58 protein-coding genes and 3 tRNA genes (1 of these 61 running past the window's edge) are annotated in these 57,671 nt (G+C 40.5%); 42 read left to right on the forward strand and 19 right to left on the reverse strand.

From position 1 onward, the window contains the following. From ACQ76V_RS11290 to rpoC, 10 genes are all read left to right on the forward strand, one after another. A partial coding sequence (locus ACQ76V_RS11290; protein WP_422447782.1) for a hypothetical protein occupies positions 1–77 on the forward strand: 77 nt, incomplete at its 5' end. A gap of 71 nt (positions 78–148) precedes the next feature. Next, positions 149–221 (forward strand) — tRNA-Trp (locus tag ACQ76V_RS11295). 25 nt (positions 222–246) lie between these two features. Next, positions 247–426, forward strand: coding sequence for a preprotein translocase subunit SecE (gene secE, locus ACQ76V_RS11300; RefSeq protein WP_441000609.1), 180 nt, complete (start codon positions 247–249; stop codon positions 424–426). Next, the gene (gene nusG, locus ACQ76V_RS11305; RefSeq protein ID WP_441000610.1) at positions 426–989 is read left to right on the forward strand and encodes a transcription termination/antitermination protein NusG; all 564 of its coding nucleotides are present in this window, start codon (positions 426–428) and stop codon (positions 987–989) included. Before secE ends, nusG begins: the two co-directional genes overlap by 1 nt. A gap of 75 nt (positions 990–1,064) precedes the next feature. Beyond that, positions 1,065–1,496: a 50S ribosomal protein L11 gene (gene rplK, locus ACQ76V_RS11310; protein ID WP_441000611.1), complete on the forward strand. Its 432-nt coding sequence runs from the start codon at positions 1,065–1,067 to the stop codon at positions 1,494–1,496. Between the two features lie 15 nt (positions 1,497–1,511). After that, a complete protein-coding gene (gene rplA, locus ACQ76V_RS11315) occupies positions 1,512–2,213 on the forward strand; it encodes a 50S ribosomal protein L1 (protein WP_441000612.1) in 702 nt (233 codons plus the stop codon). Positions 2,214–2,234: 21 nt separating this feature from the next. Then, on the forward strand, positions 2,235–2,759 hold the full coding sequence (rplJ, locus tag ACQ76V_RS11320) for a 50S ribosomal protein L10 (RefSeq protein ID WP_441000613.1): 525 nt from the start codon (positions 2,235–2,237) through the stop codon (positions 2,757–2,759). A gap of 54 nt (positions 2,760–2,813) precedes the next feature. Beyond that, on the forward strand, positions 2,814–3,185 hold the full coding sequence (rplL, locus tag ACQ76V_RS11325; protein ID WP_441000614.1) for a 50S ribosomal protein L7/L12: 372 nt from the start codon (positions 2,814–2,816) through the stop codon (positions 3,183–3,185). A 178-nt stretch (positions 3,186–3,363) separates the two neighbouring features. Continuing rightward, a complete protein-coding gene (rpoB, locus tag ACQ76V_RS11330) occupies positions 3,364–7,179 on the forward strand; it encodes a DNA-directed RNA polymerase subunit beta (protein WP_441000615.1) in 3,816 nt (1,271 codons plus the stop codon). Between the two features lie 52 nt (positions 7,180–7,231). Next, complete coding sequence (gene rpoC / locus ACQ76V_RS11335) at positions 7,232–11,578, forward strand: DNA-directed RNA polymerase subunit beta' (RefSeq protein WP_441000616.1); 4,347 nt, start codon at positions 7,232–7,234, stop codon at positions 11,576–11,578. A gap of 138 nt (positions 11,579–11,716) precedes the next feature. Here rpoC and ACQ76V_RS11340 read toward each other — a convergent pair whose 3' ends face one another. Further along, the gene (locus tag ACQ76V_RS11340) at positions 11,717–12,061 is read right to left on the reverse strand and encodes a YtxH domain-containing protein (RefSeq protein ID WP_441000617.1); all 345 of its coding nucleotides are present in this window, start codon (positions 12,059–12,061) and stop codon (positions 11,717–11,719) included. A 250-nt stretch (positions 12,062–12,311) separates the two neighbouring features. On the opposite strand from ACQ76V_RS11340, the gene fsa reads away from it, so the two are divergent. From fsa to ACQ76V_RS11355, 3 genes are all read left to right on the forward strand, one after another. Beyond that, positions 12,312–12,974, forward strand: a complete 663-nt coding sequence (fsa, locus tag ACQ76V_RS11345; RefSeq protein ID WP_441000618.1) for a fructose-6-phosphate aldolase — start codon at positions 12,312–12,314, stop codon at positions 12,972–12,974. Between the two features lie 117 nt (positions 12,975–13,091). Beyond that, entirely contained in the window at positions 13,092–14,471 is a 1,380-nt protein-coding gene (locus ACQ76V_RS11350; protein ID WP_441000619.1) for a replication-associated recombination protein A, read from the forward strand. Positions 14,472–14,575: 104 nt separating this feature from the next. Continuing rightward, complete coding sequence (locus tag ACQ76V_RS11355) at positions 14,576–15,145, forward strand: NADPH-dependent FMN reductase (protein WP_441000620.1); 570 nt, start codon at positions 14,576–14,578, stop codon at positions 15,143–15,145. 38 nt (positions 15,146–15,183) lie between these two features. On the opposite strand, the gene ACQ76V_RS11360 is transcribed toward ACQ76V_RS11355, so the two are convergent. From ACQ76V_RS11360 to ACQ76V_RS11390, 7 genes are all read right to left on the reverse strand, one after another. Then, entirely contained in the window at positions 15,184–15,891 is a 708-nt protein-coding gene (locus ACQ76V_RS11360; protein ID WP_441000621.1) for a response regulator transcription factor, read from the reverse strand. After that, positions 15,881–17,578: a sensor histidine kinase gene (locus ACQ76V_RS11365; RefSeq protein ID WP_441000622.1), complete on the reverse strand. Its 1,698-nt coding sequence runs from the start codon at positions 17,576–17,578 to the stop codon at positions 15,881–15,883. The genes ACQ76V_RS11360 and ACQ76V_RS11365 overlap by 11 nt, the downstream gene beginning before the upstream one ends. 170 nt (positions 17,579–17,748) lie before the next feature. Next, complete coding sequence (locus ACQ76V_RS11370; RefSeq protein WP_441000623.1) at positions 17,749–19,773, reverse strand: M1 family metallopeptidase; 2,025 nt, start codon at positions 19,771–19,773, stop codon at positions 17,749–17,751. A 35-nt stretch (positions 19,774–19,808) separates the two neighbouring features. Continuing rightward, positions 19,809–20,189, reverse strand: coding sequence for a response regulator (locus tag ACQ76V_RS11375; RefSeq protein ID WP_441000624.1), 381 nt, complete (start codon positions 20,187–20,189; stop codon positions 19,809–19,811). A gap of 258 nt (positions 20,190–20,447) precedes the next feature. After that, positions 20,448–21,068, reverse strand: a complete 621-nt coding sequence (locus ACQ76V_RS11380; protein ID WP_441000625.1) for a sensor histidine kinase — start codon at positions 21,066–21,068, stop codon at positions 20,448–20,450. Next, positions 21,028–21,537, reverse strand: a complete 510-nt coding sequence (locus ACQ76V_RS11385; RefSeq protein ID WP_441000698.1) for a GAF domain-containing protein — start codon at positions 21,535–21,537, stop codon at positions 21,028–21,030. Before ACQ76V_RS11385 ends, ACQ76V_RS11380 begins: the two co-directional genes overlap by 41 nt. Beyond that, on the reverse strand, positions 21,429–21,665 hold the full coding sequence (locus ACQ76V_RS11390) for a hypothetical protein (RefSeq protein ID WP_441000626.1): 237 nt from the start codon (positions 21,663–21,665) through the stop codon (positions 21,429–21,431). Before ACQ76V_RS11390 ends, ACQ76V_RS11385 begins: the two co-directional genes overlap by 109 nt. A 310-nt stretch (positions 21,666–21,975) precedes the next feature. Between ACQ76V_RS11390 and ACQ76V_RS11395 the strand changes: the two genes are divergently transcribed. The 10 genes from ACQ76V_RS11395 (at position 21,976) to ACQ76V_RS11440 (ending at position 31,889) form a co-directional block, all read left to right on the forward strand. Beyond that, positions 21,976–23,373: an efflux transporter outer membrane subunit gene (locus tag ACQ76V_RS11395; protein ID WP_441000627.1), complete on the forward strand. Its 1,398-nt coding sequence runs from the start codon at positions 21,976–21,978 to the stop codon at positions 23,371–23,373. A gap of 47 nt (positions 23,374–23,420) precedes the next feature. Continuing rightward, positions 23,421–24,620: an efflux RND transporter periplasmic adaptor subunit gene (locus ACQ76V_RS11400; RefSeq protein WP_441000628.1), complete on the forward strand. Its 1,200-nt coding sequence runs from the start codon at positions 23,421–23,423 to the stop codon at positions 24,618–24,620. A gap of 28 nt (positions 24,621–24,648) precedes the next feature. Next, positions 24,649–27,786: an efflux RND transporter permease subunit gene (locus ACQ76V_RS11405; protein WP_441000629.1), complete on the forward strand. Its 3,138-nt coding sequence runs from the start codon at positions 24,649–24,651 to the stop codon at positions 27,784–27,786. A 321-nt stretch (positions 27,787–28,107) separates the two neighbouring features. Next, positions 28,108–28,195: transfer RNA gene (locus ACQ76V_RS11410), tRNA-Leu, on the forward strand. A 127-nt stretch (positions 28,196–28,322) separates the two neighbouring features. Further along, positions 28,323–28,396 (forward strand) — tRNA-Ile (locus ACQ76V_RS11415). A gap of 299 nt (positions 28,397–28,695) precedes the next feature. Next, positions 28,696–29,871: a tyrosine-type recombinase/integrase gene (locus tag ACQ76V_RS11420; protein WP_441000630.1), complete on the forward strand. Its 1,176-nt coding sequence runs from the start codon at positions 28,696–28,698 to the stop codon at positions 29,869–29,871. A gap of 212 nt (positions 29,872–30,083) precedes the next feature. Beyond that, positions 30,084–30,281: a type II toxin-antitoxin system VapB family antitoxin gene (locus ACQ76V_RS11425; protein ID WP_441000631.1), complete on the forward strand. Its 198-nt coding sequence runs from the start codon at positions 30,084–30,086 to the stop codon at positions 30,279–30,281. Next, positions 30,278–30,673, forward strand: a complete 396-nt coding sequence (vapC, locus tag ACQ76V_RS11430) for a type II toxin-antitoxin system VapC family toxin (RefSeq protein WP_441000632.1) — start codon at positions 30,278–30,280, stop codon at positions 30,671–30,673. Before ACQ76V_RS11425 ends, vapC begins: the two co-directional genes overlap by 4 nt. 152 nt (positions 30,674–30,825) lie before the next feature. Next, on the forward strand, positions 30,826–31,647 hold the full coding sequence (locus ACQ76V_RS11435; RefSeq protein ID WP_441000633.1) for an IS110 family transposase: 822 nt from the start codon (positions 30,826–30,828) through the stop codon (positions 31,645–31,647). Then, a complete protein-coding gene (locus tag ACQ76V_RS11440) occupies positions 31,644–31,889 on the forward strand; it encodes a hypothetical protein (protein WP_441000699.1) in 246 nt (81 codons plus the stop codon). Before ACQ76V_RS11435 ends, ACQ76V_RS11440 begins: the two co-directional genes overlap by 4 nt. Positions 31,890–32,160: 271 nt before the next feature. On the opposite strand, the gene ACQ76V_RS11445 is transcribed toward ACQ76V_RS11440, so the two are convergent. Continuing rightward, entirely contained in the window at positions 32,161–32,445 is a 285-nt protein-coding gene (locus ACQ76V_RS11445) for a type II toxin-antitoxin system RelE/ParE family toxin (RefSeq protein ID WP_441000634.1), read from the reverse strand. Further along, on the reverse strand, positions 32,436–32,729 hold the full coding sequence (locus ACQ76V_RS11450) for a type II toxin-antitoxin system Phd/YefM family antitoxin (protein WP_441000635.1): 294 nt from the start codon (positions 32,727–32,729) through the stop codon (positions 32,436–32,438). The genes ACQ76V_RS11445 and ACQ76V_RS11450 overlap by 10 nt, the downstream gene beginning before the upstream one ends. 154 nt (positions 32,730–32,883) lie before the next feature. Here ACQ76V_RS11450 and ACQ76V_RS11455 point away from each other — a divergent pair, with 154 nt between their 5' ends. Beyond that, entirely contained in the window at positions 32,884–33,843 is a 960-nt protein-coding gene (locus ACQ76V_RS11455) for an IS110 family transposase (RefSeq protein ID WP_441000700.1), read from the forward strand. A 36-nt stretch (positions 33,844–33,879) separates the two neighbouring features. Here the strand turns inward: ACQ76V_RS11455 and ACQ76V_RS11460 are convergent, their stop codons facing one another. The 4 genes from ACQ76V_RS11460 to ACQ76V_RS11475 all read right to left on the reverse strand — a co-directional run bounded on the left by ACQ76V_RS11460 (position 33,880) and on the right by ACQ76V_RS11475 (position 35,433). After that, positions 33,880–34,272, reverse strand: a complete 393-nt coding sequence (locus ACQ76V_RS11460; RefSeq protein WP_441000636.1) for a type II toxin-antitoxin system death-on-curing family toxin — start codon at positions 34,270–34,272, stop codon at positions 33,880–33,882. Then, a complete protein-coding gene (locus ACQ76V_RS11465) occupies positions 34,272–34,478 on the reverse strand; it encodes a MazE family transcriptional regulator (protein ID WP_095607765.1) in 207 nt (68 codons plus the stop codon). The genes ACQ76V_RS11460 and ACQ76V_RS11465 overlap by 1 nt, the downstream gene beginning before the upstream one ends. Before the next feature lie 314 nt (positions 34,479–34,792). Next, the gene (locus ACQ76V_RS11470; RefSeq protein WP_441000637.1) at positions 34,793–35,197 is read right to left on the reverse strand and encodes a type II toxin-antitoxin system VapC family toxin; all 405 of its coding nucleotides are present in this window, start codon (positions 35,195–35,197) and stop codon (positions 34,793–34,795) included. Next, a complete protein-coding gene (locus tag ACQ76V_RS11475) occupies positions 35,194–35,433 on the reverse strand; it encodes a FitA-like ribbon-helix-helix domain-containing protein (RefSeq protein ID WP_441000638.1) in 240 nt (79 codons plus the stop codon). The genes ACQ76V_RS11470 and ACQ76V_RS11475 overlap by 4 nt, the downstream gene beginning before the upstream one ends. 186 nt (positions 35,434–35,619) lie before the next feature. Between ACQ76V_RS11475 and ACQ76V_RS11480 the strand changes: the two genes are divergently transcribed. Continuing rightward, positions 35,620–35,766 (forward strand): hypothetical protein, encoded by a 147-nt coding sequence (locus ACQ76V_RS11480; RefSeq protein WP_441000639.1) that lies wholly within the window; start codon positions 35,620–35,622, stop codon positions 35,764–35,766. Positions 35,767–35,811: 45 nt separating this feature from the next. Here ACQ76V_RS11480 and ACQ76V_RS11485 read toward each other — a convergent pair whose 3' ends face one another. Then, positions 35,812–36,159 carry a DUF3024 domain-containing protein gene (locus ACQ76V_RS11485; RefSeq protein WP_441000640.1) on the reverse strand — a complete coding sequence of 116 codons (348 nt, stop codon included), beginning with the start codon at positions 36,157–36,159 and terminating at the stop codon, positions 35,812–35,814. Between the two features lie 1,021 nt (positions 36,160–37,180). Between ACQ76V_RS11485 and ACQ76V_RS11490 the strand changes: the two genes are divergently transcribed. The 3 genes from ACQ76V_RS11490 to ACQ76V_RS11500 all read left to right on the forward strand — a co-directional run bounded on the left by ACQ76V_RS11490 (position 37,181) and on the right by ACQ76V_RS11500 (position 39,209). Continuing rightward, positions 37,181–37,954, forward strand: a complete 774-nt coding sequence (locus ACQ76V_RS11490; RefSeq protein WP_441000641.1) for a hypothetical protein — start codon at positions 37,181–37,183, stop codon at positions 37,952–37,954. 182 nt (positions 37,955–38,136) lie between these two features. Continuing rightward, positions 38,137–38,394 carry a hypothetical protein gene (locus tag ACQ76V_RS11495; protein WP_441000642.1) on the forward strand — a complete coding sequence of 86 codons (258 nt, stop codon included), beginning with the start codon at positions 38,137–38,139 and terminating at the stop codon, positions 38,392–38,394. 5 nt (positions 38,395–38,399) lie between these two features. Next, the gene (locus tag ACQ76V_RS11500) at positions 38,400–39,209 is read left to right on the forward strand and encodes a replication protein (RefSeq protein ID WP_441000643.1); all 810 of its coding nucleotides are present in this window, start codon (positions 38,400–38,402) and stop codon (positions 39,207–39,209) included. A 420-nt stretch (positions 39,210–39,629) separates the two neighbouring features. On the opposite strand, the gene ACQ76V_RS11505 is transcribed toward ACQ76V_RS11500, so the two are convergent. From ACQ76V_RS11505 to ACQ76V_RS11520, 4 genes are all read right to left on the reverse strand, one after another. Further along, positions 39,630–39,974: a HepT-like ribonuclease domain-containing protein gene (locus ACQ76V_RS11505; protein ID WP_441000644.1), complete on the reverse strand. Its 345-nt coding sequence runs from the start codon at positions 39,972–39,974 to the stop codon at positions 39,630–39,632. Beyond that, complete coding sequence (locus ACQ76V_RS11510; RefSeq protein WP_441000645.1) at positions 39,971–40,252, reverse strand: nucleotidyltransferase family protein; 282 nt, start codon at positions 40,250–40,252, stop codon at positions 39,971–39,973. The genes ACQ76V_RS11505 and ACQ76V_RS11510 overlap by 4 nt, the downstream gene beginning before the upstream one ends. 109 nt (positions 40,253–40,361) lie before the next feature. Then, positions 40,362–40,550, reverse strand: coding sequence for a hypothetical protein (locus ACQ76V_RS11515; protein ID WP_441000646.1), 189 nt, complete (start codon positions 40,548–40,550; stop codon positions 40,362–40,364). A gap of 24 nt (positions 40,551–40,574) precedes the next feature. Then, positions 40,575–40,790 carry a hypothetical protein gene (locus ACQ76V_RS11520; protein WP_441000647.1) on the reverse strand — a complete coding sequence of 72 codons (216 nt, stop codon included), beginning with the start codon at positions 40,788–40,790 and terminating at the stop codon, positions 40,575–40,577. Between the two features lie 830 nt (positions 40,791–41,620). Here ACQ76V_RS11520 and mntA point away from each other — a divergent pair. From mntA to ACQ76V_RS11590, 14 genes are all read left to right on the forward strand, one after another. Further along, on the forward strand, positions 41,621–42,058 hold the full coding sequence (mntA, locus tag ACQ76V_RS11525) for a type VII toxin-antitoxin system MntA family adenylyltransferase antitoxin (protein ID WP_441000648.1): 438 nt from the start codon (positions 41,621–41,623) through the stop codon (positions 42,056–42,058). Further along, positions 42,051–42,452, forward strand: a complete 402-nt coding sequence (hepT, locus tag ACQ76V_RS11530; protein ID WP_441000649.1) for a type VII toxin-antitoxin system HepT family RNase toxin — start codon at positions 42,051–42,053, stop codon at positions 42,450–42,452. Before mntA ends, hepT begins: the two co-directional genes overlap by 8 nt. Before the next feature lie 802 nt (positions 42,453–43,254). Next, the gene (locus ACQ76V_RS11535) at positions 43,255–43,644 is read left to right on the forward strand and encodes a hypothetical protein (RefSeq protein WP_441000650.1); all 390 of its coding nucleotides are present in this window, start codon (positions 43,255–43,257) and stop codon (positions 43,642–43,644) included. Between the two features lie 466 nt (positions 43,645–44,110). Then, positions 44,111–45,514, forward strand: coding sequence for a capsule assembly Wzi family protein (locus ACQ76V_RS11540; protein WP_441000651.1), 1,404 nt, complete (start codon positions 44,111–44,113; stop codon positions 45,512–45,514). Between the two features lie 826 nt (positions 45,515–46,340). Next, positions 46,341–47,420, forward strand: a complete 1,080-nt coding sequence (locus ACQ76V_RS11545) for a Wzz/FepE/Etk N-terminal domain-containing protein (RefSeq protein WP_441000701.1) — start codon at positions 46,341–46,343, stop codon at positions 47,418–47,420. 11 nt (positions 47,421–47,431) lie between these two features. Beyond that, positions 47,432–48,625 (forward strand): L-2-hydroxyglutarate oxidase, encoded by a 1,194-nt coding sequence (gene lhgO, locus ACQ76V_RS11550; RefSeq protein WP_441000652.1) that lies wholly within the window; start codon positions 47,432–47,434, stop codon positions 48,623–48,625. Between the two features lie 10 nt (positions 48,626–48,635). Beyond that, positions 48,636–49,655 (forward strand): NAD-dependent epimerase/dehydratase family protein, encoded by a 1,020-nt coding sequence (locus ACQ76V_RS11555; RefSeq protein WP_441000653.1) that lies wholly within the window; start codon positions 48,636–48,638, stop codon positions 49,653–49,655. Then, positions 49,648–50,790, forward strand: coding sequence for a LegC family aminotransferase (locus ACQ76V_RS11560; protein ID WP_441000654.1), 1,143 nt, complete (start codon positions 49,648–49,650; stop codon positions 50,788–50,790). The genes ACQ76V_RS11555 and ACQ76V_RS11560 overlap by 8 nt, the downstream gene beginning before the upstream one ends. Further along, entirely contained in the window at positions 50,780–51,403 is a 624-nt protein-coding gene (locus tag ACQ76V_RS11565; RefSeq protein ID WP_441000655.1) for an acetyltransferase, read from the forward strand. Before ACQ76V_RS11560 ends, ACQ76V_RS11565 begins: the two co-directional genes overlap by 11 nt. A 9-nt stretch (positions 51,404–51,412) precedes the next feature. Next, positions 51,413–52,456: a nucleotidyltransferase family protein gene (locus ACQ76V_RS11570; RefSeq protein ID WP_441000656.1), complete on the forward strand. Its 1,044-nt coding sequence runs from the start codon at positions 51,413–51,415 to the stop codon at positions 52,454–52,456. 15 nt (positions 52,457–52,471) lie between these two features. Next, positions 52,472–53,614 carry a glycosyltransferase gene (locus tag ACQ76V_RS11575; protein WP_441000657.1) on the forward strand — a complete coding sequence of 381 codons (1,143 nt, stop codon included), beginning with the start codon at positions 52,472–52,474 and terminating at the stop codon, positions 53,612–53,614. A 4-nt stretch (positions 53,615–53,618) separates the two neighbouring features. Continuing rightward, positions 53,619–55,076 carry an MOP flippase family protein gene (locus tag ACQ76V_RS11580; RefSeq protein ID WP_441000658.1) on the forward strand — a complete coding sequence of 486 codons (1,458 nt, stop codon included), beginning with the start codon at positions 53,619–53,621 and terminating at the stop codon, positions 55,074–55,076. Between the two features lie 3 nt (positions 55,077–55,079). Then, positions 55,080–56,741 (forward strand): asparagine synthase-related protein, encoded by a 1,662-nt coding sequence (locus ACQ76V_RS11585; protein ID WP_441000659.1) that lies wholly within the window; start codon positions 55,080–55,082, stop codon positions 56,739–56,741. A 2-nt stretch (positions 56,742–56,743) separates the two neighbouring features. After that, positions 56,744–57,671, forward strand: partial view of a glycosyltransferase family 4 protein gene (locus ACQ76V_RS11590; RefSeq protein WP_441000660.1) — the 5' portion only. Its footprint extends 233 nt past the window's final position; the window shows 928 of its 1,161 coding nt (coding positions 1–928); its start codon is at positions 56,744–56,746; its stop codon lies beyond the right edge, outside the window.

Raw genomic sequence — 57,671 nt, forward strand, 5'->3', positions numbered from 1 at the left:
AAGAAGGTCTGCGTTTTGCGATCCGCGAGGGCGGCCGCACGGTAGGCGCCGGTGTTGTAACTGAAATTATAGAATAATAAATCAGGTTTCTGCACGTAAAATTGCATGAAAGAATAGGCTTCTTTTGAGGTCTGTTCTTTCGGCATATACGGGTGTAGCTCAATTGGCAGAGCAGCGGTCTCCAAAACCGAAGGTTGTGGGTTCAAGTCCTTCCACCCGTGCAAGTTTAGAATTGGATAAAAATTCATGAATAGCATTAAAGAATATTTAGAAGATGTGCGCAAGGAGATGAAAAAGGTCTCCTGGCCAGATCAGCAAGAGTTGATTGATTACACCATTGTTGTAGTGGTATTCACAATACTCTTGTCAGCATTTATTTTTGCAGTAGATCAGGTTTATAGCATTGTATTAGAGTCCATTTATTAATGACACAAGAAGATCAGCATAAGTGGTATATAGTTCGTGTGTTTTCAAATCACGAAAAGAAAGTGAAGCGTTATTTGGATCGTGAAATTGAGATGCAGGGACTTGAGGATAAAATCAGCGAGGTGCTGATTCCTACAGAAACAGTTATTGAAATACGTTCAGGAAAGAAAAAGACGCGCGAAAAGAATTTTCTCCCTGGCTATATACTGCTGAAAACAATATACGATGAAGAAGTAAATAATCTCATTCAGGGTGCTCCCTCTACGATTGGATTTCTGAAGAATAAAAATGAACATAAGCCTAAGCCTCTTCGTAAAGCAGAGGTAAATAGAATTCTTGGGCAAGTTCAGGATAATGAAGATATGATGGAGCAAGGGGGTAAGATTGAAATCCCCTATGATGAAGGAGATATTGTTAAGGTCATTGATGGTCCGTTTAAAGATTTTGATGGAACCGTACAAGAAGTTAATACTGATAAACTCAAACTACGTGTTCTTGTAAGTATTTTCGGTCGAAAGACCCCGGTTGAAGTTGGTGTGAACCAGGTAGAACCTGCAACTTGACCACAATTATTAATCACTTGATGCAAAGTGAGCTATTACGCGGCAAATAAAAATAAGTACAAGCAGTAAATTAAAATGGCAAAAAAAGTAGATCAAGTACTTAAGCTCCAGATTCGTGGCGGGCAGGCAAATCCTGCACCACCTGTTGGACCTGCGTTAGGTCAGGCTGGAATCAATATTATGGAGTTTTGTAAGGCATTTAATGCTGCTACACAAGATGATGCCGGGACGATTATTCCGGTTGAAATTACTGTGTATCAGGATAAATCCTTCACTTTCATAACAAAGACTCCACCTGCTGCAGTACTGCTAAAACAAGCGGCTGGGATTAAATCCGGTTCCGGAGAGCCAAACCGTACTAAGGTTGGCCAGGTAACCTGGACTCAGTGCAAAGAGATAGCAGAACAGAAGATGCAGGACCTCAATGCTTTTGAAATTGAGAATGCTGCAGAAATGATTGCAGGTACTGCCAGAAGTATGGGGCTGCGAGTACTAAGAGATAAATAGAAGGTAAATTAATTTATGTCAACTAAACGAGGAAAGAAATACCAAGAGGCCGCAGAGCTCATTGATTCCGAGTTGGAATATACTTTGGAAGAAGCTTGTGATCTTGTGAAGAAGACCTCTAAGGTTAACTTCGATGCATCCGTTGATCTGGATTTACGGCTGGGAGTTGATCCCCGTCATGCCGATCAAATGGTGCGTGGTTCTGTTACCCTGCCACATGGCACAGGTAAGGAAGTGCGTGTATTAGCTTTGGTTAACGAAGCTAAGCAAGAAGAAGCCGAAGAGGCTGGAGCAGATCATGTAGGTCTTGACGAGTATATTGAGAAAATTGAAGAAGGATGGACAGACGTTGATGTAATTATTGCTACTCCGGATGTTATGGGACAGATAGGGAAACTGGGACGCATTTTGGGTCCCCGTGGACTTATGCCCAATCCGAAAAGTGGTACTGTTACAAACGATGTAGCTGATGCAGTTGAAGAAGCAAAATCCGGTAAAATTGATTTCCGTGTAGACAAATATGGTATTCTACACGCTTCAATCGGACGCGTAAGCTTCGATGCCAGCGAAATCCGTGAAAATGCTCTGGAATTTTTGCGTACGGTCATGCGACTCAGACCCGCTTCTGCTAAAGGATTATATATCAGAAGCGCGTTTATGAGTTCAACAATGGGCCCAAGCATTCCATTGAGTCGTTCATCTGTAATTTCTGCATAAAGACAAAATAGGAACTAAATAATGCCAACATTAGCAGAAAAGAAACAAGCTGTTGAAGAAATTACCGAAGATCTGAAGAGTTCAGGTGCTGTTTATATCACCAACTATTCAGGTATGTCGGTAAAAGAAATCAACAATATGCGTGGCGAATTCTTTGAAGGTGATATCAAGTATAAAGTGTATAAAAACACCTTGGTACAACGAGCCATGGACGAAGTTGGAGGATATGAAGATTTGTATCCCCACTTGATTGAACAAAATGGTTTTGCCTTTGTAGAAGAAGAGCTTGCCGCACCCGCAAAAGTGATTAAAAAACTTTTTGACGAAACAGATAGGCCAAAATTTAAAGCTGCAATCATCGATGGAGATTACTACGGTGAGGATGAGCTTGATACATTGGCTGCAATGAAGTCTAAGAGCGAAGTTATTGGAGACATTGTTGGTCTCTTGCTTGCTCCTGTTTCAAATGTTGTAGGTGCTTTACAAGCTCCCGGTCGAAATATTGCCGGAGCCCTTGAAACAATCGCCGAAGAAGGCGACGAATAACAATTACTAATACACGAATTTTCAATTCACAAAGATCAATCGGAGAAATAAACAATGGCTGACGTTAAAGATTTAGCTGAACAATTAGTCAACTTAACTGTAAAAGAAGCAAACGAACTCGCAAACTTCCTTGAGGAAGAATACGACATTAAGCCTGCAGCTGCTGGAGTAGCTGTTGCTGCTGGTGGCGGAGAAGGTGACGGCGAAGAAGAACAAACTGAATTTGATGTTGTTCTTACCGGTGCCGGAGACAAAAAGATTGCTGTAATTAAAGAAGTTCGCAGCATCACTGGTCTCGGTCTAAAAGAAGCCAAGGAATTGGTTGATAACGCACCAAACCCAGTTAAAGAAGCTGTCTCTAAAGAAGAAGCTGAAGACCTTAAGTCTAAGCTTGAAGACGCAGGCGCTGAAGTTGAGCTTAAGTAATTAGCGCTCAATCAAATACGTATTTGTCATTAGCCAATATCGTTTTACGGTATTGGCTATTGGCGTCTATTTGCATGCCAGTAATTCACTTTGTATAAAGTGTATTTGAAGCGGCAAAATCAGCTCATCATCATCTTTTAATTAAAAGGAGAGGTTCCTTTTGAATAAACAAAGTAAAATGGAGAAAATACCTTTCACCGACCGCTTATCATTTGGTAGTACCGAACATGTGCTCGACTATCCTGATTTTCTGGATATACAGCTCGAATCATTTTCGGAATTTACCCAATTAGATATTGCTCCGGAAGACCGTAAAAATCAGGGTCTTCAAAAAATATTTAATAATAACTTTCCTATTCAGGATTCTCGTGAAACTCACATTTTGGAATTCATGCATTACAGCGTGGATACTCCAAAATACAGCATCAAGGAATGTCAGGAGCGTGGGCTTTCCTATGCCGTGCCACTAAAAGCAAAGCTGCGTCTTTCTGCTGTGGACGATGATGACGAGACGACCGAAACCATTGAGCAGGAAGTATTTTTGGGTGATCTGCCATGGATGACGGAAAAAGGAAGTTTTATTGTTAATGGATCCGAACGGGTTATTGTAAGTCAACTTCACCGTTCACCGGGTGCCTTTTTCGGACAGAATGTACACCCAAATGGAACACAATTGTATAATGCCAAGGTAATTCCTTTTAAAGGATCTTGGATTGAGTTTTCTACAGATATACGAGATGTGCTTTGGGCTTATATCGATCGTAAAAAGAAGGTTCCATTCACAACTTTGCTTCGGGCGTTAGGTTACTCCACTGATGAGGAGTTGTTTAACCTTTTTGGAGGAACCGAGCAGATAGAGGTTGAATCCAAAAAACAGTATAACGATGAGTTAGTTGGTCGACGTCTTGCTACCGATATCGTAGAAGAAAAGATTGAAGAAGTTATTGATGATGAAACAGGTGAAGTAACCGAAGCAGAAAGTCGCGAAGTGCTTCTCGAAGTTGATCATGAACTGACGGAAGATGATTATGGTCTGTTACAAGAAGCCGGCTTGGAAAAAGTTCGAGTGCAAACACTTGAACCCGAAGAATCTGAGCGTGACGTCTTTATGAACACCATGCGTAAAGATCCCTCACACGATGAGGAGTCTGCTCTTGCAGAAATTTATCGTCAGATTAGAACAGGTGAAATGCCGGATGCTGAAACAGCACGACAAGTGCTGGAGCGTCTGTTCTTTAGTGACAAGAAGTATGATCTTGGGGAAGTAGGGCGTTATCGTTTGAACAAGCGTCTGAAGATAGACGTGGATATGGACACCCGCTATCTTACGAAGGAAGACATCCTGGCCATTATCAGGGAGATCATTCGTTTGAAAAATATGAAAGCTCAGGTTGATGATATTGATCACTTGAGTAATCGTAGAGTACGTACCATCGGTGAGCAAATTTCTCAGCAATTTTCTATTGGGCTTGCACGGATGTCCCGTACTATCAAGGAGCGAATGAACTCTCGTGATGCTGAGCAGTTAACACCACAAGATCTTGTTAATGCGCGGACAATTTCGTCGGTGATTAACACCTTTTTTGGTACGAATCAGCTATCGCAGTTCATGGATCAAACCAACCCGATGGCGACCTTGACACACAAACGCCGTATGTCGGCCCTTGGACCGGGTGGATTGACACGAGAACGTGCTGGTTTTGAGGTTCGTGACGTGCACTATACGCACTATGGTCGATTATGCCCAATTGAAACGCCTGAGGGACCAAATATTGGCTTGATCACATCACTCTGTGTGCATTCCAAGGTGAATGATTTTGGGTTCCTTGAAACCCCTTATCGAAAGATTGAGGATGGCAAAGCAACCAAAGATATTGAATATCTATCTGCCGAGCAGGAAGATGAAACGGTAATTGCACAGGCGAATGCTCCAATTGACGAAAAGGGAGTATTTAAGAATGATAATATTTTCTCTCGTTTTCGTGATGGGGAGGTTGGTTTGGCTGATCCGGAAGAAATTGAGTTCATGGATGTTTCGACAAATCAGATTGCATCTGTTGCCGCTTCATTAATTCCTTTTGTGGAACATAATGATGCGAACCGTGCTCTTATGGGGGCGAACATGCAGCGTCAGGCTGTACCGTTGTTGCGTCCCGAATCACCTACCGTTGGTACTGGGCTGGAGCATCGTGCTGCGAAAGACTCTCGTGCAATCATAACCGCTGATGAAGATGGTGAAGTGGTTTATGTTAGTGCGAAAGAGATTCATGTGAAGTACGATCGTACGGACATGGAGCAGCAATGCTACTTTGATGAAGGAGTCAAAAAGTACAAACTGAGCAAGTTTGAACGTACGAATCAGGATACCACTATCAACCAGACACCAATTGTTGAAGTTGGTGACAAGGTTAAGAAAGGCCAAACACTGGCTGATGGCTGTGCTACTGATCAGGGTGAACTGGCCCTGGGACGAAATGTTCTTATCGGTTTTGTACCGTGGAGAGGATACAACTTTGAGGATGCAATTGTGGTTAGTGAGCGCGTTGTTCAGGAAGATATGTATACTTCCATCCACATTGAAGAATTTGAGCAGGAGGTTCGTGATACCAAGCGCGGTGAAGAAGAGCTTACCCGTGAGATTCCTAATGTGAGTGAAGATTCTACCAAAGATCTTGATGAACAGGGAATTGTACGAACGGGAGCAAAGGTTAGCCACGGTGATATATTGGTAGGTAAAATTACACCAAAAGGTGAAACCGACCCAACACCGGAAGAAAAACTACTGCGTGCAATTTTCGGAGATAAAGCCGGAGATGTTAAAGACGCATCGCTGAAAGTTCCGCCGGGAGTATCAGGGACTGTAATTGATACGAAGCTCTTTAGCCGAAAGCGTGATGAACAGATTTCACGCAGAGAGGAGAAAAAGCAGGTTGAGCTCGAAAATGAACGCCACCAAGAAAAAGTGGATGAGCTGAACAGCAAAATGGTGGATAAACTCTATACCCTGCTGAGAGATAAAACTTCTCCCGGAGTGTATGATTTTAATGGCGTAGAGCTAATTCCTAAAGGTGAGAAGTATCGTAAATCAGATTTTGAAGAGCTCGACCCTGTAAATATTAATGAAAATATTCAATGGGCTACCGATGATGAATTGGTAGAACATGTTCGTTTGCTCTTTAAGAATTATCGTTCGCTTCGCAGAGAAATTGATACTGAAGCAAAACGAAGAAAATATCAGATCCAGGTTGGAGACGATCTCCCGCCCGGAATCATCCAGAAGGCGAAAGTCTATGTCGCCAAAAAGCGTAAATTGCAAGTAGGTGACAAGCTTTCCGGCCGCCACGGTAATAAGGGTGTGATCGCTAAGGTTGTACCGGAAGAAGATATGCCCTATATGGCTGACGGAACACCTGTTGATATCTGTCTTAATCCGCTGGGTGTACCATCGCGTATGAACCTCGGACAGATTTACGAGACAATTCTGGGATGGGCCGGCAAGAAACTGGGCGTTAAATTTGCATCGCCTATTTTTGATGGTGCCAGCGAAGAGCAGGTAAAAGAGAAAATGCGTGAAGCGGGCTTACCGGAAGACGGTCGCGTTACATTATATGATGGCCGGACCGGTGAACCGATGGATCAGAAATCAACAGTTGGGTATATGTATATCCTTAAGTTGAATCACTTGATCCAGGATAAGATGCATGCCCGTTCAATTGGACCATATTCTCTTATTACGCAACAGCCACTGGGTGGTAAAGCACAGTTTGGTGGTCAGCGTCTCGGTGAGATGGAGGTTTGGGCACTGTATGCCTATGGCGCTTCCAGTATACTTAAAGAGATGCTTACTGTAAAAAGTGATGATGTGAAAGGTCGTTCTCGTGTTTACGAAGCTATTGTAAAAGGCGAAAACTTGCCTGAAGGTGATGTGCCAGAATCATTCAAGGTACTGCTGCGCGAAATGATGGGTCTTGGCCTTGAAATTCACATCGACTAATTAGAACAACAGAATTTATACTGTTAAATAAAGTCAATCCGGAGGTACTTCCTTGCCGACTACTAACACATTAACAGTTTCGAAAGACTTCGATAAAATTGGTATTTCACTTGCGTCACCTGAGACTATCTTGTCTCGGTCGCACGGCGAAGTCTTAACTCCCGAAACAATCAACTATCGTACATTTAAACCGGAAATGGATGGTCTTTTCTGTGAAAAGATCTTCGGTCCGGTAAAAGACTATGAATGCCATTGTGGCAAATACAAACGGATCCGTTACAAAGGGATTATTTGTGACCGTTGCGGTGTAGAAGTAACCCGAAAAGCAGTTCGACGGGAGCGTATGGGACATATTTCCCTGACCGTGCCTGTCGTACATATTTGGTACTTCAAATCACTGCCCAATAAACTTGCATACCTCTTGGGATATTCTTCCAAGAACCTTGAGAAGATTGTCTATTATGAGACGTATGTGATCATGAATCCCGGTGTTGCCCGTGACCTTGGTTATAAAAAGGGCGACCTTATCTCTGAAGAAGAGTACTATGATATTCAGGAACAGCTCCCTGAAGATCAGTGGGAGATGGATGACGATGACGAGGATAAATTCCGAGCTAAAGAAGGTGCCGAGGCTATTGAAGAGCTTTTGGCAACTCAGGATCTGGATGAGTTGGCATATCGTCTGCGTTACGAAGCCCGTAACGAAACGTCGCAGATGCGCAAGAAGAAAAAGCTAAAGCGACTACAGGTTATAGAATCATTCCGAGCGGCTAACCAGCACACCGAAAACCGCCCTGAATGGATGGTTCAAAGTGTGATTCCTGTTATTCCTCCGGAATTACGACCACTGGTACCTTTGGAAGGTGGCCGATTTGCAACTTCTGATCTTAACGATCTGTATCGACGGGTTATCATTCGAAATAACCGACTCAAGCGTCTGATTGATATCAAGGCGCCGGATGTGATTCTGCGTAATGAGAAGCGTATGCTACAGGAAGCGGTTGATTCGCTTTATGATAATTCCCGCAAATCCAACGCAGTACGGAATAACAACCGTCCTCTGAAATCTCTCAGTGATATGCTGAAAGGAAAAAGCGGACGATTCCGACAAAACTTGCTTGGAAAACGTGTTGACTATTCCGGCCGTTCCGTTATTGTGGTAGGCCCTGAACTGAAGATGCATCAGTGTGGTCTGCCCAAGGAGATGGCTGTAGAGCTTTACAAACCATTCATTATCCGCCGCTTAATTGAACGTGGATATGTAAAAACAGTTAAGTCGGCGAAGAAAGTCGTTGACCGTCGAGACTCGGTTGTTTGGGAAGTGCTTGAAAATGTTATTGATGGTCATCCCGTACTGCTTAATCGTGCACCGACACTGCACAGGCTTGGTATACAGGCGTTTCAACCGGTACTGATTGAGGAAAAAGCAATTCGATTGCATCCGCTCGCATGTACCGCCTATAACGCTGACTTTGACGGTGACCAGATGGCCGTACACTTGCCGCTAAGTCATGATGCTGTATTAGAGGCATCGGTTCTTATGCTGGGGTCCCATAACTTGTTAAGTCCTGCTAATGGTGGCCCTATTGCGGTACCGTCTCAGGATATGGTTCTGGGTATCTATTATATGACCAAGATGGCCAATGATAAGCGAGGTGAAGGTAAAACCTTTGCCAATATGGATGAAGTGCTGATCGCCTATGATCGCGATCGTATTGATATGCACGCCAAGATTAATCTTCGTATCACCAAGGAAAATGAAGATGGTGAACAAGTACAGGAGATAATCAAGACCACTACGGGTCGGGTATTATTCAATAAAATTCTACCGGAAGCAATGGAATTCGTGAATAAGACGCTTGGCAAGAAAGAGCTGCGTGTCTTGATTGGCGACATCCATTATGAGGTGGGGACAGCTCGTACGGCTGAATTTCTTGATGACATGAAACGTCTCGGTTTTGAAGAAGCTACAACCGGTGGGCTTTCCTTTAGTCTTGAAGATATTGTAACGCCTAAAGAAAAAGATGAGCTGCTTGAAAAAGCTAAAAATGAGGTAGCTGAAATTGATGACCGTTATGAGATGGGCTTCATTACTGATAATGAACGCTATAATCAGGTTATTGATAAGTGGACGAGTACCACAAACCGTGTTTCCGAATCGCTGTTTAATGCATTGACAGAAGACAGGGATGGATTCAATCCGGTATTTATGATGGCTGATTCTGGTGCTCGAGGTTCTAAAGAGCAGATTCGTCAGCTTGGAGGTATGCGTGGACTGATGGCTAAGCCACAGAAAAGCTCCCAGCAGGAAGGCAATGAAGTTATTGAGAATCCCATTCTTTCCTCCTTTAAAGAGGGACTGACGGTTCTTGAATACTTTATCTCTACGCACGGCGCTCGTAAGGGTCTGGCCGATACGGCTCTCAAAACAGCTGATGCCGGTTATCTTACACGACGACTTGTAGATGTTTCTCAGGATATCATTATCAATGAGCAAGACTGTGGAACATTGCGTGGTATTAAGATGAAGGCTCTGAAAGATAACGAGGATGTTATCGAGAGTCTGGAAGATCGTATCTTGGGTCGTGTTTCATTGCACGATATTTATGATCCTATTACTGATGAACTTCTTTGTGAAGCCAATCAGATGATTGATGAAAATGTGGCTCAAAGCATTGCCGAAACATCGATTGAAGAAGTTGAGATTCGATCAGTACTTACCTGTGAAACAGAGCGCGGAGTATGCTCTATGTGCTACGGTCGAGACTTGGCACGTAACACGATGGTTCAGGTTGGTGAGGCTGTAGGAGTTATTGCAGCTCAATCAATTGGTGAGCCCGGTACACAGCTTACACTGCGTACATTCCACGTTGGTGGTACGGCCTCTCGCGTTGAGTCAGAATCAATGCACAAGGCTAAATTCGAAGGTGAGGTTGAATTCGAAAATATCCGCGTTGTTGAATACGATGACGGAGAAGAAATCCACGATGTCGTACTCAGTCGGGCCGGAGAAATCAAGATTAAGGATGAAGAAGGTAAAGAACTCATTTCTTACAACATTCCTTACGGTTCTGAACTCTTGGTCGAAGAAGGTGACGAGGTTCCCAAAGGAGTACCCCTATGTACTTGGGATCCTTACAATGCTAATATTTATGCTGAAATTGACGGAGTTGTTGAGTATAAAGATATCCTCGAAGATATTACTTTCGCTGAAGAAACGGATGCTCAAACAGGTCACCGTGAAAAAGTGGTAATCGATTCTAAGGATCGTTCGTTGATACCTACGCTGTTGGTTAAAGGTGGCGATGATCGAGTTCGAGAAAAAACGCTCCCTGTTGATACACATATTGTTGTAGAAGACGGGCAAGAGGTTGCTGCCGGACAAGTATTAGCTAAGATTCCACGATCAACTGGACAATCGAAAGATATTACAGCAGGTCTGCCGCGAGTTACCGAGCTATTTGAGGCTCGTTCGCCAAGTGATCCTGCTGCGGTATCAGAAATTGACGGTATTGTTAAGATGGGTGGCCGTAAGCGCGGTAAGCAGGAAGTTATCGTTGAAAGTAAAGATGGCAAGACCGAAAAAACATATCTCATATCTCTTTCCAAGCACATTCTTGTGCAGGAGAATGATTATGTAGAAGCGGGTCAGCAGCTGTCCGACGGTACTATTCCGGCCGAAGAAATTCTAAATATTCTCGGACCTTATGCCGTACAGTCGTACCTTGTGAACGAAATTCAGGAGGTATACAGGCTTCAGGGTGTGAAAATCAATGACAAACACATTGAAACTATTGTTCGCACCATGATGCAGAAGGTTGAGGTAACTGATCCCGGTGATACCATGTATCTTGAGGGAGATAAAGTTGACCGATTTGAGCTCAACAATAAGAATGATGAGCTTATCGGTAAATACGTTGTTACTGAGGTCGGTGGAAGTGACCTTAAGCAGGGAAGACTGCTAACACGTCGCGAAGTTCGAGAAACAAATAATGAACTGATCAAAGAAGGATTAGAAGAGATAGAGACACGTGAAGCGGAACCGGCAATATCTAAGCCGATACTGCTTGGTATTACACGTGCTGCACTCTCTACAGAAAGCTGGCTGTCTGCCGCTTCATTCCAGGAGACTACAAAAGTGCTGACACAAGCATCTATTGAGGCCAAGAAGGATCTCCTTCAGGGTCTAAAAGAAAATGTGATTGTTGGTCATAAAGTACCTGCCGGTACGGGTCTCCGTAAGTATGATGATCTGATTGTTGGTAAGAAAGAAGAGCTTGACGAAGAAGAGCAAGAAGTTGCTAAAGTATTCGATGAGCTTGCCGGATCAGAAGAAGCAAATGGAGAGGAAGAAGCGAAACCGACAGCAGAAGCTGATGTTGAGGATGATGAATCCTAATTACTTTTCTAAAACCATTCAATAATAAAAAAGTGCCCGTCAGAAATGATGGGCACTTTTTTTATATAACCAATCCTAATAGAGGGTATAAAATCTATTTGAACCTATAATATTTTGGTTTAAAAATGTATAGGTTGATCAGGAAGATTTATCAGCATTATGCTGAGTAGAATTATTTTCCTTGCCTCCTTTGGTATCATCAATGGTATCTAACAGGTCTTCTGCTTCGCGTATAAGATCTTCAGCTCGATGACGAGCATCTTCAACAACGAGGTCACCTTGTCGTTTAGCTTCCGAAATAGCTTCTTTCTCCTCAGAAAGTTGATCAATTAAATGAGTAAGTTCATCCAGATACGAACTTAAACGATAAGAAATGACGTCTCGTGTATTGCTTCCTTTATCTGGAGCATAAAGTAATGCTACTACTGATCCTACCAAAGCTCCGGATATTAAACCAAGTGTAAAGTCTTTAGATTTGCTCATAATAAACTACTGCCTCCTGTAGCCTGTTTTATCAAATAACTGAAATTAGTTAAAATGCTTCCACATTAACGTTTGTTTTGTTCCTTTAATATGTAATATCCTGTAGATTTTTGAAAACGATAATATCTATAAATTCTACGTCTGAATGGTACAATTGAAATGAAATATCAGAGAACATCAGGATTAAGAAAGAGAATCAATTTTTTTTATCTTAAGCACAATAAAAACAACCAACAAAGGATCGATTTCTATGAAATTTTTTATTGATACTGCTGATCTTGATGAAATCAAGGAAGCAAATGATTTAGGGGTGTTAGATGGCGTAACTACAAATCCAAGTTTATGTGCTAAAATTGGTGTGGCTGATTTTGAAGGACATATTGCAAAAATATGCAATCTTGTTGATGGAGATGTTTCAGCCGAAGTTGTTTCTACAGAATATGATGAAATTGTTTCAGAAGCACGTGGTTTAGCACAGATTGCTGATAATGTGGTGGTAAAGGTGCCTCTTATTAAAGAGGGAATTAAAGCCATCAAGACGTTGTCTGATGAAGGGATTCGTACTAATTGTACACTCTGTTTTTCTGCGACACAAGCATTGTTAGCTGCTAAAGCAGGGGCTACTTATATTTCGCCATTTATTGGACGATTAGATGATATCTCAGATGACGGCATGCAGCTTATTGAGGATGTGGTGACAATCTATGAAAATTATGGTTACGAGACGGAAGTTCTTGCAGCAAGCATTCGTCATCCGATGCATGTACTTGAATCGGCACGATTGGGAGCAGATGTTGCTACGATGCCTCTAAATGTGATTGATCAGCTACTGCATCATCCATTAACAGACCGTGGCCTTGAGCGCTTTCTTGATGATTGGAATGCACTACAGGAAGAGCAGAACAAAAAGTAATGTAAATGTTATTTTTGGGATTAATGCTCGGTATAGCTCATGCCGGGCATTTTTTCTTGTTGGTATGCTTGAGGAATTAAAAAAGAAAAACATATTATAAAACAGTGAGCAATTGTAATGGACCTGTTTAACGGAGAATCTGATTCTGGAGATCCCAGGGAGAAAACAAATTTTGTTAATCCCCACCAGCCCCTTGCTACTCGCATGCGGCCTCGGTCTCTTGAGGAATTTGTTGGCCAAGATCACATCGTTGGCGAAGGAAAAATGCTGCACCGTATGATTGATTTGGGGGTTATTGGATCATTGATTTTCTACGGTCCACCAAGTTCCGGGAAAACCACCTTGGCTCATGTAATATCGCGAGAAATAAACGCAGAATATGTGGAGCTAAATGCGGTACTCGATGGAATTAAGGATTTAAGAAAAGTGGTTGCCAAAGCAGAAAAAGTCCAGCAGATGAATAGTCGTAAAACTATTCTTTTTGTGGATGAAATTCATCGCTGGAATAAGGCTCAGCAAGATGCGTTACTTCCACACCTGGAGTCAGGGGTGATCACCCTTATAGGGGCTACAACCGAAAATCCGTTTTATTCCCTGGTAAGTCCGCTGCTGTCTCGCTGCCAGCTTTTCGAGTTGTATGACTTGACGACCGATCATGTATTAACCATGATTGATAGATCACTTCAGGATGAGGAACGTGGTTTGGGTAAAAAGAATGTCAAAGTAACGACTCAGGCCAAACAGCATCTTGCAGAATTTGCGGGAGGGGATATCCGAAATGCGATTAATGCTCTGGAGGTAGCGGTGTTGTCCAGTGACCCTGATGACGAAGGGATAATTCAAATCGATTTAGAAATAGCTAAAGAATGTATTCAGCGCAGAGGAGTCCGTTATGATGCTGGTGGGGATGAGCACTATCACTATGCATCAGCCTTTATTAAGTCTTTGCGCGGGTCAGACGTAGATGCAGCTCTTTATTGGATGGTGGCAATGTTGGAGGGAGGAGAAGATCCCAATTTTATATTTAGGCGCATGCTTATTCAAGCTTCAGAGGATGTGGGAATGGCCGATCCGCACGCTCTTTCTTTAGTGAATTCGGCTCACGAAGCGTTTACAAAATGTGGAATGCCGGAGGGACTTTATTTTTTGGCTCATGCATGTATTTATGTAGCCTTGGCTCCGAAAAGCAACAGTGCAGGGGCAGTATTTTCAGTTCGCAACGAAATTCAGAAGAATGGTATTGGGGAAGTCCCACCACATTTACGCGATAAAACAGCAAATTCTAAACAGTCGAGATACCTGGGGATTGAGAATGCATCTGATGATTATCACTATCCGCATTCGTATGATCATCACTGGATTCCGCAAGATTATTTGCCGGAAGATGTAAAAAATAAACACTGGTATGACGCCGGGGCGATTGGACGTGAGGGAAAACTTTGGGATCGGCTTGAGAAGATTAAAGAGGCCTACAAAGAAGCTAAAAAGAAACGATAGCCCCGTTTATTCAGTTTACAGCTTTTGAATAGTTTCAGATTTAGTGTCGGAATATTTTCTGGCAGTTAATTTATTTTTGACTTTGTTTATAGCCAATAAATTTTATGATTAATCTTAAAATTATCAGCGGTACCGATCGTCCCAATTCCAATGCCCTTCGTGTCTCTAAGTATGTGCAGCAGTTATATCAAAAGGAAAGTATCGATGCTGATATTATTGATTTACAGGAGTTCCCTCTGGATAAGGTAAAAGGGGGTAAGTATGGAGAAGACCTGCCTGCCGTAGATGATTTTGTTCAGCAAGCAGTAACTGCAGATGGATTGGTGGTCGTTTGTCCTGAATACAATGGGGGTTACCCGGGTATTTTAAAAATGTTTATTGATTACCTGCCATTTCCCAATAGCTTGGATAAAAAACCAATTGCTCTGATAGGAGAGGCCAACGGTGCTTTTGGGGCCCTGCGGGCTGTAGAGCAGCTGCAACAGGTATTTGGCTACAGACATGCTCATATTTTTCCTGAACGAGTTTTTATTTCTCGAGTAAGTGAGAATTTTGACGAGCAAGAAGGGATTAAAAATGAGTTACAGCAGCAATTGCTGGATGCTCAAATTGGGGGCTTTCCTAAATTTATCAAAAATGTGCAGGAAGAAGAGTCACTTATAGCTGAAGGCTGATATTTTTATCTGTTTTAAAATAGTCTACAGCACAAATATCAGTTCATTTTAAGCATATAGCCAACACCGTGTAACGTTACCAGATACTTGGGATCGTCGGGATGCTTTTCAATTTTTGAGCGTAGCTTTGAGATATGAACATCAACGGTACGGGTATTGGTGCTGAACTCATATCGCCAAACATTTTCAAGCAGGTCGTCTCGGGAAACGGGTTCATTAGAATGGGTTACAAGGTAGCGTATTAGTTCTACTTCTCTGGTAGTGAGCTCCAGAGTCCCTTTTTCTGGATGTTCGGCCGTTGCATCTTTCAAATCAATATGGATAGGATCAAGATCAACTTCCTTAATGGGTTTCATTTTGGAATAGGTCTCGGATCGTCGCAAACGAGCTTTAATTCGAGCAAGAAGTTCTTTAACGCCGAAGGGTTTAGTGAGGTAGTCATCTGCGCCAATATTAAGACCGGTAACTTTATCAATTTCCTGATCTCTGGCGGTAAGTATAATAATCGGGAAGGTATAATTTTGGTCGCGCACGGTACGGCAAACATCAAACCCACTCATACCCGGCAGCATCAGATCTAAAATCATTAAATCAGGCTGTTCATTTTTTACGGTTTGGATAGCTTCATCCCCTGTTTTAGCAATATAAACCTCATATCCCTCGCTTTCTAAGGTATCCTGCAGGGTAAAAACTAAACTTGGTTCGTCCTCGACGATAACAATTTTTTGGGGCTCATCAGCTGACATGTTCTTCAAGTTCTTTATTTCTTGAGTCTGGTTCAGGTAGTGTTGATGAAGAATCCAACGAAACTTCTTTATTTGATTCGCTTAAAATAGGAAATCTTATGATAAAAATAGATCCGTTCCCCGGTTTGCTTTCAACCTTGATAGAGCCTGAATTGAGTTCGACTAAGTTTTTTACAATCGATAAGCCTAACCCATGTCCTTTGGTTTTGGCGGTTAAAGAATCTTCTACTCTGAAAAACTTAGTGAAGATATTCGACAAGTTTTTCTTGTCGATGCCAATGCCATGATCTTCGATACAAAGTTTTAGATGGTCATTTTGCTTAGAAACATGAATGCCAAGATATTTTTCGTCAGTACTATACTTGATGGCATTATCGATTAAATTACTGAGAATTGTTTCTAAACTATTTTGATCGATATTTACTTTGGGAAGGTTGTCATCGATATTTAGATCAAGATTAAAATCTTTTTTTCGGAAAAACTTTTGGTGTTTATCGAGGTAAGATTCTACCAAATTTCCAATATCTGTAGGCTCCGGTTCTACCAGTGAATTGCCCGCATTGGATTTAGCTACATCGAGCAGCTTTTCGATCATATTTCTGAGGCGAACAGCTTCGCTGAAAATATGAGTTCCGTAACGCTTAAGTCGCTGTTGATCTTGAACTCTTCCGTCGGCAAGATTTTCTCCCGCTGCCTGCATTACAGACAATGGAGTTTTGAGTTCGTGGGTTACATTTGCCAGAAAGTCTGCTTGCCGTTCGGCGAGAGCTCGTTCTTTCTGGGCTGAGATAAACATGAAGACCAGCGCTCCCAAAAGTAGCAGCATCGCTGCCCCCAATACAATAAGATTTTTAATCAGCGAGGCATTACTGGCTGCGATCGTGGATTCATCTGTAAAAGATACTTCGGCCTTCCAGTAGTCAAAAAAGTCGGGAAAATTTTGTTCAAATTGTATCTGTTGCCGATCATAAGTTGCATTGGGATTGCTGCTGGCAATAATTTCATTGTTTGTCCAGTCCCTAAGCCAGACATTCATTCCGGGATGTTGTTCAGATCCAAACTTCTGGGCTAATATTTTTGGAAGATACGAGTTGCGTAAAAAATCTTGGTTAAAAGGCATTGTAATGTAGCCGAATACTTCTCGCTTCGACGGATTTATCAGTGCAATTGTTATACTGCGGTGCGAATCAAATATTACCTTGTTATTGTACTGATAGTCGGCTAATAGGCTTTTTATTTGTGTTCGGGCAATACCCATTCCATCACAAACAACAGACGAGTAGTTCGTTGTTGGTTCGAATTTTTGATCTGAATTATATTGTAGAATGGGTTCTTGTTGTTGACAAGCATCAGAGCCGGAAGGTATAAAAAAGATATTATCATAAATGGAATCTCCAGAAGCCTTATTCAGTAAGCTTGTGACTTCAGGCGTAAACTGTCCCGATTTATTAAATTCTTCTTGGAGTCGATTAATGTCAGCAGATCCAAGTCCGATAAATTTCTTAAAGAAGCGGTAACGAATTTTATCAGTAAACTCAGCAATTTGGAGTTTTTTATTTTCTCTGGATGATTCCAACGTATGTTCATGCAGTGCATAGAGTGAATATACATTCATGCCGGTAAGCCCTAAAATAGCAATTACGCCGGCAGCAAGTAAGATCCATCGTAATGATCCGTATCGCTTCATGTTTTTATAGGTTATTGACTTTTACAAAGAGTAAGGTAATAAATTTATGGTGCGACCAAATGCTAAAAGAGTACTTTTTTACGTGATTTAATACATCAAAATCGTAAGGTTATAAAATAACAAAAGGGGCACAAAAGTGCCCCTCAATGCATTTAATGATTAGCGTAATGTTATTTATCCCAACTATTGTTTTGGCGATCAGTATCAGGATAGTTCTTGTCGGGATCGATAACGACTTTGGTGACTTCGCCTTCAACCGTGATTACCGCTTGTGTTGCTCCCTCTAACCATGTATCAACGGGAATAGTGCGTGTAAGCGTAGCCCCGTCGCTTTTGGTAATTTCAACCTTGGAAGGCATTGGCGACTGACCGCGATCTTCAATTATAATACGAGTGGTGCCATCTTTGGTGGATACATTGCCTACCGCCTGATCAAGGGTCCAGGTTTCATAGTACCATGCTCTCCAGAACCAATCCAAATCCTGGCCGGCTATATCTTCAAAAGTATTAAACATATCCCAGGGATAAGGGTGCTTGTATTTCCACCGATCAATGAATTCGTGCAGTGCTTTTGTAAACGTCTCTTCACCTAAGAGACTGCGCAGGCTTACAAGCATCGATGCCGGCTTGGGATAAGAAGCAACGCCGTAAGCAAATCCATTGTAGTGATGATTGGACCATCGCATAATAGGGCCTTCGGCGTCCGTACTGGTGATCTGCAAGTAGCTGTTTATATCATTGAGATCATACTCGGGACCATTGGGATAATAGGCCTTTTTAGCTTGGTTTTCATTAAATGTGGTCGTTCCTTCGTCCATCCAGGCATAGTGGCGCTCATTGTTGCTCACAATCATTGGAATCCACATGTGGGCCAGCTCATGAGCTACCACTGCATACAGCGCTTGCGATGATTGATTGTTGTAGTCTCCAATGAGGGTGATCATGGGGAATTCCATCCCGCCACCGATAATTCCTCCCCCTTCAACAGAGGTCATATGTGGCCAGGGATAACTGAGACCTGTTTGTTCAGAAAGAAACGTAATGGCATGTTGCGTAAACTTTGCACCGTCGGTCCATTTTGACGCAGAACTGCGATAAATAGCATTTATATTAGAGTAATCTTCTTTGCCATCGCCGTCAAGATCGCCAACATTTGCACGAGTAGCATCCCATTTGGACTGTTTTGTAACGCTAAATGCAAAGTCTCGCACTTTTTCTGCTTTAAAATTCCAAGTCAGGGTCCCGTCTTCAGGAGACTTTGTGACTGATCCGAAATCATCTTCGGTTACCACAGCCATCACCGTATCGCTGTTGTGCGCTTTTTCAAGCCGTTGATAGATATTTTTATCAAGGACGTCGTTACCGTTTGTAAGTTGGCCGGTAGAACCAACTATCCATTGGTCAGGCACGGTAATATCAACGTTATAATCGGCAAAATCGTGATAGAATTCTGAAGTTCCGGTAAACTGATCGGTCATCCAGCCTACAATATCATCATAAACGCGCATCTGTGGATACCAGTATGCGATATGGAATAAATTATCTTCACTATAGCCCATACGTCCGCTTGCACCGCGCTGGGGCACTTTAAAATCCCAGTTGACCTGAATTGTGGCAGAATCGCCGGGTGCTACAGCGTTTTTAGGTCGAATGAGCAGGAGGGTCCCGTTGACGCCATAGCCTGTTGGATCCCTGCGCGATTGCATCTGGCTAAGTTCATCACCATTGAGACCAACGTTATGCAGATTTATGCCGCCTGTAACTTCTTGAGGACTACTGCGTTGGGCTCCCTTAGCATGTAAGTTTTGAGCCAACTCCATATAAAGGGCCTCTAAGGTATCAGGAGAATTATTGTAATAGGTTATTGTGGCACTTCCCTTTACGAGGGTGTCAGCGGGAAGTAGTTCGACATCAATATCATAATTAGCCCACTGTGTCCAGTAATTCTCACCCGGTTTCCCAGACATTGTGCGGGTCCCATTATCTACAGCATCAAAAAAAGCATTGGGAATTTCTTCGGTGATGGAATTGGCTACCAACCGGTCCATTTCCGAAGGTTTTTTACCAACTTGTTCTTTGGTTGTTGTTTGAGAATTTTCAGCGGCTTGCTTTGGTCCGGCACATCCCACAAATAGGAATGCTCCGAAAACCACTGGCAAGATGACATATCTTAATGACAGCAATGGATGAAACATGACTTATATATTTTATAAAATTACAATTACGGAACTCAAGATTTGGAAGAAAAGTGTTTCTCAATAGATTTTTTTAAATCATCGAACTCAATAGGCTTGGTGAGATAGTCCAATGGATCTGTTTTCTTAGCTCGTTCTACATGGTAAGGGTCAGAATTGCCTGTAATATAAATGACAGGAACTTCAGAAAATTCACGAATTTTGAGCATAGCATCTATCCCATCAATTTCTCCTTCCAGAGAAATATCCATGACAATTAAATCGGGATCTATTTTTTTGGCAGTTTCGATCGCCGTTTTACCGTAAACAAGTTCTCCCTCTGTTTGGAAGCCAAGCCGTTCTAAATAACTTTCGTACAGTAAATTGAGAATGAGATCGTCTTCAACAATGATGACCTTCTTCTTTTCTTTACGCATATAATTTTCAGGATATTGTTACTTATAATATTACTCCTAAAATAGTAAAATAGTGTGATAAGACAATTTCCTATTTTGCTTTTAATTTCCTCAAAAATACAGCAAGATTAAGTGTCTGACGGAATATGAAAATAGGCCCTATATTTATTTTTAGCCTAAAATGGATTAAGCATGGGGTTGTTCTTTTAGGATATTACTCCCGGCCCCATGGATGGCTTTTTTTGTAAAGCTGATTTCGTAGGCTGCTCCATCATTGGTTTAGACTGAAATATTGGCGTCAAGTTGCTGGGCCAGTTGCTTGATCAACGTTAAGCCGAGCGAATCGCTATCTTCATATGATATATTTGCTGGAAATCCGCGACCATTATCTTCAATAACGATAGTAATTTGTTCTTGGTGGTTGCTCAACTTTAGGGTTATCGTCCCATTGTTATCAGGGAAAGCATGTTTGTAGGCATTACTAATTATTTCATTAATAATAAGTCCACAAGGAATCGCTTGGTTGATATTCAAGCTCAATTCATCGATTGCAATATTGAAAGAAATATTTGCTTCCGGATTACCAAAAATGGTTTCGATGGATTCAATAATATTTGAAATAAAATCGTCAAAGGATAGATCATTGAAATCCTGGGCTTCATAAAGCATCTCGTGAACCGTTGCCATCGACTGTATCCGTAGCTGAGTGTTTGACAATATTTTTTGGGTGGAAGGATTATTCGTTTTGAAAGCCTCTAATTGTAATAATCCTGAGATAATCGCGAGATTATTTTTTACGCGGTGATGGATTTCAGAAAGCAGCACCTTTTTTTCCTCAAGAGAGTTTTCCAATCTGTGTTCATACTTTTTGCGGGTTGAAATATTTGTCCGCTTCGTCATTTAGTTCAACAACCTCTTTAGAATGGGTATCAACAATAAGTCTGACATCAGAGGAGTTTTTTAGGAATTTCGCTGCTTTTTTAAGGTTTCTATTTTGTTCGCTGAGTCGTTTTTGATTCTTAATCAACTTAAGCCGTGTGACGGCTTCATGAGCCAATCGTAATAAACTTCTTTTTTGAAAGTCAGCGAGATTTCGGGGTTTGATATCCAAGATACACAATGTGCCCAATGAGACCCCCTCATCAACCTTTAACGGGGCACCTGCATAAAACCTGATTTTCGGATCTTCCGTAACAAAAGGGCTGTCTTTTACACGGTGATCCTTGGTTGTATCCGGAATAATCAATAGTTCATTTTCTTCTATAGTGTATTGGCAGAACGTGTCCTCTTTCGGCAGATTAGGAACATCAACACCAAGCTGGGCTTTGGTGTATTGCGTGTTATCATCCAGAATATTGATCTGAGAAATGGGGCTTCACAAATTTCCGAAGCCAAATCGATTAGGCCACTAAGTTCTTCCTGAATATCTTTGTCAAGGATATCAAACTCTTCAAGCGTTTCCAGCCGCTTTGTTTTAGATTTAGATATGGAAAGCATACAATCAGTAGATAAAGTTACAGTAAAAATTTTTGTCAAAACTGAAGCAGTGAGGGGAGGTTTCTGAAAAAACAATCCTTATTTAATGCTTTCAGTGTATTTGATTTTTGCAGATGATATATAACAGGGTATAATTTTTGTTTATGAAATTTAGCTGAAATTGTAAGGTTTTAAATACATCCTTATTTCTAACTAAGATAATCCTCATAAACTATTTATTTATAGTCTGTGTTTGAATTATCCATTATACAATTTTGGAAAAGCAATCGTTCTGCCTAAAAATGCATTTTACTGTACCTATACTATTACTATGTATCGTCAAATATTTTACTTTCTGAAATTTTTTACTGCTTTCTTTCTGTTGTTGGTTATTGGAGGGTGTTCATCTCAAGAGCAGGTGATTAATCCTCCCGTTGAGGAACCGACATCCTTTTCACAAAGCGGAGCAGCGGAAGTACCCTCTCGATGGTGGACTTCTTTTGGAAATAGTAAGCTTAATGCTCTTGTTGATACCGCCTTGAGCTCTAATTTTGATGTTCAAACAGCCTGGCAGCGTCTAAAAGCAGCCGAAGCAACAGTTAGTCGCCAGAGAGGTGGGTTATTTCCAACATTGGATGGCAGTGCCGAAGCACAAACGACCCGTAACCAGCAATCACAATTTGGAAGCACCGATGATTTTAGCGTGGGATTAAGCTCATCTTATGAGATAGATTTGTGGGGACGCATTGGTGCGCAGGTTGATGCTGAGGAATACCGAGCCCAGGCATCGCTGGCTGATTACCAAACTGCAACACTGACGGTATCGGCCCAAATTGTACAAACCTGGGCACGCTTGGCTGAGGCGCAACAGCAATTATCGCTGGTTGAAGATCAAGTAAAGACCAATCAAAAAGTATTACAACTACTGAAAAACAGGTTTGGTACCGGTCAGATTAAAAGCGTAGACATATTGCGCCAGCAGCAATTGCTTGAAGCTACCCAACAGCAGCAAGCGGATGCCGAAGCAAATCTAAAAATACTGAAGCACGAACTTTCAGTGTTATTAGGTCGTACTCCACAGGATACGATGGAGGCATATCCCGATCAGCTGCCGGAATTGGCGCCATTACCCGAAACCGGCGTACCGGTTGACCTTGTTCAGCGTCGACCCGATGTACGAAGTGCGTTTAATTTGGTAAAAGCGGCGGACCGTGATTTGGCTGCAGCCATCAGCAATCAATATCCGAGGCTTACTCTCTCGGCATCCTTAAGCAGTTCCGCCAATACGGCAAGTAATCTTTTTGAAGAGTGGATTACGTCCTTTAGCGGTAGTTTATTAGCCCCAATCTTTCGGGGTGGGGAGCTCAGTGCCGAAGTTGACCGTCTCGAAGCCGTTAAACAACAGCGATTATACGAGTACGGACAATCAGTGCTGACCGCTTTCCAAGAAGTCGAAAATGCACTGGTTCGAGAACAAAAACAGCGCGAAAGTATCAGTCGAATTGAAGAGCAGTTGAAGCTGGCAGAGCAGGCATATCGTCAGTTACAGTTACAGTATTTGAATGGGACGAATAATTACCTGGATGTACTTACCGCTCTTGATGAAGTTCAGCAGCTTCGGAGAGATTTATTAACGGCCAAACTTAGACTTGTTGAATTTCGAATAGGGTTGTACCGGGCATTAGCCGGATCGTTTGAAACTGAACGAGAGACAAGCACTGATCGTTAAAATTAATCATCCTTATATAGAACAGGGGATCTTAGAAATCGAAGAATATGGATTGGAAACAAACACTTATTGTGGTTTTTGGCATTTTAGCAGGCGCCGCTGCGTTAATGGCCCTCATTTTTTATACCGAGCCGACGGCGCAACAGGCCGGTGCTACCCGGGCAACACCGATGCTTGTTGATGTAACCGAAGTTCAGCATGCTAATTACCAACCCACAATACCGGTAATGGGTACCGTTCGGGCTTCGCAGGATATCAATTTGAGTCCACGTGTGAGCGGTGAAATTATTTCCTTGTCTGATTCTTTTGCGCCCGGTGGATATGTCGAAAAAGGGGAGCCGCTGGTGCAGATTGATTCATCTGATTACCAAAATACTCTTGAGCAGCGAAAAAGTGAGCTTCGGCAGGCACAGGCCGACTTGGATATCGAGATGGGTCAACAAGATGTAGCGCAACAAGATTATCAACTATTTGCGGATACCTTATCACAGGAAAATAAAGCTCTGGTATTGCGTGAGCCTCAGCTGGAATCGGCGCGCTCCAGTGTGGAATCGGCCCAGGCGGGTGTTGATCAGGCGCAATTGGATCTGGAACGAACTACAATTCGGGCTCCGTTTAACGCACAGGTTTTGAGTCGCAATGTAAATGTGGGATCACAGGTATCAGAGGGAGCAAACTTAGGACGGCTGGTAGGTCTTAACACCTACTGGGTAGAAGCAACGGTACCGCTTTCTAAGCTCCGGTGGATAGAAATCCCGGAAAACAATAACCAAGTTGGGTCGAACGTAAAGGTAAGGAACAGAACGGCTTGGCCCGAGGGTACTTACCGCCAAGGAAATCTATTTAGACTTATAGGCACGCTCGAAGATCAGACACGACTGGCTCGGGTGTTGGTTTCGGTGCCCGATCCATTAGCTTATAAAAAAGAGGATCCCAACGTACCGCGCCTGATGTTAGGGTCTTTTGTTGAAGTCCATATTCAAGCCAAGGAGCTTGCAAATGTGGTCCGATTGGACCGCGACTATATTCGGGATGACGAAACGGTGTGGGTCATGAAAAACGACAGTTTGCGTATCCGTGATGTTAATATCCAATTTCGTGATGCCCAATATGCTTATGTACAAGGCGGTTTGGCGGATGGCGATAAAATAGTGACAACCAATCTTTCAACGGTTAGTGATGGCGCACCGCTGCGTCTGCAGGATACACCGGATTCAGAAACGGAGTCATCTCCAGCATTAGAATGACGAATAGTATTTCGAAAACAGAGGATTGATGAGTAACCCCGAACCACATACGCCATCCAACAGCAGTACCGGTAGCGGACTGATAGCCTACATGGCGGAAAATTCAATTGCGGCCAACCTGTTAATGCTCATCCTTATTGGCGGTGGTATATGGACAGCCTACAATATGCAAAAAGAGGTGTTTCCCGAATACCAGCTGGATATTGTTGACGTGAGCGTTGTTTACCCGGGCGCCTCACCGGCAGAAGTGGAACAGGGTATTTTGCGTCCGGTCGAAGAAGCTATTCGCGGGGTTCAGGGCATAAAAGAAGTGACTTCAACGGCCAACGAAGGATCGGGCAATGTATCTATTGAGCTGGTAACCGGTGCAGAACGCATGAAAGTATTTCAGGATATTGATCAGGCTGTGAACCGCATTCGCACCTTTCCCGATGATATTGAAGAGCCGGAAGTACAGCTGCAATCCAATCAGCGTGAAGTAATGACCATTGGATTGTATGGCGATTCCGATATATGGACCCTCCGCAAGCTGGCTGAAAATATGCGGGATAGGCTTTTGAGCAAGGAAAATATCACCCAGGTCGAAATTGGCAATGTGCCCGATTATATCACTCATATAGAGATCTCGCGCAGCACCTTGCGCAAATATAACATGACCTTGTCTGATGTAGCCGATGTGATACGCCAGTCGAGCGAAGATATTCCGGCCGGAGCGGTAGAGACAAGCTCGGGCGAAATTCTGTTACGGATGAAAGAGCGCAAGCAATGGGCCGAAGAATATACGAATATTGAAGTCATAACATCAGACATTGGAACAAATGTTACGCTGGGTGATATTGCAGAAATCAGAGATGGATTTGAGGAGATCGGTTTTTTTGGGCAGTTCAACCAACAGCCCACAGTAGATCTTCAGATCTACCGCATAGGAAGTCAGTCGCCGCTCGATATTGCTGAAACTGTAAAAAATGAATTGGAGATTGCCCAATCAGAGTTCCCGCCCGGCGTACAGTATCGTATCGATAGCAATAGTGCCGAGGACTATCGTGAACGGCTTTCGCTGCTGCTGGAAAATGGGGCATTGGCTATCCTTATTGTGCTGTTTATCCTGGCCCTGTTTTTGGAATATCGTCTTGCCTTTTGGGTGATGATGGGGATGACAATATCATTTGTGGGGGGATTGTTATTCCTGCCCTTGCTGGGACTTAGCATAAACATGATTTCAATGTTCGGATTCCTGGTGGTGTTGGGAATTGTTGTGGATGATGCCATTGTGGTGGGGGAGAATATCTACGAATATCGCCAGCAGGGTATGAACTTTTTGGATGCTGCCATTAAGGGGGCACGGGAGATGAGCAAGCCCGTTACCTTTGCCATTCTTACCAATGTGATTGCCTTTTTTCCGCTGATGTTCATGCCGGGAACTACCGGAAAGTACTGGTGGCCGCTCCCTGCTGTCGTTATTGTTGTCTTGTTGGTTTCACTGGTTGAAGCCCTGTTTATACTGCCGGCTCATCTTGCCCACAGTTCCCAAAAAGAAAGTCGATTTAAACTTGGTCAACACCTTCATAATTGGCAGCAATCATTTGCAAAGAAATTTAACCGTTTTATCGATACTTACTACCGCGGTTTTTTAGATCTATCTTTACAGTATCGGTATATCACCCTAAGTACGGCCATTGCCTTATTGGTAGTGGTTGGGGGCTACGGGTACAGCGATCATATGGGGATGGTTATGATGCCAGAAGTGGCGGCTGATGAAATTGAATCCGGCGTATCATTGCCGGTGGGAACCACGACCATGCAGGCAGCTAAGGTGGCCGAAGAGATTACGAATTCGACCCAGCGAATGTTTGAAGAATATAATTTATATGAAGTTGCTGAAGGGGTTAAAACGAATGTACGCGGACAAAATTTTATAGACGTCGAAATTGTGATGAAACCACCCAGTCAGCGTAATATGACGGCGCAGGAAGTGATTGAATTGTGGCGCGATGAGATTGGTGATATCGAAGGCGTAGATCAGATCACTTTTGAGGCCGAGCGCGGCCCGGGCGGTTATCTTCCCGATATTAGCGTGGATTTAAGCCACTCGGATATCTCCGTATTGGAAAAAGCCAGCGAAGCCTTTGTTGAACGAGTCGAACGCTTTGAGGCCTCCCGCGATGTAAATGACAATTATAATCGCGGCAAAGTACAGTACGATTTTAAATTGCTCCCCGAAGGTAGGCGACTTGGACTTACCTCAGAGGACGTCGGACAGCAGCTGCGGAATGCGTTTTATGGTTCGCTTGCAATGCGTCAACTAAGAGGCACCAACGAAATTGAAGTACGGGTCAAGCTTCCACGGGAGCAGCGGCGCGATATTCACAGCCTCGAGGATTTTGTGGTGCAAACGCCTTCCGGAGCGGAAGTTCCGTTGATGGATGTCGCCGAATTTGAGAAGGGGGAAGCGTTTACAACCATCAACCGCCGTAATGGACGGCGTGTGGTATCGGTAAGTATGGATGCCGAACCTGCCAGTGCTGTATCCCGCGTGTTAGAATCCTTACAAAAAGAAACGCTGCCCCAGCTGCGTGAAGATTTTCCCGGTATCACCTGGACCTTTGAAGGGAGCCAGGCCGAAATGCGCGAATCCACCCAGGCCCTTTGGGGTACGTTTGGATTGGCCTTAATAGTGATTTATGCGTTATTAGCCATAGCCTTTGGAAGTTATATACAGCCCCTTATTGTGATGGGAGCCATTCCTTTTGGGATTGTAGGGGCCGTAATCGGACATATTTTACTGGGCTACGATCTTTCCTTGGTGAGCCTGATGGGAGTAATTGCCTTATCCGGGGTAGTTCTTAACGATTCCCTTATAATGATTGATCTGGCTAACCGAAAACGAAAGGAAGGCGTATCCGTTTATGATGCAATTCATGAGGCGGGATTGAGACGCTTTCGTCCCATTGCCCTTACCACCCTAACCACCTTTGGCGGACTGACCCCAATGATTTTAGAGACTTCTCGACAAGCTGCAAATTTAATTCCAATGGCCATCTCACTGGGTTTCGGGATTGTATTTGCCACCTCTATTATTTTGATCATTGTACCGTGCCTGTATCTTATTTTAGAAGATACGATTATGGGTTTTCAGGAACTCATACCTGCACAAGGCAATAAGTAAATGATAAAACAAGGGCAGGAAAGAGTTTAAAAGTAGATTTTGTTGACGGAGGGCAGTTTAAAGTTTTGTACCGCTCTGCTACGGTCTTAGTAGAATAGCGAGAGAAAACGAGATATTTAACCCAAAGCCCATCATTGTTTATCTGAGCTATTGCTGATTCTGGGTATGGCGATCAAGGAAACCAACCATGCAAATAAAAAATCAAATTGCATTGTAGAAGTAATACATAATCCCTTATATTTGGAATCTCTAAAAAATTGGTTCCTTGGCTAAAAGGTTAAACAACACCGGTCAATGCTGAGGCAATCAATATAGATGTTTGCCCGAGTGGCGGAATTGGTAGACGCGTCGGACTTAAAATCCGATTGGTATCTAAATGCCAGTGCCGGTTCGAGTCCGGCCTCGGGTACACTAAACATACAAAGAGTCATTTTTAATGACTTTGTATTATAATGATACAAATGTAATGAAATGTTTCTAAAACAAATGTTTCATTAACTAATAAATAAAAATTATTTATTAGTTGTATAGCATTTGGGCCCGTAGCTCAGTTGGTCAGAGCAGTCGACTCATAATCGATTGGTCGCAGGTTCAAGTCCTGCCGGGCCCACTTTTCTTTTCCTTTCTTTAAATCGCCCTTAATAGCCTATAAAGACCTATTTTAGGGCAAGATTCACCCCTCTTTCATAACTTTTCATTAATTAACCCCTTTACTTTTAATTCCCGACTTTCGTAAGTTGCTGTACCACATTGTGGTACATTTGAGCAAAATCGGGGCTAGCACCTTCTAAAGGCCTATTAGTCGATTTCTGTGATTTAAAATGCCGCTTAGAGCCTGTTAAGGCATAAATAATGTGGGCAGTGTACCACATTGCCTGCAAAAATATCAACTAAATTGAGGAATAGTTTATGGCAAGTTTAAAAGATCGAAACGGTACGTATTACATCCGATTTTCACGGAGTATTAATGGAAAACGAAAGCAGAAATCGTTAAATCTTGGGACCGATAATCAAAGAGAGGCACAAAAACTATTATGGGAGTACGAAGATAAATACCAGGCTGGAGAGATAGATCCATTTAATGGATGGTCGCCGAAGGCTGAGCAGCGAAAAAGGAGACGAGAAAGACGGCTTAGCAATATGAACCTGTCAGAAGCAGCCGATATGTTTATTGAACAGCGCAGCCAAGCCAATCAGCAAACAAAGGACAATTATCGTCGTCATTTTAATATGCTTGAAGATCTGGTAGGCTCAACCATGCCGGTCAAACAAATCCTGGAAATGGATATCCGCGAGTTTTGCTTTCGATCCGACATAGCCAAAGCTACGCAGGCTAGCTACCTTCGTCATATTAAAGCCTTATTTAATTGGATGGAAAAAAGAGGAATCGTTGAAGAAAACATTACCAAAAATATTAAGCCGCCTAAAGTACCCAAAAGGATTTCGCAAAAGATCATTTCGAGGGAAGAGCTGGATCGCGTTTTTGAAGCCTTCGACAAATTTTATAAAGAAGAGGAAAAGAAAGGACATGTAAGCAAAGTGCATCAGAAACGTCTTTGGTTCAAGCCGATGATCAATATGATGTTCTATTGTGGCATGCGGGCCAGTGAGGCAGTGAGTTTACGATGGAAGCACGTTGATCTTGAGGGAGATCCTGATGAGCCTGAAGATCATGGTCATATTGGTATTTATAATACGCAGGATAACACGACCAAGTCTGGATTGGAGCGTATAATTCCCATTCGGGAGCCCCTGAAACCCTGGCTGGTCCAGTGGCATAAAGACCTGGGAGAGCCCAAGGATGGATATATGTTTCCAAGTTCGACGGGGAAGAATCGGTTTGATGGGATGACGTCAGGATCTTTGTCACGATCGTTTAAGAAATTTGTTAGACTCGCTGATGACGTGCCGGACACGATTCACCTGCATGGACTCCGCCACTCATGCGCTACCGAATTGCTTCGTAAGGGCGTAGCTATTCATATGGTACAGAAAATTATGGGACACTCATCCATTGATGTGACCCAAATTTATGAACACCTGGATGAAAAAGATCTGAAGAATGCCTTGAAGGGGATTGATTAGGAGTTGTATTGAGAGGGGAAAATTTTTAATCAACTACCAGTATAAAGTTGTCTGTAAGAGATTCATATAAATATTGAAAATAAGTAACTGGAAGAGCAAAAACAGAGTTGCTCTTTTTGGGTTTAAATGGCTAGGTATACAATAATATTAGGAATTTGGTAGTTATGTGTATAGATTGGTAAAAAATACACATTAATTAAAACGGTTCAATTATGCGAACGAATGTGGTGATCGATGACGACTTAATGGATGAAGCTCTGAAGGTAAGTCGATTGAAAACAAAAAAAGATGCTGTGGAGGAAGGTTTGAAATTGTTAGTCCAGCGCAAAAAGCAAGAAAATATTAAAGACTTGCGCGGGAAATTGCACTGGAAAGGCGATTTAGAAGATATGAGGACTGACGAGGAGTGATTTTAATAGATACCAGCGTTTGGATTGATTATTTCAACGGCGTAGAAAACAAGAAAACAGAAAGCCTCGATCGGATCCTTTCTGATCAGACCGTTCTTGTGGGAGATATTATCCTCACCGAAATTCTACAGGGTTTTAACAGCGACAAAGAGTTTAGGTTGGCCAAACAAGCGCTTGACCCGTTAGATTGTGTTCATCTCGGAGGAAAATCACTGGCTATAAAAGCAGTATCTAATTTTCGTTTTCTTCGATCGCAAGGTGTGACCATTCGCAAAACAGTAGACATGCTCATCGGAAGTTGGTGCATCGAACATGAAGTGGAACTGCTGCATAATGATAAAGGTTTCGACCAGATAGCAACTCAACTACCACTGCAGATTTACACTGATTAATTTTTTGTATACCTAACAACATTGCGGCCTGCTCACCGAAACCTTGGCGTAGGAGAATGAGGCACACCCAACTTAGTGCGCGGGATCTTTCCAAAAAGGAGGTCCTCACTTAGATTAGCGGTAATCAATCGTAACTAACTAAGGAGGACCTCATGACCTATGTAGGAATAGATCTTCATACAAATAATATGGTGAATGTAGCTTTAAATGACAACGGGGAAGTTGTCCGGGAGGCCAAGCTGCCGACTTCCGGCCGAGCGCTGGAAGATTTTTTCGGCACCTTTGACCAGCCCATCCAGGCCGTGGTCGAATGCACCAGCAGCTGGTACTGGTTGAGCGACTGGTGCCGGGCCAATGGCGTCGAGCTGACACTGGCTCACTCGAAAATGGTGAAAGCCATCAGCTATGCAAAAGTAAAAACAGACAAAGTGGATGCGAAGACCTTGGCGGAACTACTCAAAGCAGACCTTATTCCGGAGGCTTATCAAATACAGCATGACCGACGAGAACTTCGGGAACTCACGCGCGGTCGTCTGCGGCTGATCCAGTGGCGTGGGAAGCTGCAGTCGACGCTCTGGAATCAGGCTAGTAAATACAACGTGCAGATCAGCGGAAGTCAGTGGCGAGAGTTAGAGGAACTACAACAGTGGCTGCAACCGCAGTTGCCACCAGCGGCCAACCTGCAGGCCCGACTAATGCTTGAGCAGATTAGTCAGCTACAGCAACATATCCACCGGCTGGAAGAAGAAATTGACCAGCAAGTTCCCTTTGAAGAAGCGGCCGATCGGCTGATGGCCGTTCCCGGTTTGGGAAAAGTTGGTGCCTGGACGATTCTGTCCGAGATTGGAGACATCACCCGATTTCCATCGGCGAAACAATTCACCAGCTACTGTCGGCTGGCAGGAGGTAGCCAAAGACAGCGGGGGGATCCCACAGGCATAAGTCAGCCGACAAGAATGGGAACCGGTACCTGAGAGCGGCCTTTGGGCAGGCGGCTGTCTCCGCTTATACGCACTACAAGGTCGTCAAGAAATTTTATCGCAAAATTAAGCGGCGAAGCGGGAAGCCAGTAGCAAGAGCGGTCGTCGCCAAAGAACTAGCCAAAGGAGTCTGGTATATGTTAACGAGAAACGAAGAATATAAAGGATTTAAGGGGCGCCCCGTACGGGCCGCCTCCCAAACCTGCTGGCCACAACCGATAAGCCCGCATCGCTAACAGGGACACCCAAGGTACAAGGTAAGCCCGTGCGCGGGGTTGGGACATCGGTTGGTGGGCCGGTTAAAGATCTGGGATAGTGGCTCTCACTAAGAGCTACAGCTTCCGCCCATTGGCAGAAGATAAGCCCGAAAAGGGGTTTGGATGCCGGCAGGTAATCCGAGCTTGATCAACGAAGCCGGTTGCCAGCTAAAGGTTTGAACCAGGATTTATAGAAATGAAACCTCTAGATGTAGGTGAGGACTATCTGCTTGACATTTCCCTTTTTACTCTAGTTTTCTGGAGGAATTTGCCGGACATGCCAAACCGCTTCAATATAAATACCATTTTCTTTTATTCGATAGGGCAGTCGGTAGTTTCCCACAATCAATTCTCTAAGCGTCTCTTCATTATATTCCGGAACGATTCTACCGATTCGTGGATGATCAGCCAGTTTATCGGTTTGGCTCATGAGTTCCAATGCCCATTGCTCAGCAGTTTCGTAATCATCTTGGGCAATATAATCGACAAACTCATTGACCATTCGAATGGCTTGCTTGGTCCAAATTACTTCCATTTAGCCAAGTTTTCCTTAATCTTCTCTTTCGCTTCTTTATGAGAAAAGACCTCACCCCGAGCAATTTGGCGCTCAGCTTCCAGTAAATCTTCCATTTTATCCAACTTTTCAACCATTCGTTGGTATTCTGAAACGTCAACTAAAACAGCTGCACTTTTTCCATGTTGGGTAAGGACAATCGATCGTTTTTCTTTCTGGATTCGATCGATAAAACTGGCTGCATTTTTTCGAAACTCTGAAACAGGTTGAATATCCTGGTCTAATTCGAGACGTATAGCAGACATGATGTTACTATTAAGTTATTTTTAAACGTACATTAAAGATACGCTAAAAATGATTGGAATACAATGAGAGGAAGTGAGAACCAAGTTGTGCTAACGGCATTGCGCATAAGCTGCAAGCGAATGAATGTTGAAGTAGCAACTAACGAAAGAAGAGATTCAAAGCCAAGGCCGGCAGAGACTAGGCGAGGCCTGTCCGGAGCAATCAACACCGAATACCGCGCCAGCAGTAAGCCAAATGGTCAACCGGTGGATGAGCAAGCATAAACTGCAACTCATCAGCTGTTTATTTTGCCTGGAGCCAACAGGGCCCTATTCCTATCTGGTAAAACAAACTTTATTATCTTTCGAGGCTAATTTGTGGGAGGCGTCTTCGCTGAGTATACATTTAAGCAAAGGACTTATACGAGGTAAATCCGATCCGCTAGATGCTCGGCAGATTGCCATATATGCCCTGCGCTACCAAGATCAAGTGCGGCTGCTTGGACCTGCAAATGCAAATATAGATCGTCTCCGTCATTTTTTGAGCTTGCGTCAACTATTAGTGGATGACCGTAGTAAATACAGGCAACGGCTGGGAGAGCTAGCTCGAAGCTGGGACCAGCAAGTAGCAGAACGACTTTCCGGATCTCATCAATCGATTATTGCCAGCATCGAAACACAGATCAGTGAAGTTGAAAAGGAAATTGATCAGCAGTTAAACCAAGATACAGAGTTGCACCATCAATTCGAGTTGCTACAAAGTATTGAGGGCATTGGTCCCGTCTTGGCCGTCTCGCTTATGGTGATTACACGGGGGGTTACTCGATTTAGAAATCCTCGGAAGCTTGCGTGCTACGCTGGCGTAGTTCCGTTTGAATATAGTTCTGGCCGCCAAGTATTTACGCGTCGCAAAATATCGAATCGGGCCAACAAAGAGTTAAAAAAGAAACTGCATATGGCCGCAATGGCGGCTATTCGAAGTGGAGGTGACCTGCAATGGTACTATGAACGTAAAACGAGGGAAGGCAAACCGAAGATGGCGGTGTTAAATGCAGTACGAAATAAGTTAATTCACCGCATCTATGCGGTTATAAAGCGTGGTACTGCCTATGAAAAAAAACATGTCCTAACTTGATTTTGACATAGAAATAAAGGGGTTAGCCGTATTTTTCTATTTTTCTTTCGAATTCTGTTTCAGATGTTTGGCAACATCTTCTTTAGAAATGTCTTTTGATAAAAAGTCTAAGACTAAGTCGGCAAGTTCCAGATCATAGGATTCCTCAACTTCATATCCATTGAGATACAAAAAGGTCAGGGCAGAGGCCAAAGCCGTTCGCTTATTTCCATCGACGAATGGATGCCGGATCGTTAAACAAATGATATAACTAGCAGCCATTTCAAATAGATCGTTTAAGTATTCACCATCGAAACTAGCCTTTGGAGCATCCGCGCAAGCTTGAATATCTTGTTCTTCTCGAATACCTGGATCACCACCTGCTTTTTGAATCTCTTGCTCATGGATGAATAAAATGTCTTCCATAGTTAGAAAGGAAGGTTCTTTCATTATTCACCCAGTTTATCTAATGATTTGCGATGCTTTTTGCTGACTTCTTGATAAGCAGACTTTGCATCAACTTTTTTGATCAAAAGTCCTTCATCTTGTGGGATGATTTCGACTTGGTCATCATCTTCTACCTTCAACAGCTTAAGCAGGGCTTTTTCGAGCAAAACACCACGACTATTGCCGATTTTTTGCAGTTTCTTAATCATAATCTTGTGCTTTATGTTCTTATTATGTTATTAACATAAGCATACGAAATAAAAAGCAAAAAAGTATATAAGAAGGGAAATTTTAATACGGCTAACGACAATGCGCATAACCGGCCTTTAGATTACCTCTCAAATAAATAAACTGATTATGTTGGTTGTATCAACCGCAACTGGAAACCTGCCGGGGACTCATACGCATGATAGCTCGAAAGCTAGCGGGCTAGCTAGGTCACCCTGGCGGGTCCAGTAGGCGGATCATACCACCAAAGTACGTCTAGAAGTAATCTAAAGGTGGGCTAGGTACATGAAGAAAATTAGGATTCAATTACCTTCTCTGGATGTTTGGCTAACACTGGAAACTCCCGCAGAAGTTGTTTATCCATAGTAATTAATTTAAGATCGAGATCCTTGGCCAAGCTTACGAATTCACAATCGTAGGAGGAACAAGTCGATTGGCTGACATGATGCAGAACTTGTACTGAATTAACCTGAAATTGTTGGTCTTTCATTTGAAGTTCGGCCTTCTCCATAATCAGCAAAGCTTCTGCTAAGTCGATTAGCTCTTTTCTTAAATACAGCGTTATTACACTTCGAAATTTACTTCTCCAAAGAATAGGAGCCACCCATTGTGGATCTTTTTGATAGAGCTCGTCACAAAGTTCTGTTGCATCTGATGGAAGCCAAAAGTGAGCAAGAATATTCGTATCGACAACAATCATGGACGCCCTTGATTAATGGCAGATTCAATTTCTTCAGAAGAGAGGCTTCCTTTTGCCTTTTTTCGCAATCGACGTGCTTCTTGCAGGATATCGTCAGTAGAAACCCGTTGAGGTTTAACAGTTTGCTCTAAACAGGCAATGATTTCACTGTTGATACTGCGATGGTGAGCATTGGCCTGCTCACGGACTCGATCGTAAATTTCTTCAGGTATGTTTTTTACTGTGATACTAGGCACAACAGATTGGTTTCGTTATGGTTTCTATATGAAACTAAAAAGGGCAGGAGATTATTGCAAGAAAAAGGAAGTTAGGGGTATGGATTGCTGTAAGCTGGTATAATTGCCCGAAAGCTAACATATAACCAAGCCGCGTGATCTACCTAAATCCACTGTCTACTTTTTATTACAATTCCAGCAGAGAAAATGGGGACGCCACTTCCGGCCATAGATGCATTAATTGCGGCAACGGCTTTGGCACATGATTTTGCTGTGCTAACCAGAAATACAAAAGCTATGAAAGCTTCAGGTGTAGAACTGATCAATCCCTGGAAATATGATGCAAAGGATTAACCCATTTAAAAGGGCGATTATTTATAAATGTCTTTATTAGGCTACTTATCCCCAAAAGCAGGCCTTTGGATCTTCTTTTAACTCCTCGAAAAATTCATCAAGAGTATTTACCTGCGGCATGGGATCGTAACTATGCCATTTCATGTCTGCCGGTTGCCAATAAACTTTCCATAATTGTTGATTTCTAACCCATGTGACCTTTGCGGTCGATGTTTTCATTTTCTCTTCGGGCTGGTTCCACTTGGGACGTATGGTATATATGATGATGCTCTGGTCTTCAATTGTATAACCGATATCTAACTGTGGACGAACTTTCTCGGGTGGTCTTTGCTCTTCAATAGCAGAAGCAATTATGGGCTGCCACTGTTTTAATTCTTGTTGGGTAAATGCCATAATGTATAGATAATTTAAGGATATTAGCCCTAATTAGGGTGTTTGTATAACCCAAACGGTTGATGCTGCATTGAGTTTTTTGATGAAGTAGGGGGATTGACTTGAATCGTCATACAAAATAGGTTTTTTGCAGACCTTATTCCCATAAAACTATATAAACACAAGGCGGACAATGGTTGTTTAGATGGCAATACATATAAAACGTTTGATGTTTATACCTATATAAACCGACTTTGTTATACATTTGGATATAAAATCCATCTATATATTAGTATTGCAGTGTGTTAATAATGCAGTAACGCATAGCGTTTTTGCGTTATTCCATCTATAGGAAGGTCTCTTCTTCATACAAATTGCTCTGAATCGACCATTTTACCACAACACAAAACCAAGCAGCATGAATGACTTAACATACTGTCCACTTTTTTGTAGTAATTCCAAGGTGTTATAACGCTAAAACACAATAACAGTATAGCGTTAAGGTGTTATGGGCATCTATACCCTAAATATTGAAAAAAGTTTAACGTTTTTTGCTTTCCTATAGATCATTGTGTTAAACATTTGGGGTTCGAATAACCTTTTTCGTCATACATTTGTCTGAATTTTCCCTCCATGATACCCATAAATATATAAAACTATATATACATAAAGGCTATCAGTTGCTATTAAAGGCATGATAAGGACAAATGTTAGATCTTTTTATATAGGCAAACACGCATTTTGTTATACGTTTGGAATAAAATTCGTCTATGCGTTTGTAACGCAGTACGGTAATAACGCATAAACGCAGAGCCGTTTAACGTTTTAACGTTATACCATCAAAACGTTAAAACGTCTAAATGGTTTAACAATATGATGTTATACTGTTTTTGTGGTTTTCCTTTTCCGCAAATATGCTTGGGATAAAAGTACCATTTGCCATATTTTCTGCGAGAAAATAAAGTCGTTCTTCAGGAGAAGCAGCAATACTTTTCCCAACTTGTCCCAAACAATCCCAACCATTTATAAGAAGTCACATCGTATGACAACTACTACACAAGCGGACCAATCGAATCTACTATTATCAATTTTATGCAGTTCGTTTAACATTAGTCGCTATGTGGACGAAGGAGAGGGAGATTTGTCTATAGCTGACCTGGCCGTAGACCTCTGTAAAATAGGCGAAACGTATGACAATCAGTGGATCACAAGTCTCAAAGAGTTTGACGGTTATACCAGTGAACGGGTAGAAGCCACTGCTTTCCAAAGACGTTTAACGAAATTAGGGGATAAGTATTCGCAGCTGGCCGAAAATGTTAAACGAAACATCCCAAGCCCATTGATAGAACAGAAGGATGGGAAAACCAAACGTGTAACTTTTTTGGAAAATGAAGAGATAGATAAGAGCATCAATCATGAATTAGTTCAAAAATGGCTAAAAAAGTATAACAAACTGGGTGGAAAAAGTTGCTACCAGTTTAGTCAATCAGCGCTGGGATCACTACAAGTTCATCTCGAAGAGATTGCCCAATACAAAATAAAGTATGAGGCCATGAAGCATGTAGAAGATAGGGCTATGCTGACCGGATCGTTTACGTTTGATCGTACCTTCTCATCAGTGCCGGAGGCTTGCCGCTGGCTGGATGATCAAATAGAAGGGGTTACGTTCGAAAAGCTGAAAAATGAAATTCGAAGTGAACGAATTGTTATACAAAATGGAGATGAGGTTCTCGATGATCCCGAGAAATTGTATGATAATGTCTATTCCTGGTATAAAAATCAGGTTGAACAAGGACGAATAATTCCATTCGATTAATTGTTTGTAGGACATATATAGGAGAAACCCTGTCTTTTATAGGAAATTGTATAACATTTGTAGGAGAAGGGGATATTCTATTGGAAATTTCCCAATAGCAAGTTGTCGTAACTGTTTGGCAGACAACAAATAAGGAAATAAATTCGGGTGAAGTAAAAACACTAATTAATACTTTTACCCTCATGAACGAAACTATCCTAGAACGAATCGAACAAAAAATTGATCTCCTTCTCGAAACCAAAAGGCACCAGATCACCAAGAAGAAATATATAACGGCCCGGGATGTCGAAGACCTTACCGGACTCAACTATCGTACTATCCTGAACCGCTCCAACATGGATCGGGATAACCACCTCTATATTCCATCCGTACAGCTTGGTCAGAGTAACCGCAAGTACTTCGAGCGAAAAGTTATCGAACGTCTCTTTCACCTAAGCTAAGCGTCATGGCCGGATTACCGAAAGAGATTACCTATACAAAGGTACCCAATTTTATTTTGGAGTACTTGATGTCTGAATTAAAGGGCAGTGAACTGAAAGTAGCTTTGGCGATCTGTAGAAAGACATACGGTTTTCAGCAGCAGTCCGACCGTATCCCTCTTTCTCAGATCCGTAAGCTTACCGGATTGGGAAAGAATACGATCATCAAAGCGATCAGGCAGCTGGTGGATCAAAATATCATCCATAAGAATACTGAAATCATCCCACACAAATACCGAATTATCATTCCTGATAAGGGTTCAAAAACTGCACCTAATAGTTCAATAATTGAACCCCCAATGGGTCAGAAAATGAACCCCGAACCGGTTCAAAAAGTGAACACTCAAAAGAAACCTATAAAACAAACAGAAAGAAATACTACTAGTAGTATTGTTTCTAATGAGGTCTTGGAAATAGCCCGATATTGGAAAGAGTTATTTGATACGCAAATTAATCTATCCAATAAAGAGATCGTTTATGCTATACAGAAACGGATTTATGCCTTTGGTATAGATAATATAAAAAAAGCGATGATCAATCGAAGTAAATCCCCTTATTATAAAGAGCAAAAGCCCTATCTGCGATCAAGTGCCAACGCCTTTTTCCCATACCCCGATACCATTTATAATGATATAAAAAGGGAACCGGAAGATGTATTTACTTATGAAGAACGAAATAACCGAATTTATAAGGGGCTCAATGTAGACGAAGACTTCGAGATAGTTCCTGATCAACGAGATAAGCAGGGAAGACCCAAGTGGAAACTAAAAGACTAGTTCCAATTCTCTCATAATCCTGATGTTGGATAGCTAAAGCTAGAATGTGTTTCACGGTTTTGAATAACCGGCCTAATGAATTTTGCGCAGAGGCCCAAAAAGATACGGTTATGCATTTTATACCGATGACTAATGATTATCTGCTACCTTCAATACAAGGATCATTAAAATGCATGTATCTTAAGGCCGATGCAGACCGCAAAATTATCAGCCGGCGATGTTTTTGGGTTCCGTTTTTGCATCGTTTCAAAAATGGAACATACCCTTTGATGGTTCATTACGTTTTTTGAGCGACCAAAAAAACATAAGGACCTACCTTTGCTGACAAAAAATGGACACTAATACCTTTGGTCACAGAAAATGAATGGTATAATATTGTCTAAAACCTGTCAAAAGAGACCAGTTAGATTTACCCTCTCCTTAATTTTGATCGTTGATGATTTCTTTAATCTTCGATTTCAAATCTGGAAGATCTCGTTGGGTAACTACCCAAATCATGCTCAAGGTCACTCCAAAATATTCGTGAATAATGATATCTCTCATTCCAGCAATTTTTCGCCATGGAACCTCATCATATTGATCACGGATGTCATCAGAAATGTGTTTTACCGCTTCGCCAATAATTTCTAAGCGGCGTAGAACAGCGTCTTGTTTCTCAGAATTTTTATAGAATTCATTTTCATTGACATCAGCAAGATATTCTTCAATCTGCTGGATACTTTCTGAAATATCTTGCAGGTAAACATCCGGTTTCCGTTTGCTCATATAACCGGCACTTCTTCTTTAAGAATATCTTCTTTAAGGGCAGGTTTTAAAGAATCATATTCAACGAGATCTACTTTCATACCGAGTTCGTCTTCCAACTCTTGTTGAATTCCTATAAAGTCCAATAAACTGATTTTTTTGTCAATCTTAACTAATAAATCCACATCCTTGGATTGAGCTTCACCACGAGCTGTAGATCCAAATACTCCAGCTCTTTTAATGCCATACTTTTTTAATATCGGGCGGACTTTATTTTTGATCTCTTCTAAATTTGCCATAGCAACAAGAGTTATTTAGTTAATTCAAAAGTAATATAAGAAAGTGATTGTAAAGAGATAAGAAAATTAAGACTATCAAGGAGAGCATTATAGCCACTTTAATAGCAAACTACAGTTTTTCATAATTAAGATACTTCTCCAGTAATTCTGGGTCAGCTTTATCTTGTGTTCGGCTACTTGATTGTTTATTAATAATAAGGTCTTTAAAAGAAATAAAATATACAGACTGGTCCCCTAACTTACCCTGCACTTTATTCTTATACGCTTGACTAAAAGATACCCCACTGATACCAGTCATAATATCAATCCTGACTGGCTCATATCACAATTGGATGATATTATCATCTCCTTCAAAATCACTTGGTGTAAGATTTAATTCACCAAATCCGAAGTTTTTGAGTACTTGTAAAAGATTAGAAATATTTTTAGAAGAATTATCGATAAAAAAATCGATATCTCCGGTGTTTCTTGGACGGGCATGATAAGAAACGGCATAGGCGCCAACAACAAGGTATTGAACATTATGTTCGTTTAACAATTCTATAAACTCTTCGTAGTCCTTTTCGAGCCTTATGATATGCTTTGGTTTTATTAAATAGCTTGATGTGTTGCTCTCTTATATCCTGGAGATGACTTAAACGTTCTTCCGGTGTTTTTGACTTCCAATAGGATATATTTTCCTGCTCAGATTCTTCTCTACTAAGGATTTTCGCTTTTTTAATCATAACAGAAAACCAAATTTTCTGGATGTCTAATAAAGAGCTAATATATTTAAAAATTTTACCAAAAGAATAAAGATATAGCTATGGATATTTAACCCCTCGGTGCTGATATCATTCATCAACGTTGATTAGAATATTTACCAGCCTGCCCATCGAAACTTTATGTGTAGTTGGACCCTCGTCAGACAGAAATTTCCATCGTCGGGTTTAGTGACTTTCAATAATATTTCACAAAACTAAAACTTAATTCATATTCAAGGTTTTAATATGGACCTAAGAATTGTGAGCGACGGTTTGCCTGGGTGCGCAAGAGCATTTCATACCGGTAATTCTTTAGGAAATAAGCACAATAGTAAAAGGACCATCGAAATGGTCGCACCCAAAGACCGGAGCTTGTACTACGAAGCCTTTGGCGTAGTAGTGCTGGTTTCACAATTCTCAGTCTTGATTTTTTACCACCTTTTGTATCAAGACAAAAGGTGGGGCATAAAGACTTTTTGCTGACAAAAAATAGACACTAATACCTTTGGTCAAAAAAATACGTCCATCAAATTATTGAGAATACTTATTTACTTGTAACTTCGCAGATGGAAGAGAATTTTGTACATTAATATTCCAATTAGTTCTCGACAACGTTGCTACCATTATGGAAAGTCCAGAGATCACCAACATACAGAAGAAAATAATAGACTTCTTTACACCCAAAGAAGAAGTCATTTTTGTATATCTCTTTGGATCGGTTACCAACAAGGAAACATTTCGAGATATTGATATAGCCATATATATGGATGCGATGCCCAACCTCATCCGGCAGGGAAAACACCAGACGGCACTGGATAATCTGTTTGATTACAAAGTGGATTTAGTAATACTGAATGAGCTCCCCCAAAAGAATCCCGCTTTTGCCCATGAAATAGTGACAAAAGGAGAGTTGTTGTTAAATAAGAATCCGGGTATTCATACCCAATATAAAAGTAAGGTTTTACAATACTACTTTGATACCGCCTATTTACGGGATCAGTTTGGGAATGCTTTTCGGCAGCGCGTGCAAGACAATAAATTCGGTGAACGAAATTATGAATAAACGATTGCAAAGTTTAGAAAATAATGTAGCTGAGCTGCGAGCCCTTCAATCTGCTTATACATTAGCTGATATAAAACAGGATAAGAAAAAAGAATGGGCACTCCGGTATGGGCTGTTAGAGTCTATACAAATGGTCATTGATCTTTCGTGTCATTTGGCCGTTCATCATAACCTGGGGAATGCTGAAACGTATTCAGATTGTATACAGCTATTGGGACAGTTTGAAGTTATTGATGAGGAATTGGAAGAGCGCTTGATTAGCATGGCGGGATTGCGAAATATTTTGGTGCATGAGTATGTTGCTGTGGATATAGATCGGTTGGTTTCCTTTTTAGATCACCTGGATGATTTCAAAGCTTTTGCCAATGCCGTGAGTGAGAACTTCGATTTATAAAGGCTGCTTTTTCTTGAAACGGAGTTGGGTCACCTCAAATCCTTGCCTTTAAAAATAGAGGGACTTAAAACCAGTATCTACTTCACGGAGTTAAAACGGACCTAAGAATTGTGAGCGAAGGAACAAGGGGATTCTTTCCGCCTTTTGGCATGATCCAAAAGGCTGGTAAAAGATCTATGGAAATTTAACTCCTCGGTGCTGATATAAATCATCAACGTTGATTAGAATATTTACGAGCCTGCCCATCGAAACTTTATGTGTAGTTGGGCCCTCGACAGCCAGAAATTTCCATGGTCAGGTTTAGTGACTTTCAATAATGTTTCACAAAGCTGAAAACCGTAATTCCTATTTACGGTTTTGTTTAACCGGGGGTTTGGGGGAATCGCGGGAAGGATGTATCTAGAATAATGACTAATGTGGAATAGCTATGTCGGGCTTCCTGTTTTAACCAGTACAACATCTACGATTCCCACCAACAGTTTTTTCGTCTATTTTTTGCTGACAAAAAATGGACACCCCAAATCTTGCATCAAATCAGTAAACATGTAGGCAAAAGATCTAAGAATACACTCCCACTTTTTTGAAAAGCTTTGTTATCTATACGGCCATTTCACTATAAAACGTTTTAATATTAAAATTCTTTAATTTGCTGAAGCGCCCAATAACGGTGATACTCAGGCAAATAAAAACGTTGGCTAGATAAATAGAGTGACGAGGGCAAATTATGCGAAGTTGGCTTATAGTATTTCTTATGTTATTCATTTCATGCAGTCCGGAGACTGCACCATCCAATCAATTTGCAATGCAAAATGTTGGACAGGCGGATCAAGTTGTATTGGACATGGAGGAAGACAAAACTAAAGAGAAGTTTCAGGATGTCATTCAATATTTAAAAAACAAAGGTTTTAGACCGCATTTCGTCAATTACAATTCGTATGATGTTCAAACCGCTTATAAGTCTTTTGAAGAAACAGGTGTGGCGAGTAGGGTTTACATACGTATAAATGTTTCTGTCAAAGATGAAAGTGTAGAATTTAGCGGGAAGGTCAGTGGTGAGGATTTTAAAGATGTACAAATTAGAAAAAGTAAGGATAGTGTTCTCCTACAACAGGCATGGCAACAGCTGAATCAGATAGCAGAAGGATATTCCCAATCAAATGCTTATGTAAGTGAGAGTGATTCCAGTTCTTGAGATAATTTAACAGTTAAAAATGACGGATGATTTTATCTTCCCTAGATATGGTGGGACTTTAAACCACCATCACCTTTTTACGGTTTTGTTTAACCGGGGGTTTGGGGGAATCGCGGGAAGGATGTATCTAGAATAATGACTAATGTGGAATAGCTATGTCGGGCTTCCTGTTTTAATCAGTACAACATCTACGATTCCCACCAACAGTTTTTTCGTCTATTTTTTGCTGACAAAAAATGGACACCTTAATCTTGCATCGTTTCAAAAATGGAACATACCTTTTGATAGTTCTTTACGTTTTTTGAGCAACAAAAAAACATAAGGACCTATCTTTGCTGACAATAATGGACACTGCACTTATTAATAAGATCCAAAAAAAACTTACATTCGTAACTCCTTTCGTAATTACCTGATCATATCCCTATATTCTCCTTCCAAATTTTAATTATCAGGATCAGAAGAGTCAGTGATTTTACAAAAGCTATTTCGATTAGGAGTTGTCAGCATTGCGTTAATAATAGCATTTCAAACTGCAGCTAATGGCCAGAACCAGAAGGATGTTTCTACTCCTGACCTAAATATAGAAATGGAATTTGGAACCGTAATAAGTGAAGAAGGGGAGCTACCCTTTTGGTTACACAGTAACCGTTGGGGTATTATTGATCGCAAAAGTGCCAATGGGTTTGTACGATTAGCACCACAAGCAGGTTTAGGGACATTAGGACCTGTAAAGCTAAGTGCAGGTGCTGAATTAGTTGGTCGATTATCAGAGGATAATAACGTCTTTTTTAATGAGGGATATCTGCAGGCAGATTGGCAGATATTCCGTTTTGTAGCAGGACGCAAAAAAGAACAAATTGGTATTACCGACAGTACCTTAACATCGGGTTCAATGATACAGAGTGGTAATGCCTCCCCAGTGCCCAAGATTCGGCTCTATACGCCCGATTGGGTGGGTGTTCCGGGCACCGATAACTGGCTGAGTTTTAGAGGATACTTCACTCACGGGTGGATGGGAAACGGGCGGTATATTGATGATCCTTGGCTGCACCAGAAATACTTTTATTTAAAAGCTTTACCTAATGAATATCCTCTCCAATTTTACGGAGGAATCGTACAGAGTACATTATGGGCTGGTACCCACCCGGAGTATGGCAATTTGCCCGATGGATTAAGTGACTTTTGGAATGTCTTTACTGCACAGGAAAGTAATGCCGAAAATGCCGAACCCTCGGCAACAGGAGAAGCTGTAGGTAGTTCCATTGGTATTTACGATTTTGGTATTGAATATGATTACCAGGGCTTTGGAGGAATTGTCCACCGCCAGTTTTATTTGGAGACTGGGGCAGGGGCAAAGTTTAGAAATGTCTGGGACGGGCTCTGGGGTGTTTCAGTATCTTGGGATAAAAAATTCAACTATATAAATAATGTTTCCTGGAGTCATCTGTATACTAAGCGGCAAAGCTCACAAGAACATCGGGGGGATCCCTCCTATGGAGCGGATGGGTATTACGGGAATGGTATCTATCGGAGCGGATGGACTTATTATGGCCGTACTATTGGAAATGCCTTATTGTTTTCAGATGGAATAGGTATTGGGATTGATAATAATATTGTTATTGCTCATCAACTTGGTTTAGGTGGTGTAATAGAAGGAGTGGTTTATGATTTGACTGTAGCCTATAGCAGAAATTATGGATCGAGAAGGACCGTTGGTTTTACAGGTCGGCAAGATCAATATTCTGGTCTTTTACAAACTTCTATAAAGATACAGCCAAAAATGGATTTAAAAATGGATATCGCGTATGACACCGGGGATTTGTATGCGAATCAACTGGGGGGAATGGTTAGCGTAGTTTATCATTTATAATAATTGATGAACCTATCTATTTCTTAGAACGCTTGAAAAGGGTGTTCTAAGTTTGTACACATAGTAAAGAGGGATTTAAAATTACTATTCACTTAACCGTTTTAAGTTGGATCTAAAAATTGTTAGTGAACACCTGATACGGTAAATTGCTAAATTCTGGGCTAGGAGTTTTAAAAATAGGGGGGGGGGGTAGCTTTTAAAAGCAAGGGGACGGTTTAAGGCAAAATGCTTTCATAAGATTTTAAAAATAAGAAAATATAGGATCCCCTCCTGGTGAGTTTTTTTCCGCGCCCCGCTTGAAGGTGAGTTACTTTTTTGTTCATTCAACAGAGTAAGTCCCTATTTGGTCACAAAAATGAATAATATATTTTATCTCATCCCAAAAATTGATATCACAAATTTCCAACTAAAAATAAACTACAAAACTTGTTGCAGTTATAAGCCCTCACTGCCCAGCAAAGAATTACGAGGTTAAGGATAAATCTCGAAACCCTGAAATTAATGTTGAACTATTTTGTTATTAGCAACTTGTATCCTGAAATCCTCTGTACAAATCTGTGGCCGAAATATCCAGATTCATATTTTCTAAAAGATTAATATTTCCTTACATTGAGCATTCTTAAAATCAAGCAGGGATGTAGTAGATAGCAAAAACTTATTTCCCCACTTATCATTTAGCTATTTTTAATTTTTAATTGAACAAGCGCTGAGCAACGAAAATCCACATAACGAACACCACGACCCTACTCCCCAAAAAAGGCAACAACCCGAATCCTACTACGGCGCTCCCCCCGAATACGGTTATCAACCCATTGAAGAAGAGGAAATCGACCTCATTGAGCTCGCGCAGACCTTCTGGGACGCCCGCGAAAAAATTGTAAAAATTACCGCGGCATTTTTGGTACTGGGATTGCTTGTTGCCCTCTTCAGCCCCAAGGAATATTCCACCAGTGCTACTTTGATGCCCGAAACACAATCTGCACAAAGCGGTGCAAGTGGATTGTTGCAACAATACGGAGGCATGCTGGGTATCAGTGGGGCAAATTTGCAAGGCGGACAGGAAGGTTCTATCCCTCCGCAGCTCTACCCGAACATTGTACAGAGCCTGCCCTACCAGGTGGAGCTGATGAACACCGAGGTCTATTTCGCGGAGTACGATACCACTGCCACGGTGCATGAGTTTTTTAGTGAAATTCATTCTCCATTTTCACTAATGGGGTTTTTAAAGGGTTATACCATCGACTTGCCAGGAAAAATTATAGGTTTATTTAAAGCTGATGAAGAAGGACCGGAACAGCCGCTACCCCAAAAGGTGGATCGCGATGCGGTATTGTCACTTTCTAAGGAACAGATGGAAACGGTAAAAACCTTGCAGGAGCGGTTGTCTATATCAGTAGATAAGGAAACGGGTATTTTAACCTTGACCTCTGAATTTCCCGATCCGCAAGCCGCTGCGGAAATAGGTAAGACCGGCATTAATTTACTTAAAGAGAATGTTGAAGAATACCGTACTCAGAAAGCACGGCAGAACCTGGAGTTTGTGCAGGAGCAGGTCGAGGAAGCCCGAAAGCGTTTTGAAGAAGCCCAGAATAGATTGGCGGAATTCCGTGACAGCAATATAAATTTGGCTACGGCCAAAGCTCAGACTCGAGAACAAGAGCTGCAGTCGCAATATGATCTGGCGTTTAATCTCTATAACTCCCTTTCCCAGCGACTGGAACAGGCAAAGTTGGACCTGCAGGAGGAAACCCCGGTACTTTCGGTATTGCAGCCGGTAAGTGTGCCGCTTAATGATAATACTTCTGGTCTGCTTATTTTAATTGTCTCAGGGATGTTGGGTGGTATTATTAGTCTGGGATGGGTGCTTGTTGAGAATTGGTGGAAAGAAGAATATAGTAGGCTCTAGGATAAATTAGAATGAAGTATGATATTGCTATAATTGGTGCTGGGATCATTGGTGGGGCATTGGCATATAAGTTATCAGAGGAGTATCAATTAAAAATTGTTGTAATTGATAAAGAGGCAAGGCCAAGCCAACACCAAACTGGTAGAAATAGTGGTATTATTCATTCAGGAGTATATTATCCTGAAAATTCTCTTAAATCTAAGAATTGTATTAATGGATATAAGCAGTTAATTCAGTTTTTAGAAGAGAATAGTATAACATACAAAATAACAGGCAAACTAATTGCGGCAGCTAATGAAACTGAATTTTCTGAATTAGATAGATTATTTGAAAATGCCCAATCAGTGGGATTGGGAGTGCAATATTTAACTGAGAAAGAGATTCGAAAAATTGATCCTAATTTAACAATTCCCAAAGGATTCTTTGTTGAGGAAACAGGGTTAGTTGATTACAGCGAAGTACTAAACAAATTTATCAATATTTCTTCTGATAATGGAGTTGACTTTATTTTTGGAGCAAGCCTGAATGATATTGCAGAGAAGGATAACAAATATAGTTTAAGTACGAATGGAAAATTTTTTCAAACAAAATATGTAATTAACTGTGCTGGACTTCAATGTGATCGAGTATTTGAGTTATTGACTGGTCAAAATTCCCCAGTAAAAATATTGCCATTTAAAGGTGAGTACTTCGAGGTTACTCCTGATTTGTATCAGTCTGATATCCCAGTTTATCCGGTTCCCAATCCAGACTTTCCATTTTTGGGTGTGCACCTGACACCTATGATTGATGGATCTTTAAAGGTGGGGCCCAATGCCGTATTATCTTTTGACAGAGAAGGGTATAATGGATTTGAAATTAAGATTGCTGATGCATTAGATATTGTTTCAAATAAGGCAATATATAAGCTTGTAAAAGATTATAAGGCGACGGTTTTAAAAGAAATGTTAAAACAAAAAAGTAAAACCTTCTTTGAAAATAAGGTGAAGAAGTATTGGTCCAGTTTTAGTACTTCTGAAATAAATGGATATTCTTGTGGAATTAGAGCACAAGCAACAGAAAATGGTGAATTGTTAAGTGATTTTAGAATTGAAACATATGAAAGACAGGTACATGTATTAAATGCCCCGTCACCGGCAGCTACTTCCTGTTTAGCTATTGCTGATACCATATTGGAAAAATTGAATAAGTTAATTAATAATTAAACAATTTTTTATGTCTAAAAAGAGAATACTACTCATCGGTGGAGCAGGTTATGTTGGAACAGTATTAACCTCCCATTTGCTAAAAAAAGGATATAAAGTAAGAGTACTGGATAAATTTGTTTATAATAATCAGTTTGCTATTAAACCATATTTGGGAGATCCGGATTTTGAAATTCAAAAGGGAGATTTGACGAATGATCAAGATTTAGAAAAAGCTATTGAGGGAGTTTCTGATGTAGTTGTGTTAGGAGGGCTGGTAGGTGATCCTGTTACAAAAAAGTATCCTAAAGCCTCTAATAAAATTAATACCGAAGGCGTCCAATCTTGTATTGATTTCTTAAATGGCAAAGAGTTAGGCAAAGTTATTTTTATTTCCACCTGTTCGAACTATGGATTAATTGGAGAAGATGAGATGGCTGATGAAGAATTTGAATTGAATCCCCTTTCGTTATATGCAACTGCAAAGGTAGAAGCTGAGAAGCATTTGCTTTCATATAAAGAAAAAGCTGATTATACAGGCGTTGTATTGCGCTTTGCTACGGCATTTGGATTATCGCCGCGAATGCGTTTTGATTTGACTGTTAGTCAGTTTACTCGAGACCTTTATTTCGGTAAAGAGCTTGTTGTTTACGATGAACATACATGGAGGCCTTATTGCCATGTTCGTGACTTTGCTCGACTTGTGGAAAGGGTGTTAGATGCTAAAGAGAAAAAGGTTGATTTTGAGGTGTTTAATGCTGGAGCCGAAATGAATAATTTTACAAAAAAGATGATTGTGGATGAGATATTAAAACATGATCCTGATGGTTCAGTACAATACACAGGAAAGGGAGATGATCCCAGAAATTACCGAGTATCATTTAAAAAGGTAAAGTCAGTACTTGATTTCGAGCCAGAGTTTACTGTTGAAGAAGGAATACAAGAGTTAATAGAAGCTTTTGAAATTGGTGTTTACTCTGATTCGATGGAGAATTCAAAGAAGTATGGAAACTTTGAAATCAATTATGATGGGGCATTGAATAATGATTAAAGACTTTGTTTCATTTGTACAGGATGTTTATAGTACAGATGAGTTTATTCCATTACATGTACCGAGATTTGAAGGAAATGAAAAGGAGTATGTAACCAATACTATTGAATCCACCTTTGTATCATCAGTTGGTGCATATGTGGATCAGTTTGAAGATATGATTGCCGATATCAGCCAAACAGCAAGTGGAGTTGCTATGGTTAACGGTACTTCTGCTCTTCAGGTTGCACTTCGATTAGCAGGTGTAAAAGATGGTGATGAAGTGCTGACCCAAGCTTTGACATTTGTGGCTACAGCTAATGCTATTCGATATAATGGTGCTGATCCGGTCTTTATTGATGTCGACCGCGATACGATGGGACTTTCACCTGATGCTGTTCAAGAATTTTTAAAAGAATATGGAGAAATCCGGGAAGATGGTTGCTACAATAAACAAACAGGTAAGCGAATAGCGGCTTGTGTGCCGATGCATACGTTTGGATTTCCTGTCCATTTGGATGAATTACTTACGGTTTGTGATAATTGGAATATTCCTGTCGTAGAAGATGCTGCAGAATCGTTAGGTTCTTTATATAATGGTAAACCGACCGGTAGTTTTGGGGATTTTGGAGTCTTTTCATTTAATGGCAATAAAATTGTGACTGCCGGGGGCGGTGGAGCTATTGTTACGGATGATGTAGAAGCTGGACAGCATGCTAAGCATTTAACGACTACGGCAAAGAAACCTCATGACTATGAATACTACCACGATGAATTGGGATACAATTATCGTATGCCCAATTTAAATGCGGCATTGATTTGCGCGCAGCTGGAACAGTTGGATGATTATATAGAGAATAAACGGGCATTGGCCAAAGATTATTCAGATTTTTTTGGGCGTAAAGGCATTAAGTTCAGAAACGAACAAGCTGATACCAGGGCCAATTATTGGTTGATGTGTGTAGAATTGGAAGATCGAAAGGAACGGGATGATTTTTTAGAAAAAACGAATGAAAGGGGAATAATGACACGCCCCATATGGCAGCTGATGTACCGGTTGCCGATGTATGAAGATTGTTTGCGAGATGAACAGCAGAATGCTGAATATCTGGAAGATCGAATTGTAAATATACCAAGTAGCGTTCGTGTTGAATAATAATAACATATTACTTGGTTATTCAGGACATGCCTTTGTGGTTGCTGAAGCAGCAGATAAGGCGGGTATTTCTATTGAATATTATGCTGACAAGGAGAAAGTAAAAGAAAATCCTTTCGAGTTAGACTATATTGGGTTTGAAAGGAGTGAGGGTTTTAGTGGATGGGGCAAGGGGTTTGGTTTCGTGTTAGGAGTAGGAGATAACAAGATCCGAATGGGCCTTGGCAACTTAGTTGAAAGTAAAAAAGAGTTATTATTGACAGTTTCACATCCTGAAGCTGAAATTTCAAATAGTGCTTCCATTGGTAGGGGTACCTTTATTTCTGCCCATGCGACGATAAATGCTTTAAGTGAAATCGGAAAATATGTGATTTTGAATACCAATTGCATTGTTGAGCATGAATGTCTTATAGCTGAAGGTGTGCATATAGCACCGGGAGCTGTTTTAGCAGGAAATGTTGATGTTGGTAAAGGCTCTTTTATTGGAGCGAATGCGGTTGTAAAAGAAGGGATTTCTATAGGAGAAAATGTTATTGTGGGAGCTGGCTCAACAATTATTCAAGATATATCTGATGGGAAAAAGTTTGTAGGTAATCCTGGAAGTGAAATTTAGAAAAAAAGTATGTATAGAAATAGAATTATAGAAAATGATTCTACCCTTATTGAAGCTTTCAAAAAAATGGATGAGCTTGATAAAAAGCTCTTAATCGTATTAGAAGAAGAAAGTTTCAAGGGATTACTAAGTGCCGGTGATATACAGCGGGCTATTATTAGGAATGAGCCCCTTGATACCGAAGTTGAAGAAGTATTAAGATCTGATATCCGAGTTGCTTCACCGACCGATTCTTTTGATAAGATAAAAGAGATGATGCTGGAGTTCCGTATGGAACTTTGTCCTGTTATAAATGAACAGAATGAAATTGAAGACATCTACTATTGGGAAGATATCTTCCAGGATGAAGGCCCCCAACCTAAAGCTCAATTCGATTTACCTGTTGTTATTATGGCAGGTGGCTTTGGTACGCGTTTGAGACCGTTAACACATGTAATGCCCAAGCCCTTAATACCGATCGGAGAAAAAAGTATGCTTGAACATATTTTTGAAAGGTTTAACAGGCATGGCCCGGATCAATTTTTTATATCCGTGAATTATAAATCAGATTTAATTGAGTATTACCTTAGAAACCAGAATTTGCCATATCAACTAAAGTTTTTTAAAGAGGATGAACCACTTGGAACAGCAGGTAGTCTATCGCTAATTAAAGGACAAATTGGTGAAACATTTTTTATCAGTAATTGCGATATCATCATCGAGCAAGACTATTCCGAAATCCTTGGCTATCATCGAGAAAATAAAAATGAATTAACGGTAGTATCTGCTCTTAAAAATTATGCAATTCCATATGGTACTATTGATACAGGAGAAAATGGCAAGTTGGAATCTTTAAATGAAAAGCCAGATCTGACATTTCAAATAAATAGTGGTATGTATATTTTGGAACCTCACCTGTTAGAGGAAATTCCTGATCAAACTTTTTTTCATATTACTGATTTAATAGAGAAAATAAGAGAAAGAAATGGCAAGGTAGGAGTGTTTCCGGTATCTGAAAAGTCTTGGACTGATGTAGGAGAATGGGACAAGTACTTGGATAATATTAGTTTTTGATTTTATTGCTTGAAAATGAGATCAAAAAAAATTCTTTTAGTAGGCAATGCAAATCACCAGTTTGTAGCAAATTATGCCAAGTGGTTGAAAAAAGAGTCTAATGAATTTGAGGTTGATGTTTTATCGGATCGTCCAGTCAAGATTGATTCAAAAAAGTTTTATAATAAGATATTTCACCTCAAATTTGAAGCCCCTTTGTTTAAGATTGTGAACAAGTTTAAGGGTATAAGACGCTACTATAGATTTTTTCTTTATGTAAAATTATTGAAAGAATTGCCGAATTATGAGTATGTCCACTTTCATTTTTTGAACGTGGATTCAGGGTTTTTGGCTACTCAAGTAAAAAAGTATTTAGGTGCTAAAGTTATCATTTCTATTTGGGGAAGTGATTTTTATAGAGTTAAAGAGCGAGATAAGAAGTATTTCGAAAATGCTTGTCAAACAGCTGACAAAATTACTTTTACCAATTCAGTAACAAGAGACAATTTTATAAATAGTTTGGATTGGAACAAAGATAATCTGCGTGTGTGCAGATTTGGTTTAGCTCCTTTGGAAGTATTAAAACAATTGAATAAATCTAAGAGACAATGTAAAAGAGATTTAGGCTGGGACCCAGAAACGCTATCAATCACTATTGGCTATAACAGTAACCCTGCGCAGCAACATATAAAGATAATTGAACAATTTAATAAATCTGTTTTAACTAAGTGCGCGCAGAAAATTGAATTAATTCTACCTCTTACCTATGGTAGTGATGATACATACAAAAATAAAATAGAGACAGTCCTTGAGAAATCCCCATTTGAATACAGAATATACCGTGATTATTTAACTGATCAGAAAGTGGCAGAAATTCGACAAGCTTCTGATATAATGATACAATTACAGAAGACAGATCAATTTTCTGGGTCCATGCAGGAGCATTTATATGCCGGAGATATCGTTATCACCGGTAGTTGGTTGCCCTACCAGACTATGAAAGATTATGGAGCTTACTTCTTAGAAGTGGATAATATTGAAGAGTTAGTTGATTTAGTTCCTGAAGTTGTTGACCAGTATAAAGGCTATAGGAAGAAAACGAAACCAAATTCTAATGCTATAGAAAGATTGAGTTCTTGGGAGACCAATATTAAAGACTGGATAGCGCTATATAATTAACTGAATGGATTTTAAGAGTACAGCAATTTCCGGTGTGAAATGGACAACAGTTGACAAAGTTGGAAAAGCTGTATTCCAATTACTCCAGGTGGCTATACTAACCCGCTTTCTTCCCAAAGAGGCATTCGGATTAGTGGCAATGGCCGTTGTTGTTATCGGATTCACTAATATTTTTGTGGATATGGGGTTGACTTCGGCTATACTTCACAAACAGGATGCTACTGTTAATGAATACAGCAGTATATATTGGCTAAATATTTTTATTTCAGTTGGGTTATATATCTTTTTGCTAATTGCTACCCCGTTTGTTTCTGATTTTTACTCTGAAAAGGAGTTGTTAACGATTGTACCAATTTTGGGGACCAATATATTATTGATTGCACTGGGGCGGCAACATCGAACAATTATGCAAAAAGAGTTTCGATTTAAGCCAATTGCGCTGGTTGAATTATCAGCCTATTTTGTTGGTGTAGTTGTTGCTGTTCTATTTGCATATCGAGGGGCTGGGGTTTATAGCTTGGTTTATTCCACTCTAACAGCTTCTGCAATAACAAATATTTTATTTTTAGGGATAAATATTCGATTAAATCCCATAAAGTTACATTTCCATTATAAAGATACAATCCCCTTTTTAAGGGTTGGGGGATATCAAATGGGTAGCAAGATTTTGGATTTCGCCTCTAAAGAGGTAGATATTTTTATAGTAGGAAAAATGCTCGGAGCTGAGGCTTTAGGGTTATACAGCTTATCAAAACAAATAGTCTTGAAACTTTTTAGTTTAATAAATCCTATTGTGGTTAATGTTTTAAGCCCTCTCTTATCATCTATTCAAAAAGAATCAGAGAAATTAAAGAGAACCTTTTTACGGGTGGTCAAATATCTAGCGTACATAAATTTTCCACTCTATTTTTTAATTTTGATAAACTCAAGAGAAATTTTGCATATTGTTTATGGTAGTGAGTATGAAGAAGGTTTCGTAGTATTATCTTTATTAGCTATATATTATTGCATTATTTCTCTCTCAAATCCTGTGGGGAGTCTTCAAATTGCAACAGGAAGAACGGATATTGGTTTCTTGTGGACAATATTACGAGTTATTCTGACTCCCGTATTTATATTTATAGGATCATTGTATAGTATTAATGGTGTTGCTTTATCTGTTGCTGTTCTTGGGGTTATTTTGTTGGTTCCTTTGTGGTATGTACAATTGAGACCTATGGCAGATATATCCCTCAGAGAGTACCTTGAGCAGTTTTATAAACCACTATCAGTATTTTTTATTTTTGGCTTAATTGCTATAGCTGTTGATTATTTCATAAATATGGGTCCGATTTTTGTAAGTCTGTTAATTAAATCACTCTTTTTTATGATTCTATTTGCTGGGGGATTATATATGATGGATAGGAAATCTTTGAAATCATTTTGGGAATTCTCGAAATCTTCATTGAAGAAATCTATTTAGGTTATGTCGAAATTTGTAGTAGAAATTGAGCTGAAAAAAGATTTTTCTGATGAAAGTTTTAAAGTCACGATTCAAGGAAATAGTAAGTTTGGAGATGATTGTATTTATGTAGACCAAGAGAATTATTTTTTATTGTTAGATGGGGCAGTACTTAATAAAAGTGATTTGCTTATGTCAAGTAAAAATTGGAGATCATGTATAGTTGATTTATACCAACAAAAGGGGGATGCTTTTTTTGATCTGTTGAAAGGCTCTTATGTGGGACTGTTGTTTGATAAAAATGCTGGCAAATGGCTAATATATTCAGATCATATTGGTAGCAAGCCAATTTATTATCACTATAATAACGACAAGATCTATATTTCAAATAATTACACAGAATTAGTTAATACTCTTATGGCTAATTCAATATCAATATCTTTAAATGTAGATGCTGCCTATCTATTATTAACCTATGGTTTTGTATTTGAAGATATTACCATTTTAAATGAAGTAAGTAGATTGATGGTTGGCCATTATGGTATAATTAGTAAAAATGGGTTTACAACAAAAGAATTTTTCAAGTTAAATAATGATCCTATTCAGATAACTGAAGAGGAGGCTGTAGAGGAAATAGATAAAAGATTCAGGAATGCTGTTAAGTTAGCTTTTGAAAAAGATCGAGAGTATGGTCTAAAACATCTGGTATCTTTAAGTGGTGGGCTTGATTCAAGGATGACTTCTTGGGTGGCTCATGAAATGGGATACACCGATCAATTGAATATCACTTTTTCTCAGAGTGATTATTTAGATGAATCTATCCCTAAAAAGATCGCTGAAGATTTAAAACATGAGTGGCTATTTAAAGCATTGGATAATGGTACCTTTCTAAATTCCATTGATGAAATTAATAAAATTTCGGGTGGTAATGTTTTATACTATGGGTTGGCTCACAGTTATAGTTTATATAAATACATGGACTTTTCCGATCTTGGCTTACTCCACACAGGTCAATTAGGCGATGTTGTTATTGGAAGCTATTCATCAGAACCTTCTTATAGCCACGAGTTTTCAAAGTTGAGTGGGGCTTATTCAAATACCTTAAAAAAAGAATTCGGTGATATCACATTTAGTGAATATCGCAATGAGGAGTTATTTAAGATGAATATAAGGGGATTTTATGGTATTAATATGGGGCTTTTGCCTGTACAAGAATTTACTGAAACGTATTCTCCGTTTTATGATAAGGATTTTATGAGTTTTGCACTTAGTGTACCAATCAAGATGAGATATGATCATAGATTGTATAAAAAATGGATAATTAAAAAATATCCTGAAGCGGCTAATTACGTTTGGGAATCAACAAAGGCAAAAATTACAGATTGGCATATTAAACTTGTGCAGAAGGAGGTACCAGTCCAGCAGTTACTTCAAAAGATTTTAAGGCGTTTGGGAATCAACAAATGTAGTAAAAAGACTAAGAACCATATGAATCCACTTGATTACTGGTATACTAAAAACGTAGAACTAAAAAGATTTCAAGATGAATACTTTGAAGCGAATATCAATCGTTTAAACGACTATCCTGAGCTCAAAGAAGATTGTATACAATTGTATAAAGAGGGGAATGGCGTAGAGAAAAATCAAGTGTTGACGTTAATTTCAACCACGAAACAGTTTTTTTAAGATTGAATATTCTAAATATATCATCAATAATCCCGTTAAAAGGACTCAAGCGAGAAAATGATATTATTCTACGAATCCAAGATTATCTGAAAGACAATTATGGATATGACTTCACAATAGCTATGTCTTTACCCTATGTGCCTTTTATCTTATCTCTGATTAATGATAAATGGAAGAAATACAGAGATTATCAGCATAAGAGACAACTAAAAGTTCAAGGTCATGATACAGTTATCTACCCTTGGTTATTGCCTCCAACAAGTAACTTCTGGTTAAATTATTTTTTAATTCCTGTCAATTGGGTCTGGTATATATTTGTTGTTCAAAAAAAAATTTTTCAGGAAGCCAAAAATGCAGATCTATTGCTTACACAGAATTTAATACCAGATGCGATTCTTGCTTATTGGTTACATAAAAAATATGATACACCTTATATCATAAACATTAGGGGCAAGTCTGAAAAATACTGGTACAAACTACCAGTGCTTCGATCTGTAATAAAAAACGCCTCACAGGTGATTACTCACAGTCCAACGAATTATCAATTGTTTAAAGATGATTATGAAATCGAACTAGTTCCTCATCCGGTGGATGATATCTTCTATTTTGATGGGAACAATGAATATAGTTATCCGAAACTTATAAGTGTGTGTAGATTATTAAGCCTTAAAAATATTGACAAAGTAATATATGCTTTGTCAAAGTTGAAAAAGCAGGGGCAAAATTTTGAATATTGTATTGTTGGTGATGGACCGAGGATGAAAAGTTTGAAGGAGCTTGTAATAGAACTTGGCTTGGTTAATGAAGTGTCTTTTGAAGGTTACTTAAGTAGAGAGAAGGTTGCAGCTCAACTTAAAGACTCAAACGTATTTATTATGCCTAGTAATCCTGAGACCTTAGGTCGTGCATTTTTAGAAGCAGCTGCATCGG

This window comes from Fodinibius sp. SL11 (genome assembly GCF_052060035.1).
Lineage (GTDB): Bacteria > Bacteroidota > Rhodothermia > Balneolales > Balneolaceae > Fodinibius.

Coding starts and splice junctions, on each gene's coding strand:
- secE (WP_441000609.1), top strand. CDS start 247: ATGAATAGCATTAAAGAATATTTAGAAGATGTGCGCAAGGAGATGAAA.
- nusG (WP_441000610.1), top strand. CDS start 426: ATGACACAAGAAGATCAGCATAAGTGGTATATAGTTCGTGTGTTTTCA.
- rplK (WP_441000611.1), top strand. CDS start 1,065: ATGGCAAAAAAAGTAGATCAAGTACTTAAGCTCCAGATTCGTGGCGGG.
- rplA (WP_441000612.1), top strand. CDS start 1,512: ATGTCAACTAAACGAGGAAAGAAATACCAAGAGGCCGCAGAGCTCATT.
- rplJ (WP_441000613.1), top strand. CDS start 2,235: ATGCCAACATTAGCAGAAAAGAAACAAGCTGTTGAAGAAATTACCGAA.
- rplL (WP_441000614.1), top strand. CDS start 2,814: ATGGCTGACGTTAAAGATTTAGCTGAACAATTAGTCAACTTAACTGTA.
- rpoB (WP_441000615.1), top strand. CDS start 3,364: ATGGAGAAAATACCTTTCACCGACCGCTTATCATTTGGTAGTACCGAA.
- ACQ76V_RS11340 (WP_441000617.1), bottom strand. CDS start 12,061: ATGAGCAAATCTAAAGACTTTACACTTGGTTTAATATCCGGAGCTTTG.
- fsa (WP_441000618.1), top strand. CDS start 12,312: ATGAAATTTTTTATTGATACTGCTGATCTTGATGAAATCAAGGAAGCA.
- ACQ76V_RS11350 (WP_441000619.1), top strand. CDS start 13,092: ATGGACCTGTTTAACGGAGAATCTGATTCTGGAGATCCCAGGGAGAAA.
- ACQ76V_RS11355 (WP_441000620.1), top strand. CDS start 14,576: ATGATTAATCTTAAAATTATCAGCGGTACCGATCGTCCCAATTCCAAT.
- ACQ76V_RS11360 (WP_441000621.1), bottom strand. CDS start 15,891: ATGTCAGCTGATGAGCCCCAAAAAATTGTTATCGTCGAGGACGAACCA.
- ACQ76V_RS11365 (WP_441000622.1), bottom strand. CDS start 17,578: ATGAAGCGATACGGATCATTACGATGGATCTTACTTGCTGCCGGCGTA.
- ACQ76V_RS11370 (WP_441000623.1), bottom strand. CDS start 19,773: ATGTTTCATCCATTGCTGTCATTAAGATATGTCATCTTGCCAGTGGTT.
- ACQ76V_RS11375 (WP_441000624.1), bottom strand. CDS start 20,189: ATGCGTAAAGAAAAGAAGAAGGTCATCATTGTTGAAGACGATCTCATT.
- ACQ76V_RS11380 (WP_441000625.1), bottom strand. CDS start 21,068: ATGACGAAGCGGACAAATATTTCAACCCGCAAAAAGTATGAACACAGA.
- ACQ76V_RS11390 (WP_441000626.1), bottom strand. CDS start 21,665: ATGCTTTCCATATCTAAATCTAAAACAAAGCGGCTGGAAACGCTTGAA.
- ACQ76V_RS11395 (WP_441000627.1), top strand. CDS start 21,976: ATGTATCGTCAAATATTTTACTTTCTGAAATTTTTTACTGCTTTCTTT.
- ACQ76V_RS11400 (WP_441000628.1), top strand. CDS start 23,421: ATGGATTGGAAACAAACACTTATTGTGGTTTTTGGCATTTTAGCAGGC.
- ACQ76V_RS11405 (WP_441000629.1), top strand. CDS start 24,649: ATGAGTAACCCCGAACCACATACGCCATCCAACAGCAGTACCGGTAGC.
- ACQ76V_RS11420 (WP_441000630.1), top strand. CDS start 28,696: ATGGCAAGTTTAAAAGATCGAAACGGTACGTATTACATCCGATTTTCA.
- ACQ76V_RS11425 (WP_441000631.1), top strand. CDS start 30,084: ATGCGAACGAATGTGGTGATCGATGACGACTTAATGGATGAAGCTCTG.
- ACQ76V_RS11435 (WP_441000633.1), top strand. CDS start 30,826: ATGACCTATGTAGGAATAGATCTTCATACAAATAATATGGTGAATGTA.
- ACQ76V_RS11445 (WP_441000634.1), bottom strand. CDS start 32,445: ATGGAAGTAATTTGGACCAAGCAAGCCATTCGAATGGTCAATGAGTTT.
- ACQ76V_RS11450 (WP_441000635.1), bottom strand. CDS start 32,729: ATGTCTGCTATACGTCTCGAATTAGACCAGGATATTCAACCTGTTTCA.
- ACQ76V_RS11460 (WP_441000636.1), bottom strand. CDS start 34,272: ATGAAAGAACCTTCCTTTCTAACTATGGAAGACATTTTATTCATCCAT.
- ACQ76V_RS11465 (WP_095607765.1), bottom strand. CDS start 34,478: ATGATTAAGAAACTGCAAAAAATCGGCAATAGTCGTGGTGTTTTGCTC.
- ACQ76V_RS11470 (WP_441000637.1), bottom strand. CDS start 35,197: ATGATTGTTGTCGATACGAATATTCTTGCTCACTTTTGGCTTCCATCA.
- ACQ76V_RS11480 (WP_441000639.1), top strand. CDS start 35,620: ATGGGGACGCCACTTCCGGCCATAGATGCATTAATTGCGGCAACGGCT.
- ACQ76V_RS11485 (WP_441000640.1), bottom strand. CDS start 36,159: ATGGCATTTACCCAACAAGAATTAAAACAGTGGCAGCCCATAATTGCT.
- ACQ76V_RS11490 (WP_441000641.1), top strand. CDS start 37,181: ATGACAACTACTACACAAGCGGACCAATCGAATCTACTATTATCAATT.
- ACQ76V_RS11495 (WP_441000642.1), top strand. CDS start 38,137: ATGAACGAAACTATCCTAGAACGAATCGAACAAAAAATTGATCTCCTT.
- ACQ76V_RS11500 (WP_441000643.1), top strand. CDS start 38,400: ATGGCCGGATTACCGAAAGAGATTACCTATACAAAGGTACCCAATTTT.
- ACQ76V_RS11505 (WP_441000644.1), bottom strand. CDS start 39,974: ATGAGCAAACGGAAACCGGATGTTTACCTGCAAGATATTTCAGAAAGT.
- ACQ76V_RS11510 (WP_441000645.1), bottom strand. CDS start 40,252: ATGGCAAATTTAGAAGAGATCAAAAATAAAGTCCGCCCGATATTAAAA.
- ACQ76V_RS11515 (WP_441000646.1), bottom strand. CDS start 40,550: ATGACTGGTATCAGTGGGGTATCTTTTAGTCAAGCGTATAAGAATAAA.
- mntA (WP_441000648.1), top strand. CDS start 41,621: ATGGAAAGTCCAGAGATCACCAACATACAGAAGAAAATAATAGACTTC.
- hepT (WP_441000649.1), top strand. CDS start 42,051: ATGAATAAACGATTGCAAAGTTTAGAAAATAATGTAGCTGAGCTGCGA.
- ACQ76V_RS11535 (WP_441000650.1), top strand. CDS start 43,255: ATGCAAAATGTTGGACAGGCGGATCAAGTTGTATTGGACATGGAGGAA.
- lhgO (WP_441000652.1), top strand. CDS start 47,432: ATGAAGTATGATATTGCTATAATTGGTGCTGGGATCATTGGTGGGGCA.
- ACQ76V_RS11555 (WP_441000653.1), top strand. CDS start 48,636: ATGTCTAAAAAGAGAATACTACTCATCGGTGGAGCAGGTTATGTTGGA.
- ACQ76V_RS11560 (WP_441000654.1), top strand. CDS start 49,648: ATGATTAAAGACTTTGTTTCATTTGTACAGGATGTTTATAGTACAGAT.
- ACQ76V_RS11570 (WP_441000656.1), top strand. CDS start 51,413: ATGTATAGAAATAGAATTATAGAAAATGATTCTACCCTTATTGAAGCT.
- ACQ76V_RS11575 (WP_441000657.1), top strand. CDS start 52,472: ATGAGATCAAAAAAAATTCTTTTAGTAGGCAATGCAAATCACCAGTTT.
- ACQ76V_RS11580 (WP_441000658.1), top strand. CDS start 53,619: ATGGATTTTAAGAGTACAGCAATTTCCGGTGTGAAATGGACAACAGTT.
- ACQ76V_RS11585 (WP_441000659.1), top strand. CDS start 55,080: ATGTCGAAATTTGTAGTAGAAATTGAGCTGAAAAAAGATTTTTCTGAT.